This is a genomic window from Arthrobacter mangrovi (assembly GCF_026011795.1).
GTDB classification, from domain to species: domain Bacteria; phylum Actinomycetota; class Actinomycetes; order Actinomycetales; family Micrococcaceae; genus Crystallibacter; species Crystallibacter mangrovi.
Genome location: NZ_BRVS01000026.1, coordinates 111335 through 166964, shown reverse-complemented (window position 1 = coordinate 166964; position 55630 = coordinate 111335). Strand labels below are relative to the sequence as shown.

Here is a 55630-nt window from a genome sequence, read left to right as displayed (position 1 = left end):
TGCCAGACGACGGCCGTGATTCCCGCCCCGAGCATTGCCGGGACGGCATAGATATCCCGCGGGTCGAACAGCTGCGGCTCCCGGTTGGCGACGACGTCGCGGAGCATGCCGCCGCCAACGGCCGTGGTCACGCCCAGCAGCGCCGACGCGATCGGGTTCAGCCCCACCTCAAGCGCCTTGACCGTGCCGACGATGCAGAACAGGGCCAGGCCGCCGGCGTCGAACACGAGCAGGGGTTTGCGCATCCGCTCCACGCTGCGCTTGAGGAAAAAGACCATGACTGCCGCCACTGCCGGGGCCGCCAGGTACACCGGGCTGTCGAACGCGCTCGGCACTTCGCCCAGGATCAGGTCGCGGATCACGCCGCCGCCGAGCCCGGCCAGTGCGCCCAGGAACAGCGAACCGATGATGTCGAAGCCGCGCCGGGCGGCCAGCAGGCAGCCGGACACGGCGAAGAAGAAGGTGCCGAGAAGATCCAGCACGAGTCCCAGCGGCACGGCCCGTCCCTCCTCGTCAGCCCGGCAAGTCCGGCATCAGGTGCCCTTTTGCCTGCATCATATCCCCGGCGGGACGGGCCGCCGGCGGGCCGGTAGCATCGGGACCATGGAATTCAGGTATCTGGGCAACAGCGGGCTGAAGATTTCGGAAATCACCTTCGGGAACTGGCTGACGCACGGCTCCCAGGTGGAGAACGACGTCGCCACCGCGTGCGTGCACGCCGCCCTGGACGCGGGCATCACCACCTTCGACACCGCGGATGTGTATGCCAATACGGCGGCCGAGCAGGTCCTCGGCGACGCGCTGAAGGACGAGCGGCGGGAATCGCTGGAAATCTTCACCAAGGTCTACTTCCCTACCGGCCCGAAGGGGCACAACGACACCGGCCTCTCGCGCAAGCACATCATGGAGTCGATCGACGGGTCCCTCCGGCGGCTGCAGACCGACTACGTGGACCTCTACCAGGCGCACCGCTACGATGCCGAGACGCCGCTCGAGGAAACCATGCAGGCCTTCGCCGACGTGGTCCGGGCGGGCAAGGCGCTGTATATCGGCGTGAGCGAGTGGACGGCCGACCAGCTCCGCGCGGGCCACGGCCTGGCGCGCGATCTGGGCATCCAGCTGGTTTCCAACCAGCCGCAGTACTCCATGCTCTGGCGCGTGATCGAAGACGAGGTGGTTCCGGCATCGGAAGACCTCGGGATCTCCCAGATTGTCTGGTCCCCCGTGGCGCAGGGCGTGCTCACCGGCAAGTACAAGCCGGGGGCGGCAGTGCCGCAGGGCAGCCGGGCGGCCGACGAAAAGGGCGGCGCGGACATGATCAGCAGGTGGCTGGACGACGACGTCCTCAACGGCGTGCACCGGCTGCAGCCCATCGCAGAGGACGCCGGCCTGACCATGGCGCAGCTCGCCGTGGCCTGGGTGCTGCAGAATCCCAACGTCGCCTCCGCCATCATCGGAGCGTCCCGGCCGGAACAGATCGCCTCCAATGTCCAGGCGGCCGGGGTGAGGCTCGGCGAGGGCACCATGTCCCGGATCGAGCAAGCCATCGGATCCCTCGCCGAGCGCGACCCGCGGAAGACCCGGAGCCCGGAAACCCGCCTGGCCTGACAGGAAGCACTTGTCATATAAGTTGGTCTACTTGTATTATCAGTGGACCAACTTCTCCTGCCCAAGGACTGCCATGACCTACCTGACCGATGCCATCCGCCACGTCAAGCTCTCCACGGCGAGGCTGCCGCTGGCCACCCCGATCTCCGATGCCAAGGTCTTCACCGGCCGGCAGAAGCCGATGACCGAGGTCGTCTTCCTCTTCGCCGAGATCAAGACCGAGCAGGGCCATGAGGGCCTGGGCTTCTCCTACTCCAAGCGCGCCGGCGGCCCGGCCCAGTTCGCGCACGCTAAAGAGGTCGCGGAGACCATGCTCGGCGAGGACCCCAACGACATCGCCAAGCTGTATAACAAGCTGCTCTGGGCCGGCGCCTCCGTTGGCCGCTCCGGCGTCGCCACCCAGGCCCTCGCCGCGCTGGATATCGCGCTCTACGACCTGAAGGCCAAGCGCGCCGGCCTCCCGCTGGCCAAGTTCCTCGGCTCCTACCGCGACTCCGTCCGCACCTACAACACCTCCGGCGGCTTCCTCAACGCCACCATCGACGAGGTGAAGGACCGCGCCAGCCAGTCCATCGAGGAGGGCATCGGCGGCATCAAGATCAAGGTCGGCCTCCCGGACAATGCCGAGGACCTGCGCCGGGTCGCCGCCGTGCGCGAGCACATCGGCCCCGACGTGCCGCTCATGGTGGACGCCAACCAGCAGTGGGACCGCGCCACCGCCCTGCGGATGGGCCGCAAGCTGGAGCAGTTCGACCTGGTCTGGATCGAAGAGCCGCTGGACGCCTACGACGCCGAGGGCCATGCCGCCCTCGCCGCCGCACTGGACACCCCCATCGCCACCGGCGAGATGCTTGCCTCCGTCGCCGAGCACGAGCGCCTCATCGCGGCCAGGGCCTGCGACATCATCCAGCCCGATGCCCCGCGCGTCGGCGGCATCACGCAGTTCCTGCGGCTGGCCACGCTCGCGGACCAGGCCGGGCTGGACCTGGCCCCGCATTTCGCCATGGAGATCCACCTGCACCTGGCCGCCACCTACCCGCGCGAACCGTGGGTCGAGCACTTCGACTGGCTGGACCCCCTGTTCAACGAGCGGCTCGAGACCAAGGAAGGCCGCATGATCGTTCCGGACCGCCCCGGCCTCGGCTTCACCTTCAGCGACCAGGCCCGCGCCTGGACCACGGACACCGTGGAGTTCGGCCGCGCCTGACCCCCGGCGCACCCCGTGCGCTCCATTCACACAACGACGGCGGTGCCCGCACCGCCGTCGTTGTCCTACCTTTTGCGAAAGACCAGCAGAGCGATGAAACCGAACCTGACCGCCACCCTGGTCGATGAGCTGCGCCGCCGCATTGTGGACGGCGAAATTGCGCCCGGCGAGAAGCTCCCGAGCGAGAACACGCTGATCGCCGAGCACGGTGTCAGCCGCACCGTGGTGCGCGAAGCGATCACCCGGCTGCAGGCGGAAGGTTTGGTGCACACCCGGCGCGGCAGCGGCAGCTTCGCGCTCACGCCTCCCTCGGCCGGGGACGCCCCGCAGCTTCCGGTCCGGCCGGTGCGCACCCTCCGGGAGCGCCAGCAGCTGATGGAATACCGGATCGGCATCGAGAGCGAGGCGGCCGCCCTTGCGGCTGCCCGCTCCACCAGGACCCAGCGAGCCGCGCTGCGCAGCACGCTGGATGCCTTCAGCCGCGCGGAGGGGAATCCGGCCGAGGCGCTGAGCAAGGACTTCGACTTCCACCGCACCATCGCCGAAGCCAGCGGCAACCCTTACCTGGCCGACGCGGTCGGCGGGCTCGGTCCCGCCATGATCGCCATGCCCCGGCACCGGCTGGACCGCAGCGGCACCGAAGCCGAGGCCACCCGGCTGGCCCAGGTCTCCGCGGAACACGAGGCCGTCCTGGCAGCCCTCGAGTCCGGCGATGCGCAGGCAGCCGCCGCGGCCATGCGCACCCATCTGGCCAACTCCAAGCGGCGGCTCGAGCAGGAATCCGGCGGCCGCTGAGGAACTGCCGCCCTCAGGGCACCGATACCAATCCGGCATCGTTCGGTGCATAAGTGATCTTGGACACGCATCACTGCCGCGATTAGCGTGAAGTGCATCTTGCGCCCTCCCGGGCTCTTTCGTGAAAGGACTTCCGCCCCATGTCTGTCGCCGACGCCGCGCCCGTCACCGGTCTCTCCTCCGAGCACCTCGGCCAGGTTGCCATCACGGGCATCACGATCACGCCGGTGGCGTTCGCGGATCCGCCGCTGCTGAACACCGTCGGGGTGCATGAGCCGTTCGCGCTCCGGGCGATCGTCCAGGTCCATACCGACGCCGGCGTGACCGGTCTCGGCGAAACCTATGGCGACGCCGGCCACCTCCAGCGGCTGCACCTCGCCGCGGAAGCACTCACCGGCGCCGACGTCTTCAACATCAACCGGATGCGCCAGGCCGTCGCCCGCGCGCTGGCGGCCGATACCGTGCAGGGCGGCCACGGCATGTCCGGCATGGTCACCGGCTCCTCCACGGCCGACCGGGTCCTGTCCCCCTTCGACGTCGCCGCCCTCGATATCCAGGGCAAGCTCCTCGGCCGCCCGGTCAGCGACCTGCTCGGCGGCGCCGTCCGCGATTCCGTGGCGTTCAGCGGCTACCTGTTCTACAAATGGGCCACCCACCCCGGCTTCGAGCCGGACCCGTGGGGCCCGGCCCTGGATCCGGACGGCATTGTTGCCCAGGCCCGCACCATGGTCGACGGCTACGGCTTCAGCGCGCTCAAGCTGAAGGGCGGCGTGTTCGCACCGGACCAGGAAGTCGCCGCGATCAAGGCGCTCCGCGAGGAGTTTCCGGACCTGCCGCTGCGCCTGGACCCCAACGCCGCCTGGACCGTCGAGACCTCGATCAAGGTCGGCAAGGAACTCGACGGCGTCCTCGAATACCTCGAGGACCCGACCCCCGGCATCGAGGGCATGGCCGAAGTCCGCGCCAACGTGCCCATGCCGCTGGCCACCAACATGTGCGTCGTCTCCTTCAACGACGTGCCGCCGGCCATCGCCGCCGGAGCCGTCGACGTCATCCTTTCCGACCACCACTTCTGGGGCGGCCTGCGCCGCTCCCAGACCCTGGCCGGCCTCACCGAGACCTTCGGCCTGGGCCTGTCCATGCACTCCAACTCCCACCTGGGCATCTCCCTGGCCGCCATGGTCCACCTCGCCGCGGCCACGCCCAACCTCGACTACGCCTGCGACACCCACTGGCCCTGGAAGAAGGGCGACGAGGACATCGTCGCCCCCGGCGCCCTCACCTTCACCGACGGCGCCGTAGCGGTGCCCACCGCCCCCGGCCTCGGCGTCGAACTCGATGCGGACAACCTCGAAAAGCTGCACCGCCAGTACCTGGACTGCGGGCTGACCAGCCGGGACGACACGGGCTACATGCAGCGCATCGATCCGGACTACACCCTCGAAAGCCCCCGCTGGTAGCCCGCGCACGGCAGGCCACCGGCGCGGCGACCATCGGCACGAGCCTCTAGCTGCGGAGAATCTTGATGAAACCACACCCGCCATCGATGGACCCCATGTCCGATGGATTCGACGCCGTCATCGTCGGCGCGGGGATCATGGGTGCCACCCTGGCCAGCCTGCTGGTCCGGCTCGAGCCGGGGTGGCGAATTGCCGTGCTCGAGCGGTTGCCGGAGGCCGGGCTGGAGAGCTCCCATGCCTGGCACAACGCCGGCACCGGGCACGCCGGGCTGTGCGAGTTCAACTACACGCCCCGCACGTCCGACGGCGGGGTGGACATTTCCAGCGCGCTGAGGATCAATGCGCAGTTCCGGCAGTCCCGCCAGTACTGGGCGCACCTGGCCGCGGAGGGAGGCCTCGGGGACCCGGCCGGCTTCATCCGCGCGGTCCCGCACTTCAGCTTCGCCCACGGGCCCCGCGGGGTGGAGTACCTGCGCGCCCGCCACTGTGCCATGGCGGGCCGGCCGCCGTTCGCGGCGATGGAGTACTCCGAGGATCCGGCGGTGCTGGCCCGCTGGCTGCCGCTCATGTTCGCCGGCCGGGAACCCGGCGGGCAGGTGGCCGCAACCCGCGTGGCGGACGGCACCGACGTCGACTACGGCGTCCTGACCCGGCGGCTGCTGGCCGATGCCGCCGCCGGCGGGGCAGAGACAAGGCTGCGCGAGGAAGTCACCGGGCTGGCCCGGGAGCGCGGCCGCTGGCTGGTCACGTCCCGCTCGCCGGGGCGCGTCCGGAGCCTTTCGGCCCGCTACGTCTTCCTGGGCGCGGGCGGGGCAACGCTGCCCCTGCTGCAGCTGGCGGGGGTGCCGGAGACCCGCTCCTTCGGCGGATTCCCGATCAGCGGCTGCTTTTACCGGACCTCGAAGCCCGAACTGGTGGCGCGCCACCGGGCCAAGGTCTATGGCCACGCGGCCGACGGCGCCCCGCCCATTTCCGTGCCGCATCTGGACACCCGCGTGGTCGATGGCCGGGAGTACCTGATGTTCGGTCCCTACGGCGCCTTCTCCCCGCGGTTCCTCAAGTCCGGTTCGCTGCTGGACCTGCCGCGTTCCATCCGCCCGGCCAACCTGCCGACGCTGCTTTCCGCGGCCCGCGACAACGCCGGACTGGTGGCCTACCTGGTGCGGCAGATCCTGCAGACCCCGCGGGCGAGGTTCGCCGAGCTGCGCCGCTTCGTTCCCGACGCCGACCCGGCGGACTGGGAGTGGATCACGGCCGGCCAGCGCGTGCAGGTCGTCAAGAGGGTCAAGGGCAGGGGAACGATCGCTGGCTTCGGCACCGAGGTCGTGACCTCAGCGGGCGGCTCGCTCGCCGCGCTGCTCGGCGCATCGCCCGGCGCCTCCGCCTCGGTTCCCATCATGCTGGACGTGCTGCAGGCCAGCTTCCCCGAGCGCTTCCCGGCGTGGGCGGACAAGGTGCGCGGCATGATCCCGTCCTTCGGGGAGGAAACGGAGCGGACCTCGAAGGCCTGACGTGCCTTAAGCGGGCGCCTGCCGCGAGGACCGCCGCCGCTCCCCCGCGCCTTCCGGCCGCGGCGGGAGGTCCCGGCTCCGGCCGTAACATGGACGGCATGAGTGTGGAACAGGCCCTGTTGTCCTTCGCCGTGGTCGCGGCCCTGCTGACCATCATTCCGGGCCTGGACACGATCCTGGTGCTGCGCGCTTCCATCGCCCAGGGACGCCTGCACGGCTACGCCACGGCGCTGGGCATCAACGCCGGCGCCATGGCCTGGGGTGCGGCCGCCGCCGTCGGCGCATCGGCCCTGCTGGCCGCGTCCGAGACCGCCTTCACGGTGCTCCAGTTCGCCGGCGCCGCGTACATGATCTGGCTGGGCGCCACCATGCTGTGGAGGTCGTTCCGCCGCGGCCCCGTCAAGAACCTGGAGGATCCGCAGGCCCACCCGGGGCGCGGCGGCCTCCTGCTCTCCTGGGCCAAGGGGGCCGGGACCAACCTCCTGAATCCCAAGGTCGGCGTGTTCTATATCGCCATGATCCCGCAGTTCATCCCCGAAGGCGCCCCTCCCCTAGCCATGGGCATCGCGCTGGCCGGCGTGCACAACCTGCTCGGCCTGGCCTGGTTCTCGCTGATCATCAACGGCACCCACCTGGTCCGCGGGAAGCTCCAGCGCCCGGGCTTCGTCCGCGCCACGGACCGGGTCACCGGCCTGGCCCTGGTCGGCTTCGGCGCCTCGCTGGCCTTCAAGGGGCGCTGAGTCCGGACACACCGGCACGGCCACGGCACGGGCACGGGCACGGGCACGGGCAGCGGCGCGACGGGTCATTAAACGGATGGTGCCGGACGGTTATCCCGCCCGGCACCATCTGCTTTCCCTCCCGGGTCAGTGCCCGTCCTGGTCGGCCTTCACTGCCAGCACCGGCCGGTCCGCCTGTAGGAGGATCCGCTGGGCGTGCGATCCCATGATGAACTTGCCCACCTGGCTGCGCTGGCGCAGCCCGATGACGATCAGCGACACGTCGTGGGCCTCGGCCAGCGTCAGCACCTCATCGGCCAGGTCGTCCGAGTGGGTGGACTGCAGGACCGAGGATTCGACGCCGGCTTCCGATGCCGCCGCGGTGATGCGCTCCAGGTCGGCGTCGGAAGCTACCGATTTGTCGACCAGGGCTCCCTCGCGGACCGAGTTAACCACGAACAGCTTCTCGCCGCGCAGTTTGGCTTCGGCGATGGCGGCGCGGGCGGCCGCCTCGCCCACGGGAGTGGGGACGTATCCAACGAGGATGCTCATACTGTTTCCTTGGCTTTCTGTGACGTGGAGGTTACGAGGGCGTGGTTCGCCTTCCGCTTGGCCAGCAGGGACTGGATCATCGGCCAGACAGCGACGAAGACGAAGATCACCAGCAGGGTGGCCGAGATCGGGCGGCCGAAGAAACCGCCCAGGTCGCCGTTGAGCACCAGCAGGGAGCGGCGCAGGTTGGCTTCCAGGAGCGAGCCGAGCACGAACGCCAGGACCAGCGGCCCGGGCTCGAACCCGAACTTCTTCATCAGGTAGCCGATGATGCCGAAGGCGACGACCAGCACGACGTCGAACATCGAGTTGTTGATCGTATAGGCGCCCAGCATGGTGATCAAGGCGGTGACCGGTGCCAGGATGGCGGCGCGGACGCGGAGGATCTTGACGAAGATGCCGACGAGCGGGATGGACATGATCAGCAGCAGGATGTTGCCGATGTACATCGAGTTGACCACGCCCCAGAACAGGTCCGGGTGCTGGTCCACCAGCTGCGGTCCGGGGGTGACGCCCTGGATCAGCAGCGCGCCGAACATCAGCGCCATGGTGGCGTTGGCCGGGATGCCCAGCGTCAGCAGCGGGATGAAGGAGCTGGTCGCGGCGGCGTTATTGGCGGTCTCGGGAGCGGCGACGCCTTCGACGGCGCCCTTGCCGAAGCGCTCGGGGTTCTTGGACCGCTTCTTTTCCAGGGCGTAGGCCGCCAGCGAGGAGATGGTCGCGCCGCCGCCGGGCAGGATCCCGAGGAAGAACCCGAGGACCGAGCCGCGTCCGATGGCGCCGGAGGACTGCTTCAGGTCGGCGCGCGAGGGCCAGACGTTGGCCACCTTGGCCGGTGCCTTGGCCGCGCGGTGGCGCTCTTCCAGGTTGTAGAGGATCTCGCCGAGGCCGAACAGGCCCATGGCGACGGGGACGAAGTCGATCCCGTCCGCCAGGTCCAGGTTGCCGAAGGTGAAGCGCTCGGCGCCGGTGAAGACGTCGCGGCCCACGGTGGCCAGCAGCAGGCCGAGGGCCGCCGCGATCAGGGCCTTGGTCTTGCTGCCGTTGCTGATGGTGGCGACCAGCAGAATGCCCAGGAGGGCCAGCGCGGCATACTCGGGCGGACCGAAGTCCAGGGCGAAGCCGGCGACGATGGGGGCCAGGAAGGTCAGGCCGACGATGCCGATCGTGCCGCCGACGAAGGAGCCGATCGCGGCGATGCCGAGGGCGGTGCCGGCCTTGCCCTGCTTGGCGAGCTGGTAGCCGTCGAAGACGGTGACCACGGAGCTGGCCTCGCCGGGCAGGCGCAGCAGCACGGAGGTGATGGTTCCGCCGTACTGGGCGCCGTAGAAGATGCCGGCCAGCATGATGATGGCGGTGACGGGATCGATGCCGTAGGTCAGCGGCAGCAGGATGGCGATCGTGGCCGCGGGGCCGAGGCCCGGCAGCACGCCGATCAGCATGCCGATGACGACGCCGAGCAGGCAGTACAGAAGGTTGGTGGGAGCCAGTACGACGCCGAAGCCGTCCAGCACCGGTTGCAGGAAGTCCATGCGTGGAGCCTTTCTAGGACCGTTAGAACAGGTGGGGGATGGTGGTCCCCAGGCCCAGGATGAAGATGCCGTAGAACGCCGCGACAACCAGGACGGAGTAGAGCACGGCCGAGCGCCACGTTTCGCCGCCGAGGAACTTCATCCAGATGAAGCTCAGCAGCAGGGACGGGATCTCGAAGCCGATGACGGGCATCAGCGCCACGAGGCCGATGAGGGTGGCGGCGCCGAAAAGCACGAGCCAGGACAGGCGGGAGAACTTCTCGCCCTCCCCGCCTTTCCTGCCGACGACCAGCTGCGCCAGGCCCAGCACCGTAATAACGAGGCTCATGATGAACGGCCACAGTCCCGGCTGGGGCTGGCTGGGCGTGCCCAGTCCCAGCCGGACGGACAGGACAATGCCGATGATGCCCAGCACGGTCGCCACCAGCGACGCGGCGAAGTTGGCGACTGGTCCCGCGGATGGCGGCGCTTCGGCCTCCCACTGGGCAGCGAGCTGCTCCGGGGTAAGGTCCTCGTCCGATTCCGTCGGAACCGGGATCGCTTTGGCTGTCTCATTCATGATGGTGCTCCTGTGGGCCTGGCGCGGCTGATTAGCTCTGCTTCAGGTCGATGTCGTACTCGGCGGTCAGGTCCTTGTACTTCTTCGCGAGTTCGGTCCATTCGGAGATGACTTCCTCGCCGGAGATCTCCTTCGGGGTCAGCAGGTTCTGCTCATTGAACTTCTGGTAGGCCTCGGTCTTGAAGGTGTTCTCGAACGAGGTCTTCAGCCGTTCCTTGACCTCCTCGGGGGTACCCTTCGGCGCAACCATGGCGCGGTACTGGGAAACCGGAATGTCGTAGCCCTCTTCGGTCGCCGTCGGGACGTCCTGCAGGAACTTGTTGCGCTCGGTCGAGAAGACGACGATCGGAACGAGCTTGCCGGCATCGATCTGTGCCTTGGCCTCGCCCAGCTGGACGGTGGCCACCTGCACCTGGTTGCCCAGGACGGCGGTGACGGCCGGAGCCCCGGAGTCGAACGGCACTTCGGTGCCGTTGATCTTGGCCTGCTTCAGCAGCAGGGCCTGGGCCAGCTGGGATCCGGTGCCCACGCCGGTGGTGCCGAAGCTGAGGTTGTCCTTCTTGGTCAGGTCCTCCACGGACTTGACCCCGGCCTCGGGGCTGGCGACCATCACGTAGTCGTCCTGGGACAGCCCGACGATGACGTCAACGTCATCGAGCGACACGGCCTCGGACTCGCTGACGGCGAGCGGAGTGATGGTGACCAGCGAGGCGTTCAGGGTGGCCAGCTCGTAGCCGTCGGCAGGCTTGCCCTGGGTCTCCTTGAGGGCGAGCGCGCCGTTGGCACCCGGCTTGTTGACGACCGGCATGGCTACGCCGAGGTCATCGGAGGCACCCTCGGCGATGGCGCGGGCGATCAGGTCGGTCGAACCGCCGGCTGCGGCGCCAACGGTGACGTTGATCGGCTTGGTCGGGAACTCCTCTTCGGACGCCGAGCCGGAGCCCACGTTGCCGCCGCAGGCCGTCAGCGCCAGGACGGCGGAGGCAGAGGCCAGGCCGACGACGGCCCGGCGGAGGGGAAATGCTTTCACTTCAAAGCTCCTTGATTGATGAACCGCGAAAGGGCGCCGATGCTCAGTGTGAACAAGGTCACGGCGCTTCGGTCACTGAGCTTAGGAAACCACTATGATGCATGTCCAAGCCCAATACTGCATTGAGTAATACCTGGAAGGCATCATGTACACCCTCGACCAAGCCCGCAGTTTCATCGCCGTCGCCGAGGAACTCCACTTCGGCCGGGCGGCCGAACGGCTGCGGATGACCCAGCCGCCGCTCAGCCGCCAGATCCAGAAGCTGGAGCGGAGCATCGGCGTCGACCTCCTGGAACGGGACAACCGCAAGGTCAGCCTGACCGCGGCCGGCCGGGCCTTCCTTGGCGAGGCGCGCCGGCTGGTGATCGCCGCCGACCGCGCACCGGTCACGGCCCGCCGCATCGCCGCGGGCCAGGCCGGCGAACTGCGCATCGGCTTCACCGCGGCGTCGGCCTTCAGCCTCCTGGGCCCGCTGCTGGAACAGATTTCCACCGAACTGCCGGACGTGGACGTGGAGCTGCAGGAACTGGTCACCAGCGAACAGGTCCAGGCCCTGCTCGACGGCGACCTGGACCTCGGGCTGGCCCGCCCGCCCTTCGATACCGAGCGGTTCAAATCCCACCTGCTGCTCTCCGAGGACCTGCAACTGGCGGTGCCGGCCGGCCACGAACTGGACCGGCTCACCCGGCCGGTGGCGGCGGCGGACCTGAAGGACGTCCCGCTGATCATGCATTCGCCCGTCAAGGCCCGCTACTTCTACGACCTGGTGGTCCGGCACATTCCGTTCGAACATGCCAACGTCGTACACGAGGTTAGCCAGGTCCTGACCATGGTGGCCCTCGTCGCCGCCGGGCGCGGGGTCGCCTTCGTCCCGGAGTCCGCCCGGCTGCTCGGCGTCGAGGGCGTGGCGTACCTTCGGCTGGCCGACGTCGCCTCGGACACCGTGGAGCTGCACGCGATCTGGACCAGGGCGGGACACAACCCGGCGCTGCGGCAGCTGCTCGAGGTCGTCTGGGAGCGAACCGCCTGAGCCCGCCGCCGTAATGCCTTTCCTGCATCAATCCATACAAAATAGGGCTTGGACAGGCATCATCAACCCTTCCTAGGGTGGAGGAAACGACCACCCAGACCCGCCGTCCCGGCACCATCGCAAAGGAAGATGCACGTGGCCCAGTACACGCCCCAGGAACTCGCCGACAAGCTCAAGGAAGGCCTGCTCTCCTTCCCGGTCACCGCGTTCGACGCCGACCTGAAGATCGACGAAGCCGCCTACCGCACGCACCTCGCGTGGCAGTCCAGCTTCGACGTCGCCGGGCTCTTCGCCGCCGGCGGCACGGGCGAGGGCTTCAGCCTGACCCCGGAAGAGTCCGCCCGCGTCGTCCGGATGGCCGTGGAAGAAGCCGGCAGCCGCGTGCCGGTGCTGGCCTCCGCCGGCGGCTCCACCGCGCAGGCCATCCAGAACGCCAAGGACGCCGAAGCCGCCGGGGCCGAGGGCCTCCTGCTGCTGCCGCCGTACCTCACCGAGTGCGACCAGGCCGGCCTGCTGGCCCACGTCTCCGCCGTCTGCTCCGCTACCAGCATCGGCGTCATCGTCTACAACCGCGCCAACGCCGTCTACTCCGCGGACACCGTCGCGAAGCTGGCGGACCGCCACCCGAACTTCATCGGTTTCAAGGACGCGCTCGGCGACATCGAGCACCTCACCAAGGTCTACGCGAAGAACGGCGACCGGCTGTTCTACCTCGGCGGCCTGCCCACCGCCGAGACCTTCGCCCTGCCGCTGCTGCAGCTGGGCATGAGCACCTACTCCTCCGCGATGTACAACTTCGTGCCGGAGTTCGCGCTCGAGTTCTACCGCGACGTGCGCAACCAGGACCGCGTCGCCGTCAACGAGAAGCTGAACCGCTTCGTGCTGCCCTACCTGGACATCCGCGACCGTGCCAAGGGCTACGGCGTCTCCATCGTCAAGGGCGGCCTGAAGGCTATCGGCCGCGACGCCGGCTCCGTCCGCCCGCCGCTGCAGGACCTGACCGAGCAGGACGTCGCGGACCTGTCCGCCCTGATCGACGCCGCGGGCGTCCGCCCGCGGGACGCCGCCATGGCACAGCCTGCCTGAATAACGACGTCGAAAGCGGCCGCCCGCCCCGGGCGGCCGCTTTCCGCCCGGTCCGGGACCGGACGCCAGACCCCACCCACCGCAGAAGGAGTACCCCCGATGCCCACGACAGAAACCACGCTGGCCGGCCAGTCGATCATTGCCGGCGAGCAGGTGGCCGGCAACGGCCGCACCATGAACGGCTTCGACCCGCGCACCAACGAGGTCCTGGAACCGGCCTACTCGCTGATCGACGTCGACCAGCTCGCCGCCGCCACCGCCGCCGCCGAAGAGGCCTTCGAGAGCTTCAGCTCGCTCGACCCGGAAACCCACGCCGCCTTCCTCGAGATGATCGCGGACAACATCGAGGCCTCCGGCGCTGAGCTGGTCGAGCGTGCAATGGCCGAGACCGGCCTGCCGGAGGCCCGGCTGAACGGCGAGCGCGGCCGCACCACCGGCCAGCTGCGCCTCTTCGCGCAGGTCGTGCGGCAGGGCGACCACCGCGGCGTGCGGATCGACCCGGCACAGCCCGAGCGCCAGCCGATGCCCCGCGTGGACATCCGCCAGCGCAAGGTCGCCCTCGGCCCGGTCGCGGTCTTCGGCGCCAGCAACTTCCCGCTCGCCTTCTCCACCGCCGGCGGCGACACCGCCTCCGCGCTGGCCGCCGGCTGCCCGGTGGTCTTCAAGGCCCACAACGCCCACCCGGGCACCAGCGAGATCGTCGGCCGGGCGATCACCGACGCCGTGCGCGACAGCGGCCTGCACCCCGGCGTCTTCTCCCTGGTCTACGGCCCCGGCACCAGCATCGGCCAGGCCCTGGTCGCCGACCCGGCGATCAAGGCCGTGGGCTTCACCGGATCCCGCTCCGGCGGCACCGCCCTGATGGCGACCGCCGCGGCCCGCCCCGAACCCATCCCGGTCTACGCCGAGATGAGCTCCATCAACCCGGTCTTCTTCTTCGACGGCGCGCTCAAGGGCGACCTCGAGGCGCTGGCCCAGGCCTACACCGCCTCCGTCACCGGCTCCAGCGGCCAGCTCTGCACGGCCCCCGGCCTGGTCTTCGTGCCGGCCGGCGAGACCGGAGACCGCTTCGCCGCCGCCGTCAACCGCGCCCTCGCCACGGCACCGGGCCAGACCATGCTCACCAAGGGCATTGCCGAGTCCTGGCAGACCGGCGTGGAGGCGCTCGGCTCCCAGGCCGGTGTCGAACTCGTGGCCAAGGGACAGGACGGCGAGACCGAGAACGCCCCCGCCCCGACCGTCTTCGGCACCACGGTGGACACCTTCCTGTCCAACCAGGTCCTGCACGACGAGATCTTCGGCGCGGCCTCGCTGATCATCCGCTACGCCTCGGCCGAGGAACTCGTCGCCGCCGCCCGCCGCCTCGAAGGCCAGCTGACCGCCACGCTGCACCTGACGGACGAGGACCACGCCACCGTGGCCCCGCTGCTGCCGGTCCTGGAGCGCAAGGCCGGACGCATCCTCGCCAACGGCTGGCCCACCGGCGTCGAGGTCGGGCACGCGATGGTCCACGGCGGCCCGTTCCCGGCCACGTCGGATTCGCGTACGACGTCGGTCGGCACCTTGGCGATCGAACGTTTCCTCCGGCCCGTGGCGTACCAGAACATTCCGGACGGCCTGCTGCCGGCCCCGGTTCAGGACGCGAATCCGTGGCGGCTCAACCGCCGCGTCGACGGCACCGTCAAGCGCGCGGGAGAGTAACGGATGAGCACCCAGCCAACCATCGCCGCCGTCGAGGTCGTCCCGGTCGCCGGGCATGACTCGATGCTCCTGAACCTCTCCGGCGCGCACGGGCCGTTCTTCACCCGCAACGTCGTCATCATCACCGACTCCGAGGGCCGCACCGGCCTGGGCGAGGTGCCCGGCGGCGAGAAGATCCGGGCCACCATCGAGGACGCCGGCCGGATCATCAGCGGCCAGCCGGTGGCCCGCTTCCGCTCCCTGCTCCGCGACATCGCCACTGCGTTCGCGGACCGCGACTCGGGCGGCCGGGGCCTGCAGACCTTCGACCTGCGGACCACCGTGCACGCGGTGACCGCCGTCGAGTCCGCCCTGCTGGACCTGCACGGGCAGTTCCTCGGCGTGCCGGTGGCCGAGCTGCTCGGGGACGGGCAGCAGCGCTCGGCGGTGCCGATGCTCGGCTACCTCTTCTACGTCGGCAACCCGGACAGCACGGACCTGCCCTACCTGCGCGAGCCCAACGGCGCCGACGACTGGGAGCGGGTGCGCCGCGAGGAGGCCATGACTCCTGCCGCGGTTGTCCGGCTTGCCGAGGCCGCGCAGGCCCGCTACGGCTTCCAGGACTTCAAGCTCAAGGGCGGGGTCCAGGCCGGCGACCTCGAGGTCGACGCCGTGACCGCGCTGAAGGAGCGCTTCCCGGACGCCCGGATCACCCTGGATCCGAACGGCGGCTGGCTGCTGCAGGACGCCATCCGGCTGGGCAAGCGGATGCGCGGCGTCGTCGCCTACGCGGAGGACCCGTGCGGCGCCGAGGGCAAGTTCTCCGGCCGCGAGGTCATGGCCGAGTTCCGCCGGGCCACCGGGCTGCAGACCGCGACCAACATGATCGCCACGGACTGGCGGGAAATGTCGCACGCGGTGCGCTCGAACGCCGTCGATATTCCCTTGGCCGATCCGCACTTCTGGACCATGGCCGGGTCCGTCCGCGTGGCGCAGCTGTGCCACGAATTCGGACTCACCTGGGGCTCGCATTCGAATAACCACTTCGATATCTCGCTGGCCATGTTCACCCACGTCGGTGCCGCCGCGCCGGGCGAGATCACCGCGCTGGACACGCACTGGATCTGGCAGGACGGGCAGGGCCTGACCCGCGACCCGCTGCTGATCCGCGACGGCGAGATCAAGGTGCCGGACGCCCCCGGACTCGGCATCGAGCTGGACCGCGAACGGCTGGCCGAGGCGCATGCCCTGTACCTGGAGCACGGACTCGGCGCCCGCGACGACGCCGTCTCCATGCAGTACCTGGTGCCGGGCTGGGAGTTCGATCCCAAGCGTCCCTGCCTGGTCCGCTAGCCACCATAAGCCGGAGCCCGTCCGCAAAGACGGGCTCCGGCTTGTTTGTGCCCCAACCCAGTGAAGATCAGCTGTCCGGCCGGCCCCTTCGGCCGGACGGCGCCGTGACCGAGGAGGTCTGTTGGAAGGCGTACTGCTCGGTTTCGGAGTAGTCCTGGCGCTGGTCGCCGTCGGTTTCGGCGCGGCGGCGCTGCTCCCGCAGCAGACTCCGGCCATGCAGAAGGGCCTGACACCGGCCATCTACTACATCACCAACCCCGCGCTGATGTTCATCCTGCTCGCCGAGACCGACCTGGCCGCCGTCATCGGCGTCTACACGCCGATCGCGCTGATCACGGCCGCGCTGGCCGGCGGCCTCTACGCGCTGGTTGCCCGGCTGGTGCTGCGGCGGTCCGGGGCGCGGACCGCCGTCGGCGCCATGGCCGCTTCGTACGTGAACGCCGGCAACATCGGCATCCCGATTGCGCTCTACGCGGTGGGCAGCTCGGCACCCGTGGTCTCCGTGCTGCTGGCGCAGCTGCTGGTCATCGCGCCGGTGTACCTGTCCCTCTTCGCCTGGAGCGCCCGCAACCGTACGGCAGCTAACGACGGCGCCACCGCGCCGCTCGGCCGCACCCTGGTCAAGTCCATCGCCAACCCGGTCACCGTAGCCACCGCCGCCGGCGCCCTCATGTCGGTGACCGGGCTGCACCTGCCCGAGGTGCTCTGGACCCCGGTCGAGATGCTGGGCCACGCCTCCATTCCGATGCTCCTGATGCTCTTCGGCATGAGCCTCTACGGGCAGAAGCCGCTCTCCGAGCGCCGCGTGCGGGCCGACGTCGCCCTCGGCTCGATCATCAAACTCGCGCTGATGCCCCTGATCGCGTGGGCCGTGGCCCGCTTCCTCTTCGGGGTCGACGGCGTGCAGCTGCTCGGCGTCGTCATCATGGCCGCCCTGCCGACGGCCCAGAACGTTTTCCTGTTCTCCAGCCAGTTCGGAATCCGGTCCACCCTCGTGCGCGACATCATCCTCCTCAGCTCGCTGCTATCCCTGCCCGCCGTCCTGCTCGTGGCCCTGCTGCTCGGCTGACGGGCCCGGCGGGGCCGGGACTCTCAGCCTTCCTGGTTCTGGCGGTGGACTTCCTCGATGACCCGAATGGCCGCCAGGGCGTCCGCCGGGTCCACCGGTACGGGCCCGCCGTGGCTGATGGCGTCGGCCAGCAATCGGTAGAACTCGGTGTAGGCCCCGCGTTCGGAAGGCACTTTCCGCGTCCGCCCGGGCGTTCCAACTGTGGCCCAGCGCTCTTCAGGTTCTGTTCCGTACCCGTCCGATCCCGGCACGACTCCGGCACGGAGCGCTGCCTCCTGTCCGTCCAGGCCCCACGAAGTGAATGCGCCAGAGGAGCCGAGCACGTGGAAACGCGGCGCCGGTAGTGCGGAAATGAGGTTCATGGTGAGCCGCGAGCGCACGCCCGATTCGTGGAGTATCGAGACAAAGACATCCTCGTCGGTGCCGGCCCCCGGCGTGTGGCGGGCGGTCTCCCCGTAGACCCGCATGGCCGGGCCGAACAACGTGAGTGCCTGGTCAATCAGGTGCGAGCCGAGGTCGAAGAGCATCCCGCCGCCCTCGGCTACATCCGCCGTGGCCTTCCAGTCCCGCAGCCCCTCCGGCTTCCAGCGTTCGAACCGCGACTCCAAAGTGTGCACCTTGCCCAGCACGCCGTCCCCGATGAGTTTGGACAGGGTCAGGAAATCCGAATCCCACCGGCGGTTCTGGAAAACGGAAAGAACGACGCCGGCCTGGCGGGCCTGGGCCATGAGCTGCTCGCCTTGCGTGCTGACCGGGACAAAGGGCTTGTCCACGACGACGTGGAGTCCGTGGCGGATCGCTGCCTCGGCTAGCACGTAGTGGTTGGCAGGCGGAGTAGCCACCACCACGAGGTCCAGCCCCTCGGAACCGGCAAACAGCTCAGCCGAATCCGGGACAATCCGGGCTCGCGGATGGTCGGTCGCTGCCTGCTCCGCCCGGCCGGGGTTGGCCGTCACGATGGCGTCCAGGGAATAGGCGCTGCTGGCGGCGAGGAAGGGCGCGTGGAAGACCCGGCCGGAAAGGCCATAGCCGATCACGGCTGTGCGGAGAGGACGCGGAGCCACTGACATTCTTCAGATGCTACCGGGACTGGGGCTCCTTCAGCTGCTGGGTGATCTTGTGGGCCTCCTCGAGCAGCAGCTTCCCAAGCATCTCCTGCCGCTCCGGGCGGAAGCGCTGCTCGATGCCGGTCAGCGAGAGCGCCCAGGCAGGCTGGCCGTTCCGGTCGAAGACCGCCGCGCCCATCCCCCAGCTGCCTTCGAGGATGAGCCCGGGGTTCACGGTGTAGCCGGCACGCCGGGTTGCCTCGAGGTTGGCCCGGATGCTCTCCGCCGAATGGGCCGGACCAAACCGCTCCACCCGGGCGCCGCCGTCGTCAAGCAGACGATCCACCTCTTCCTCCGGGAGGAAGGCCATGATCGCCAGCCCGGCGGAGGCCACGCCCAAGGGGAAGCGGACGCCCTCGTGCAGCACGAAGGAGCGCACGGGGAAGCTGCCCTCCACCCGGACCAGGCAGACCGTCTCGTCGCCGCGGCGGATCGACAGGAAGGCGCTCTCCCCGGTCTCGTCCGCCAGCCGCTGCAGGCTCGGCCTGGCGAGGTCCTCGATCGCGTACCGGCCGGCGGCCACGGCGCCCATCACGTACAGCTCCGGCCCCAGGTGCCAGGTGTTGGTTTCGGTGTTGTGGTCCAACAGCCCTTCCGCGGCCAGCGAATTCAACAGACGATAGACGGTAGGCCGGGTGAGGCCGGCCGCGTCGACAATATCCGGCAGCGCGGCGCCGGTTTCCGGAGCCCGCCCGACAATGCGCAGCAGCCGCGCAACACGGGAGACGACCTGTGCACCCTGAACCGGTTTTTCCGCCATGATCCGCCCTTCAATCCATAATGTGGACAACCTTCCGCAACCCGTCCACAGTATGAATAGTAGTCTGATCGGTCGGTTGACGCTCTCCTGATTGTGACGCTAGTCTCCATGGAAACCCGCTGTCCACAAGATGGACAGCCCAGCTCCCGGCCCGCGCCGGAGACTCAACGAGGAGGAAGCAATGTCCAAACTGATTCCAGGAGCGGCCGACGCGCTGGCGGGCGTGCTGCACGACGGCATGAGCATCGCCGTCGGCGGTTTCGGCCTCAGCGGCATCCCCGCGGACCTGATCGACGCCGTGCGCGACTCCGGCGTGAAGGACCTGACCATCATCTCCAACAACATGGGCGTGGACGGCAAGGGCCTGGGCGTCCTGCTCGAGGGTGGCCAGGTGCGCAAGGTGCTCGGCTCCTACATCGGCGAGAACAAGCTCTGCGCCGAGCAGTTCCTGGCCGGCAAGCTGGAGGTGGAATTCAACCCGCAGGGCACCCTCGCCGAGCGGCTGCGCGCGGGCGGCGCCGGTATCCCCGCCTTCTATACCAAGACCGGCGTCGGCACCCAGATCGCCGAGGGCAAGCCGCACGCCGAGTTCGACGGCGAGCTCTACGTCCAGGAGCGCGGGATCGTCGCCGACCTGGCACTCGTGCATGCCCACACCGCGGACACGGACGGCAACCTCATCTACCGGTACACCGCCCGGAACTTCAACCCGGTGGTAGCCACCGCAGGCAAGGTCACGGTGGCCGAGGCCGAGGTCATCGTCGAGCCCGGCCAGCTCGATCCGAACAACATCGTCACCCCCGGCGTTTTCGTCCAGCGGCTCATCAAGGCCACGGACCGCACCAAGCACATCGAAAAGCTGACCACCCGCCCCCGGCCCGCCGCCGTCGTCGGCGCCTGAAGCTGCGAACGCAAGGAGAGAAACCATGGCCTGGACACGAGACCAGATGGCGGCCATCGCGGCCACCGAACTGAACGACGGCGACTACGTCAACCTCGGCATCGGCATCCCCACGCTGGTGGCCAACAACCTGCCCGAGGGTACGCGCGTGGTGCTGCAGAGCGAGAACGGCCTGCTCGGCATGGGCCCGTTCCCGTATGAGGGCGACGAGGACCCGGACCTGATCAACGCCGGCAAGCAGACCGTCACCGTGCTGCCCGGCGGCTCCATCTTCGACTCCGCCGCCAGCTTCGGCATGATCCGCGGCGGGCACGTCAAGGTGGCCATCCTCGGCGCCATGCAGGTATCCGGCGCCGGCGACCTGGCCAACTGGACCATCCCGGGCAAGATGGTCAAGGGCATGGGCGGCGCGATGGACCTGGTCGCCGGCACCCCGCGCGTGGTGGTGCTGACCGAGCACGTCGCCAAGGACGGCAGCCCGAAGATCGTCACCGAGTGCTCGCTGCCGCTGACCGGCGTGCGCGTGGTGGACCGGATCATCACGGACCTTGCGGACTTTGACATTAACGACGACGGCGGGACGCCCCGGCTGGTGCTCAAGCAGCTCGCCGACGGCGTCACGCTTCAGGAGGTCCGGGAGAAGACCGAGGCGGAGTTCGAGCTCTCCCCCGAACTGGCGGCGCAGCTCGAGAACGTCCTGGAAGGAACCAACAAGTGAGCCTGAAAGAACAGTTCGGCAAGGACATCCTGCTCACCGGCTGGGGCCACTCCTCTTTCGGCAAGCTGGCCGACGAGACGCTCGAATCCCTGATCGTCGGTGTCGCCACCGAGGCGATCGCCAACGCCGGGCTGGAGCCGGGGCAGATCGACGAGGTCTACCTGGGCCAGTTCAACTCCGGCATGGTGCCGCTGGGCTTCGCGTCCTCGCTGGCGCTGCAGGTGTCCGACCAGCTGGCGAACGTCCCGGCCACGCGCGTCGAGAACGCCTGCGCCTCCGGCTCGGCCGCCCTGCAGCAGGGCGCGAAGGCGCTCCTGGCCGGGACCGCGCGGAACGTGCTGGTGATCGGCGCCGAGAAGATGACGCACGCCGGGGCTGACGTCGTCGGCGCAGCGTTGCTCGGCGCGGACTACGAGGCCGCCGGCAAGCCCTCCTCCACCGGGTTCGCCGGCCTCTTCGCCGAGACCGCCAAGCACTACGAAAAGCAGCACGGCCCGGTCGGCGACGTGCTCGGCTCCATCGCGGCGAAGAACCACCGCAACGGCGTCGCCAACCCGTACGCCCAGCTGCGCAAGGACCTCGGCGAGGACTTCTGCCGGACCGTCTCGGACAAGAACCCGGTGGTCGCCGAGCCGCTGCGCCGCACGGACTGCTCCCCCGTCTCGGACGGAGCCGCCGCCGTCGTGCTCAGCGCCGGCCCCGCACCGGCCAGCGCCGCCGCCGCTCCCGTCCGGCTCGCCGGCTTCGGCCACGCGAACGACTTCATGCCCGCGGCCAAGCGCGATCCGATCGCCTTCGCCGGCAGCGTCGCCGCCTGGCAGCGTGCGCTCGGCATGGCCGGCGTCGAGCTGGAGGACCTGGACCTGGCCGAAGTGCACGACTGCTTCACCATTGCGGAGCTGATCATGTACGAAGTCATGGGCCTCGCCCCGGCCGGCGGAGGCCGCCGCGCCATCGAGGAAGGCTGGGTCTACCGGGACGGCAAGCTGCCGGTCAACCTCTCCGGCGGACTCAAGGCCAAGGGCCATCCGGTCGGCGCCACCGGCGTCTCCCAGCACGTGGTCGCGGCCATGCAGCTCTCCGGCACGGCCGGCGAGATGCAGCTGCCCGGCGCCCGCCGCGCCGCCGTGCACAACATGGGCGGCCTCGCAATCGCCAACTACGTGAGCGTGCTCGAAGCCGTCTAATCGGTTGGTCCCAGGGAAGGGGCACCGGATCTCCCATCGCGGAGATCCGGTGCCCCTTCGCTTTCCCGGGCTTACCCTCGGCTGCGCGTGCGGTTAGGGGTAGAGGCCCCTGGTGAGGTGGGCTTCGGCCACGCGCTCCACGGCCGTCACGGTTGCGGCCTCGCGAAGGGTGATGCGGCGGGCCTTGGAGACCGCCAGTACGTTCTCCCACGCGGCCAGCATCCGGCGGGCCAGCCGGTCCTCCACCTCGTCCGCGGTCCACCAGTAGGCCTGGTTGCCCTGCACCCACTCGAAGTAGGAGACGATGACGCCGCCTGCGTTGGCCAGGATGTCGGGCACCACCAGGATGCCGTTGGCCTGCAGGATGGCATCGGCCTCGCCCGTAGTCGGTCCGTTGGCGCCTTCCACCACGACCTTGGCCCGCACCCGCCCGGCGTTGCCTGCGTGCAGGACGCCTTCGACGGCGGCCGGAACGAGCAGGTCCACGTCCAGTTCCAGCAGGGCGGCCGCATCCATCGGTTCAGCCCCGGCGAAACCAACCACGCTGCCTGTCAGCTCGACGTGCTCCGCGAGCGCCGGAACGTCGATTCCCCCCGCGGCGTAGACGGCCCCGTACTGGTCGCTGATGGCCTGCACTTTGACGCCAGCTTCAGCCAGGAAGGCGGCCGCGCCGGCGCCGACCTTGCCGAAGCCCTGGACGGCCGCGCTGCTGCGGCGCGGTTCCAGTCCGTTGTGGGCCAGGGCGGCGAGCGCAATCTGGACCACTCCGCGCGAGGTGGCGCTCGGCCGGCCCAGCGATCCGCCCACGCTCACCGGCTTGCCGGTGACCACGCCGGGCACGGTGTAGCCGACGTTGACCGAGTAGGTATCCATCATCCAAGCCATGGTCCGCTCATCGGTGCCAATATCCGGAGCCGGAATGTCCTTCTCGGGACCGATGATCGGCAGGATCTCGGAGGTGTAGCGCCGCGTGACGCGCTCGAGTTCGCGGACCGAGTAGTTGCGCGGGTCGATCGTGATGCCGCCCTTGGCCCCGCCATAGGGCACATCCAGCAGGGCGCACTTCCAGGTCATCCACATCGCCAGCGCCCGCACTTCGTCCAGGTCCACTGCCGGGCTGAAGCGCAGTCCGCCTTTGGCCGGGCCGCGGGAGAAGTTGTGCTGCACGCGGTAGCCGGTCAGCACTTCTACCGCCCCGTTGTCGCGGTGCAGCGGGATGGAGACGGTCATTTCCCGCCGCGGGCTGGCGAGCAGCCGGTGCAGTCCGGCGCCGTAGTCGAGCGTCTCCACGGCGGCGGCAAGCTGGGCCTGCGCGTCCGCCAACGGGCCGGTCGCCGTACTTGGGCTGGGTGTTGCTAAGAGTTCTGTCGTCATTGACATGCGTCCTCAAGGTCAAACAGGATAGGTACCCCTCGACGCTATGGGCCACGCTTCAACCTGTCAGTGTGGCAGCGCACACACGGACGGCATCCTCGCTGTGCAAAAGAACGGCTGCGCAGAAGAACGACGGCGCCATCCACCCTGGCGGCACCCGTCCCCTCGGGTGGGCGGGCAGTACTGCCGGCGGGACTCCCGGACCATTGCCGGTGTCAGTGACCGCCGCTAGAGTCACTGCTGTCCGTACCTCCCAATGTTTATCAATGACAGGAGTACCGCATGCCCACGCCCAAAATCGAGAACGGCGCACCCTGCTGGATCGACCTCATGACCGCCAATCCGGAACAGGCCAGGGACTTTTACCAGCAGCTGATGGGCTGGACCTACGAAACCGGAGACGAAGAAAAGTACGGCGGCTACATCATGGCCCTCAAGGACGGCAGGCCGGTAGCCGGCATGATGAAGAACGACGGGCAGTCCGGCTACCCCGACGTTTGGAGCACCTACCTGCGGGTGGAGGACATCAACGCCGCAGCCGAGGCCGCGGCCGCTGCCGGCGGACAGGTCTACGTGCCGCCGATGGAGGTCCCGGAGCAGGGGCACATGGCCATGTTCGGCGACGCCGGCGGAGCGGCCGTCGGCGCATGGCAGTTCGGCGGAATGACCGGGTTCGAGGTCCACGACGAAGCCGGGGCGCCCGTGTGGCACGAACTGCAGACGCGCAACTACCCGGCCGCCGTGAAGTTCTACCAGGACGTCTTCGGCTGGCAGACCGACGTCATGAGCGACACTGAAGAGTTCCGCTACACCACCCTGGGCGCGGGCGACGGCGCGCGAGCCGGCATTCTGGACGCCGCCGCCTTCCTGCCCGAGGGCGTGCCCTCCAATTGGCAGGTCTACTTCGGCGTCGAGAATGTCGATGCCGCGATCGAAACGGCCGTGGGCCTGGGCGGACGGCTGCTGCAGCCGGCGGAAGACACCCCGTTCGGCAGGATGGCGACGCTCGCCGATCCCACCGGAGCCGTGTTCCGCATCAACGAGGTCCGGCCCGGCGCCTGACCCTGCCGTTGATCCAGCCCGCCTGCCGTCCTGATCCGCCCGTCTTGATGCGGGTCAGGACGGCGCCGCACCGCAATGTCCGGCCCGAGCTCAGGCCTCCTTGGCGTACTCCGCCGCGCTGAGGAACTCGTAGCCCACCCATGGCTCGTCCCCTTCGACCCAGGCGTCGTGGCCGGGCGGGATGGAGTAGGAGTGGCCCGCCTTGATCGTGGCGCGGCTTCCGTCCGACAGTTCCACGGTGAGCGTGCCGGAGGTGCAGATGCCCACGTGGTTGTTCTGGCAGGAGTCCGTCTTGACGACCGGCTTGATGCAGTCGGACCACCGCCAGCCGGGCTGGAAGCGGAAACGGCCCAGCGTGTAGCCGCTGACGCTCAGCACATCCACTTCACTCTTGTCCGGACGGCGCTTCTCGTCCGGCTCGTCGAAGGACCGGGATTCCAGGCTCGAAACTGTATTGGCAGGCATGACGATTGCCCCTTGGCGTGGCATCGGCCGCAGTGGAAACGGTTCCCGAGGGCGCGGCCCGGACCGTATCGGGAGCGTGGATCCGCTGCTTCCCCAGGCCGCGGAACGGACAATCAGCGGCTCGACAGAGCACAGCACAAAGGTTCCTCCGCTGCGGCGGCTTTGTCGAGCACCAGCTTTGGGGGTCCGGCAGCCCGTCAGCCGGCCGGATACGGCGACGATTTCAGCGCCCGGGCGAGGTGGGCCGCATTGCGCGCCGCCATGGCCGTTGCACCCGCGATCGGCTCCGGCGTCTCCGGCAGGTCCTGGAAGTCCGTCCCCTGCATGGCTTCGCCCACCCAGTAGGTCGCGCCTTGCGCCGGAATGGTGAAGCCGACGTCGCAAAGAGCCTGGTACAGCTCAGCCTTGACGTGGTGCGCTCCGTCTTCGTTGCCAACGACGGCGACCACTGCCACCTTGTCGAACATGCTCAGCCGGCCTTTTTCATCCGTCTCGGACAGTTCGGCGTCCAGCCGCTCCAGCACACGCTGCGCCACGCTGGCAGGGTGCCCGAGCCAGATGGGCGTAGCGAGCACCAGGATGTCCGCCGCCAGCAGGCGCTGCCGAATGGCGGGCCACTCATCCCCCTCGCCCATATCCGTCTGGACGCCGGGCTTGACGTCGTGGTCCACCACGCGGATCAGGTCGCACTCCACATCGTGCGTGGACAACTGCTGGACGATCTGGCGAGCGAGCAGCTCGCTGCTCGACGGTTTGGGTGACGGAGTCAGCGTGCAGACGAGGGCGAGGGCTTTCAGCTGTGCGGCATCCATAAGCCCATTGTGGGCTTATGGATGCCGGGCCGGAACACCCCAAGTCCGGAAGCCGCCGTCGTCCGTTCCCTTACAGCGGAACGTAACGGACTTCACAGGACCGGCCGGACGGTACATGATTATGGGGAGAGGTCGGGATAGCCTGTGCCCGGCTGCCATCAACAAAAGGAGACAGTTCCCGTGACTGCCACGTCGACCACCCAGCCCGGTTACCGCGTGCTCAATCCGGCCACCGGCGAGGTGGTGGAGGAGTTCCCGACCGCCACCGATGCCGAGATCCAGGACGCGCTGGCCAGGTCCCAGGAGGCCTTCCAGTCCTGGAAGGAAGTGCCCATCGCCGAACGTGCCAAGATCGTGGCCAAGGTCGCCGACCTGTTTACCGAGCGGGCCGATGAGCTCGCCGCCATCATCACCGAGGAAATGGGCAAGCCGCTCTCCCAGTCCAAGGGCGAGGCCGAGTTCTGCACGGACATCTTCAAGTACTTCGCGACCGAGGGCCCGGGCCTGGCCGCGGACCAGGAGATCAAGGCGATCGGCGGCGGCCGCGCCCTCATCCAGCGGCTGCCCGTCGGCCCGCTGCTGGGCATCATGCCTTGGAACTACCCGTACTACCAGGTGGCCAGGTTCGCCGCGCCCAACCTGGTGCTGGGCAATACCATCATCCTCAAGCACGCCGAGTCCTGCCCGCGGTCGGCGCTGGCGATCCAGCAGATCATGGACGACGCCGGCGTCCCGGCCGGCGCGTACATCAACGTGTTCGCCACGCATGAGCAGATCGCGGACATCATCGCGGACCCGCGCATCCAGGGCGTCTCGCTGACCGGCTCCGAGCGGGCCGGCGCCATCATCGGCGAACTGGCCGGCAAGAACCTGAAGAAGGCCGTGCTCGAGCTCGGCGGCTCCGACCCCTACGTGGTGCTGGACGCCGAGGACGTCCCGGCCGCAGCGGCAGCGGCCTGGGAGTTCCGGATGGAGAACACCGGCCAGGCCTGCAACTCCAACAAGCGCATGATCGTCATGGACGACATCTATGACGGCTTCGTCGCGGAACTGGCCAAGCAGGCCAAGGACCTCAAGCCCGGCAACCCGGCCGAGGAAGCCGAGGGCACCTTCGCCCCGCTGTCCTCCCGCGCCGCGGCCGAAGCCCTGGCCGAACAGCTCAAGGACGCGGTCAACAAGGGCGCCACCCTGCACGCGGGCGGCCAGCTGCAGGACGGCCCGGCGGCCTACATCGCCCCCGCCGTCCTCACCGGCGTCACCCCCCAGATGCGCGCCTACACCGAAGAACTCTTCGGCCCGGTCGCCGTGGTCTATAAGGTCTCCTCCGACGAGGAAGCCCTCAAGCTGGCCAACGACACCCAGTACGGCCTCGGCGGCGCTGTCTTCAGCACGGATGAGGAACGCGCCCGGAGGATCGCCCAGCAGCTCGAGGTCGGCATGGCCAACGTCAACGGCGTCGGCGAAGGCGCGGACATCCCCTTCGGCGGCGTCAAGCGCTCCGGCTTCGGCCGAGAACTCGGCCCGCTCGGCATGGACGAGTTCGTCAACAAGCGCCTTTTCTACATCGGCGACTAGCAACAGCACCATCGGCGAGGGCGGCCGGCCTCCATGCGGGCCTGCCGCCCTCGCCGATTTTCAGTACACTGGGCGCATGCCCGAGCAGGAACCGGCTGGCTCCGGGACTACCGCCGCTCAAGCCACCGGCACTTCCCTGCGCACTCCGGCACAGCGGTCCCGCACCTTCGCGGGGATCCTCGTGAATACCGCCGCCGCCAACATCACGACCAGCTATTTGTGGTTTGCCCTCACGTTCTGGGTGTACCTTGAAACGCGCAATGTGATCGCCACCGGCGTGGTTGGCGGGGCGTACATGCTGCTGATGGCCCTTTCCAGCATCAGTTTCGGCACGTTCGTGGACCGCTATCGCAAGCTGGCCGTGATGCGCTTCGCCGGAGGCTTCACGCTGGCCATGTTCGCGCTCTCCGGGCTCCTGTTCCTGTTGATACCCGCCGCCCGCCTGCTGGACCTGTCGCAGCCTTGGTTCTGGGTCTTTACCCTGGTCATCCTGGTCGGCGCGGTCGTGGAAAACCTGCGCAACATCGCCCTCTCCACCACGGTCACCATCCTCATCGAGCCGGACCGGCGGGCCAACGCCAACGGACTGGTAGGCATGGTGCAGGGGCTGATGTTCATCGTCACCTCGGTCCTCTCCGGGCTGTCGGTCGGGCTGCTGGGCATGGGCTGGACCATCGCCGTAGGCGTGGCGCTCACCGCGCTGGCCTTCGTGCACCTGCTCACGCTGCGCCTGCCGGAGGAGGCGCAGCCGGCTGCCTCGGACGCGCACGGCGGATTCGACCTGCGCGGTTCCCTTGCCGCCGTGCTGGCCGTTGCCGGATTGTTCGCGCTGATCCTGTTCTCCACGTTCAACAACTTCGTCGGCGGCGTCTACATGGCGCTGATGGATCCCTACGGCCTGGAGCTGTTCCCGGTGGAGCTGTGGGGCACCTACTTCGCGCTCGGGGCCACCGGTTTCATCGTCGGCGGCGCCCTGATCGGCAAGTTCGGACTGGGCCGCAACCCCCTGCGCAGCATGCTCCTCGCGGTGATCATGATGGGTGTCGTCGGTGCGGTCTTCACCCTCCGGGAGTGGGCGTGGCTCTACATCGCCGGCATCTGGCTGTACATGGTCCTGGTGCCCTTTGTCGAGGCCGCCGAGCAGACGGTCATCCAGCGGGTGGTGCCCTTGGACCGGCAAGGCCGGGTCTTCGGATTCGCCATGGCGTTCGAGTCGGCGGCGGCTCCGATCACCGCGTTCCTCGTAGCGCCCGTCGCCCAGGTCTGGATCATCCCCTACGCCCGGTCGGCGGAGGGCGCCGCGGGCCTGGCTCCGCTGCTGGGCGAGGGCACTTCGCGCGGCATCGCCCTGGTGTTCCTGGCCGCCGGAATCCTGATGATCGCGGCGGCTCTGCTGGCCTTCCTGACCCCCGTATACCGCCGGGTCTCGGCGTCGTATGCAGAAGCCGCCGCCGGACCGGCACCCTAGCGGCGGACCGGGCATGCGGGGGAGGCATCAGCCTCGTCTTTCTCCGTACGACGCCGGGGGCCGGCCTTCCGCCTGCGCCTGCAGCTCCGTGTCCTCCTCCCGGGGCCGCGCAGAGGAAGCGGAGCTGCCCTCGCCCTCGATGCGGTCCACAACGCCGTCCCCGATGCCGTCCTCGCCGTCGCCCTCATTGCCGTCCTCGATGCAGCGGCGCGGGTTGATCATGACGGCTCCCGCCAGCAGCACGAGCAGGCAAACTCCTAGCATGGCAAACGACGCAGTCCAGCCGCCGGTCGCCTCCTGGACCACGCCGAACAGCAGCGGCGCGACCCCGGCCCCGGCATAGCCGATGCCCTGGCTGAAGCCCGCCAGCACGGCGGCCCCGTGCTGGGTCCGCGAGCGCAGGTTCATCATCAGCAGCGCCATCGCGAAGGTGCCCTGGCCCAGCCCGGCCAGCGTGATCCACCACCAGGTGCCGTCCGTCGGCGCCAGGTACAGGCCCAGGTGTCCGCCGGCCCAGCACGCGGCAAAAATGACGACGGCGATGATCGGATTGCGCATTCTCGGCACCACCAGCGGGACCAGCAGGCTGACGGGCAGGCCGAGGATGGCGAAGTACGCCAGCGCGGAACCCGCGGCCGCCGGATCCACGCCCTGGCCCGTCAGGTACGGCGGCAGCCAGGTGAAGTAGACGTAGGTCTGCGCCGAGTTGCCGGCGAGGAAGATGGCCAGCCCCCAGGCCACCCGCGAACGCCATGGATTCAGGTGCTGCAGGTGCGGCGGCGGAGCCTGCGCTGCCCGGGCAGTGCCTCCTTCCCCGCGGGCGGACCCAGCGCGCGCGGCACCCGCGGCAACCGGCCCCGCGGAAGCCGCGTCGCCGTCGTCGTCCCCGTCACGGGCCTTTCGGTTCCGCAGCAGCTGCACCGCCCAGGGCACCAGCACAAGTGCGCTGACCGAGGCCCAGAGCGCTATCGAAACCCGCCAGTCCGCCAGCTCCGCCACCGGCACTGCCAGCTGCGGGCTCGCCGCGGTACCCACGGCCAGGAGGGTCACGTAGCCGGCCGTAACCACGCCCATCCGGTCCGGGAAATACTTCTTCACCAGCGGCGGGAGCACCACGTTGCCCATCCCGTAGCCGGCCATCACCACGGCCGACAGCCCGAGGAAGGGCCAGACCGAATCGACCGCCGCCCGGCCCAGCTGCCCGGCGACCGCCAGCAGCACCGCCGCGGTGAGCACGCGCTCGGCGCCCTGCCAGCGGATCAGCGCCGGGGTGGCGAGGCCGGCCGCGGCGAAGACCAGCGGCGGCAGCATGGCCAGCGCGCCGATGGTCGTGGCGTCGAAGCCCAGTTCCGGGCCCACGGTTCCCAGCAGCGGCGGCACCACGGACACGGCCGGGCGCAGGCTCAGGGCCATGATGAGGATGCCGAGGAGCGCGCCGATCCGGCCGCGCCACGGCTTGCGGGGTATGAAGTAGCTCACCCGCTAACACTAGCTAAGCGAAAGCGCCAGCTCAGAACCGGAACAGCTGGAATCCCACCCGGCGTGCCGTTTCCCCGCCCGCCGTGACCATATCGATCTGCCGGCGGGCTTGCTCCTCGACCGGCTCGTCGCTGAGCGCCTCCAGGTACATGCGGTGCTCGGACAGCGATTCGACCGCCCGCTCCACGCTTTCGGCGTCCACGTCCAGCCAGTGCGTCGGCCGCGGCGAGCAGACGGCCACCCACTGCACCCCCGGGTGCGGATCCGGGCCGCCGTAGAGTTCCGGAAAGATCCACTCGTTCGCCGCATCCGCCACGGCGTCCATCACGGCCGCGCCCAGGTGGCGGTGGTCCGCCGAGTTCCACATGCCGGGACCCCAGGTCTCCTCGAAGTTCAGCGTGATGATCCCGTCCGGTCGGTGCCGCCGGATGGCGCTGGCGAGTTCGCGCCGCAGCACGAGCGAGTGCTCCAGCCGGCCGTCGGCGAAATCGAGGAACTCCAGCGTGTCCACGCCGACCCGCTCGCAGGCGCGCCGCTGCTCGGCCTCCCGCACGGCTGCAGCCTCCACCGGATCGAGCCCGGCGATTCCGGCTTCCCCGCGCGTGGCCAGTACGTAGCAAACTTCCTTGCCCTCCGCGATCCACTGCGCGACCGCGGCCGCGGCGCCGTATTCGGGATCGTCGGGATGGGCCATGATGAGCAGGGCCCGCTGCCACTCGGAGGGCATTAACGACGACGTTTCCATCAGCAGTTCCTTCCCTCTGCCGCCCAGCTTAGCCCGCTTGTCCGGCGGGCGGCAGAGGCCGTGCTCAACCTAAGACTCGATGAATCGACGGAGACCACTTAGACTCTTTATCCATCATGACCGCGCTGCCGACCGCCCCCTCCTCCGTCCGGATCGATGCCTGGCTTTGGGCCATCCGCGCCTACAAGACGCGCTCGGCCGCCACGGCTGCCTGCCGCGCCGGCCACGTACGGCTGAACGGCAACCCGGCCAAGGCCTCGCAGACGGTGGTTGCCGGAGACACGATCCGGGTCCGCCAGCCGGGCTACGAACGGATCCTTGAGGTGCGCCGGCTGATCGCCAAGCGGGTCGGCGCGGAGGCGGCCTCGCACTGCTTCACCGACCACACCCCGGAGCGGCCGCCGATGCCGGCGCTCGGGCTGCCGCAGCGGGACCGCGGCGCCGGCCGGCCTACCAAGAAGGACCGCCGGGAGATGGACCGGCTGCGCGGCCTGCAGTAGGCCGCCGCCAGCGGGCCGCGGCGGGTCAGCCGCGCTCCCTGACCCCGTCCTCCGCCGTCGCGGCCGCCTTGCCCCGCCACCCGAGTTCCGGCGCGATGTAGCGGGCGATGTTCCCCAGCAGCTTGGCGTTGTAGGCGACACCGAGCTGGTTCGGGACCGTGAGCATCAGCGTGTCGGCCTCGCGCACCGCGGCATCCTCCGCGAGTTCGCGGGCCAGGATGTCCGGCTCGCCGGTGTAGGTGCGGCCGAAGCGCGAGAGCAAGCCGTCGATCATCCCGACCTGGTCGCTCCCCTCTCCGGCGCGGCCACCGAAGTACATCCGGTCCTCGTCGTCGACGATCGGCATCACGCTGCGGCTGACCGAAACCCGCGGCCGGAACCTGTGCCCGGCGGCCTTCCAGGCCTGGCGGAACATCCGGATCTGCTCGGCCTGCAGTTCGTCGAAGGGCACGCCCGTGTCCTCGGTCAGCAGCGTGGAACTCATCAGGTTCATGCCCTGTTCGGCGGCCCATACGGCGGTCTTCCGGGTCCCGGCGCCCCACCAGATCCGCTGCGGCAGGTCATAGGACGTCGGCTGGATCGGCAGCAGCCCGGAGGCGCCGGTGTACTGCGGGTCCGCCTCCGCCACTCCCCCGCCGACGATCGCATGCCGGAACACCTCGGTGTGGCGCCGCGCCATGTCCGCCGGCGTCTCGCCCTCGGCGGGCACGTAGCCGAACGAGGCGGCGCCGTCCCTCGCCGGTTCGGGGGATCCCCGGCTGATGCCGAGCTGGAGCCGGCCACCGCTGATCAGGTCCGTGGCGGCCGCTTCCTCCGCCATGTAGAGCGGATTTTCGTAGCGCATGTCGATCACGCCGGTGCCGATCTCGATCCGGGACGTGCGCGCCGCGATTGCCGCGAGCAGCGGGAACGGGGCCGCCTGCTGCCGGGCGAAGTGGTGCACCCGGAAGAACGCGCCGTCGATGCCGAGCTCCTCGGCGGCCACCGCCAGCTCGATTCCCTGCAGCAGCGCCTCGCGCGCCGAGCGGGTGCGGGACCCGCGGCCCGGCCCCCAGTGGCCAAAGGACAGAAAACCAATACGCTCCATGTCCGGCTCAACGCCGCACCGCCGTCGTCCATTCCGCCCGCTGTCCCGACGCAGTACACTCCCGGTGTGGAGAACGCCATCGTGAAGTGCCCGCACTGCGGCAAGGCCAACCGGGTTCCGGCCGCGGCCTCGGGCCGGCCCCGCTGCGGCAACTGCCACCAGGACCTGCCGTGGATCGTCCCGGCCGGTGACTCCGATTTCGCCGCCATCGCCGAGCAGTCGCCGGTGCCCGTACTCGTCGACTTCTGGGCGGCCTGGTGCGGCCCCTGCCGCATGGTCAGTCCTGTGCTGGACCAGCTGGCGCACGAGCGCGCCGGCAGGATCAAGCTCGTCAAGGTGGACGTGGACGCGGCGCCCGGGCTGTCCGCTCGGTTCCGGATCCAGTCGATCCCCACCCTCATGGTCCTCATCGACGGCCGGATCGCGGCACAGCAGGCCGGCGCGGCGCCGGCAGCGGCGCTGCGTGCATGGCTGGACCGCTCGCTGGCCTCCGCTTAGGACAGGCGGGACTGGCGCGGCTAGGGCACCGGCCGCGCCTCCACCACGAAGTCCCCGCCCGGGAAGAGCACCGACTCGTGCCCGTCGTCGAACCTCACGAAATAGGGCGGAGCCCCGTCCTCACCCCGTACTTCCAGGATCTCCCCGTGCCGGTCGGACGACTCCACGGTCCTGCCGCGGACGATGATCCTGTCACCCTGCGTTGCCTTCATTCCTGAACACCTCCCAGCCCTAGGGTACGAAGGGCCGGCGCGGGATGGAATACCTCAAACGGGGCTTTCGTCCTCCGCCGGTGTTTCGAGCAGCTCCAGCAGCCTGCGGACGGCCGGGTTGGTGTTGTTCTCGTTCCAGGCCACCTCGAGGTCCACCCGGTTCAGGTCCTTGACGCCGCGCGAGGGCTCGAGTTCCCGGAACTGCACGCCGGCCGGGGCGAACGACTGGGCCGAGGCCGGCACCAGGGTCAACCCGAGGCCGGCCTCCACGAAGGCCAGCAGGGCGGGGACCTGGCTGGCGTACTGCGTGACGTTCGGATGCGCGCCGGCGCTGGCGAAGAGCCGCAGGACCAGGTCGTGGAAGTAGCGGGCCTCGGCCGTCGAATACATCATCAGGGGCTGCCCCTCGAGCGCCCGCACCGGCAGGGCGCCCTCGCCGGAAAGCTCGCTGTCGGCCGGCAGCGCGATCACCAGCCGGTCCCGCATCAGGGGACGCGAAACAACGCCGGGCCGCGCCACGATGGGCCGCAGCAGCCCGATGTCCACCGTGCCCTTGACCAGGCCGTCCATCTGGTCCGTCGACACCAGCTCGCGCAGGATCAGCGAGACGCCGGGCTGCTCGTCCGCCGCCCGGCGCAGGAGCCTGGGCAGGGCGCTTTGGCCGGCAATCGCGGTGTAGGCGATGGTGACCGAGCCGGCCTCGCCGGTGGCAACCCTCCGCACGTCCAGCTCCGTCTTGACCGCCATGTCCAGGATCTGCCGCGCGCTGGGCAGCAGCGTCCTGCCGGCATCCGTGAGCTCCACCTTGCGGCTGGTCCGGTCGAAGAGCGGCGCCCGCAGTTCCTTCTCCAGCAGCTGGATCTGCCGGCTCAGCGGAGGCTGCGTCATGTTGAGCCGTTCGGCGGCCGCCCCGAAGTGCAGCTCTTCGGCGACGGCGACAAAGGACTGGAGCTGGATCAGGCTGAACATCAATACACTCCTCGCATCGTTCGGTCCATACTTTAGCTTGGACGCGCATAGATGCGGAGGCCTATCGTCGAAGCAACCCCGCCGGTGCCGCCCGAGAAGGAGCCCCTCCCCGTGACCCAGCCAGTCTTTCCAGAGCGCCCGCCGATGAAAACCGGTGCCGGCGTTGCGGCCGCGCAACCGCTGCGGATCGTGGTCACCGATCCGATCATCAGCCGGTTCGAGCAGGAGCTGAAGTACGACGGCGGTGCCCACCACTGGGTAATGGCGTCCGGCTGGAGCGCGGAGGACCAGCTGCGCGCCCTGGCGGATGCCGACGTCGTTGTGTGTTCCGCGCTGCCGCCCGAACAGGCGGCGGCAGCGGCCCGCCTGCGGCTGGTCCATGTGACCGGCGCGGGGTACGAGAAGATCGCCATGGACTCCCTGCCGCCGGCCGCCGCCGTCGCGAATGCCTTCCACCACGCGCGGCCCATCGCCGAACACGTGGTCATGGTGACGCTCATGCTCTCCCGCCGGGTGCTGGCCGCCGACACCGAACTGCGCCGCGGCCAATGGCGGACCATCGCCACCTCACCGGACGTGCCCTTCCACCCGACGCTGGATGGAATGGTGCTCGGCCTGGTGGGCCTCGGCTCCATCGGCGCCGAGGTAGCCCGCCTCGGCGCCGCCCTGGGAATGCGGGTGCGCGCCGTGCGCGGCAACCCCGGCGCGGCCCACCCCGAAGGCGTGCAGCCCGAGTGGGTCGGCGGCACGGCCGAGCTGCCCAAGCTGCTCGAAACGTCCGACGTGGTCGTCGTGACCGTGCCGCTCAGCGAGGAGACGCGCGGCCTCATCGGCGCCGCCGAACTGGAACGGATGAAGCCATCGGCGCTGCTGGTCAACGTGGCGCGGGGCCCCGTGGTGGACCAGGCTGCCTTGTATGCCGCGCTGTCCGAGCGGCGGATCGCCGGGGCCGGGATCGACGTCTGGTGGGGCGCCCCCGCGGACGGCAAGGTGCCGCCGTCGGAATTCCCGTTTGAACGCCTGGACAATGCGGTCCTCACCCCGCACCACTCCGGCCATGCGCGGACCACCTTCGAACGGCGCGCCGCCGACATCGCCGCGAACGTCGCCCGCCTCGCCGCCGGACGGCCGCTGTTCAATGTCGTGCGGGAGCCGCGCTAGCGGAGCCTAGGATTAGGCATGAAGCTCGCCGCTTTCGACTTCGACGGCACCATCATTTTCCGGCACGGAATCGATGCCGGCACCGTTGCCGCCATCCGCGCCTGGCAGGACGCCGGATACCTGGCCGTCGCGGCCACCGGCAAATCGCTATCGGCCACGCAGTACGCGCTGCAGGGATCCGACGTCGCCTTCGACTACTCGGTCCTCTACACCGGCGCCGTCGTCGCGGACGGGCGAGGGAGCCTGCTGCACTCCTCCGCGCTGGACGCCGGCACCGTCCGGCAGGTCGTCGAAGGGCTCACCGGCATCGACGGAATCGCGGTCTACGGCACCATGCTGGAAGGGCGGGACACGCGTTTCAGCTCGACCGTCCCCTCGGACCTGGAAACCACGATCCTGCGTGACTACCGTGAACTGCAGGCCCATGAAATCGACCTGCACGAGTTCATCGGCATCCCGATCTGGGTCCCGGGCGACGACGACCTGAGGCGTCGGATCCATTCCTGGGTCCTGGAAACATTCGCTGTCGAGTGCGTGATCAACCAGGACTTCGTCGACATCGTCCCCGCGGGTACCACCAAGGGGGCAGGGCTGCAGTGGCTGGTGGACCATCTCGGACTGTCGCGCGCTGATCTGGAGGTCTACACCTTCGGAGACTCCTGGAACGACCTGTCCATGCATTCCATCGCTGATCGTTCCTTTTCCTTCCCCTGGTCACCGGATGACGTCCAGGCTGCTACCGATGAAGTTATCGAATCGGTTGCGGACAGGCTTCCGCGGCTGCTCGCGCCGTGACTGCGGGCCGCCTCCGGCGTCAGCCGAGCAGGCTCTGCCCGGCCAGCAGCACCGCGCCGAGCCCGGACACGGACAGCGCGAGCAGCCGCAGGCGCCGGGCATCCAGGAAGCGGTTGACGAAGCGGGACACGGCGTAGCCGGCGAGGACGGCCGGAACCATCCAGGCCACCAGCACCAGGACCTGCGCCGTCACCGCGCCCGCCACGGCCAGGGCGGCCAGGGACACGGCCGAGCCGACCATGAAGAAGGCGCTCATGGTGCCGCGCAGGCGTGCGCCCTGGTGGCGCTGCCAGATGAGGGCCATGGGGGCGCCGCCGATCGAGGTGGCGGTGCCCATGATGCCGGAGGCAGCTCCCGCGGTGACCAGGCTGAGCCTCCGGGGCGCCGGCTGCCAGCCGAGAAAGGCCAGCACTACTCCCGCCAGCACGGTGGCGGCCACGAGCCAGGAGAGGCCTTCGCCCGGCAGCACGGCGACCAGCCAGGCGCCGCAGATGCTGCCGGGAATCCGGCCCAACAGTGCCCAGCCGGCGCCGCGCAGGTCCAGTTCCGACCGCTCGCGCGCGGTGACCATGATGGTCACCAGCAGCGCGAGCATGATGATCGAGACCGGCAGCAGCTTCGGGTCCACCAGCGCGATGATCGGGGCCGCGAGCATGCCCATGCCGAAGCCGATCGAGGCCTGCAGGCCGGCGGCGGCGAACACCGCGAGGGCGATGACCGCGTAGTCGGCCCAGCTCACGGCATGGGCGCCAGTTCCCCGCTCCGGACCTTGAGCGTCTCCAGCGGGAAGTGGCACTCGGCCAGATGCCCGGCGTCCTTCCCGGCCGGTTCGGAGCCGGGCGCCTGCTCCGCACAGACGTCCTGCGCCTTCCAGCAGCGGGTGCGGAAACGGCAGCCCGACGGCGGATCCAGCGGGGAGGGGATCTCGCCCTGCAGGATGATGCGCTGCCGCTCGGCGCCACTAACGTCCAGCTTGGGCGAGGCGGACATCAGTGCCGCTGTGTAGGGGTGGCGCGGATGCTCGAAGACGTCCTCGGTGCGGCCGGTCTCGATGATCCGGCCGAGGTACATCACGGCCACCCGGTCCGCCACGTGCCGCACCACCGAGAGGTCATGCGAGATGAAGACGTAGGAGACACCGAGGCGCTGCTGCAGGTCGTTGAGCAGGTTCAGCACCTGCGCCTGGACCGACAGGTCCAGTGCGGAGACGGGCTCGTCCAGGATGATCACATCCGGGTTGAGCGCCAGCGCGCGGGCGATGCCGATGCGCTGCCGCTGGCCGCCGGAGAATTCCTGCGGGGACTTCTTCGCGTCCGAGGGCCGCAGCCCGACCATGTGCAGCAGCTCGCGCACCCGGGCCTCGCGCTCCCGCGACGTCTTGTAGAGCCCGCGGTGGGCCTTCCACGGCTCGGCGATGATTTCGCCCGCCGTCATCCGCGCGTTCAGCGAGGCGAAGGGATCCTGGAAGACCATCTGCACGCGGCGGCGCCACTCCAGCAACTCCTTGCCGCGCAGGCCGAACGGATCGGTCCCGTCGAAGCGTACGGCGCCGGCGTCCGGCCGCTCCAGCATCATCAGCGTCCTAGCCAGCGTGGACTTGCCGCAGCCGGACTCCCCCACCAGGCCCAAGGTCTCGCCCCGGCGGACGGAGAGGTTGATGCCGTCCAGCGCCCGCAGCCGGCTGTTGCCGGAGGCGCTCTTGGCCACGTGGAAGGTCTTGGTGACGCCGTCGACCTCGATCAGCGGACGGTCATTGGATTGGATGCGGGTCTCGGTCATTTGTCCAGCTCCTCGCTGAAGTGGCAGGCGGCGGCCCGCGGGGTTGCGCCGTCCGCGGCTGCCGGCTCCTTGGAAACCACGGGCAGCAGCTTCGGCCGCTCCGCCCGGCAAACCTCCTGCACCAGCGGGCACCGGTCCTGGTAGACGCAGCCGGCGGGGATCTTGTGCAGCTCCGGCGGGCTGCCCGGGATCGAGTTCAGCTCCGCGCCGCGCTCGGCGTTGACCGGAACGGACTCCAGCAGGCCCTTGGTGTACGGGTGGCGCGGGCTGGCGAACACGTCGGCCACCCGGCCGGTCTCCACCACGTTGCCCGCGTACATCACGGCCACCGTGTCGGCTTCCTCCGCGACGACGGCCAGGTCGTGGGTGATCAGAACGACGGCCATGTCGCTCTCTTCGCGCAGGCTCTTCAGCAGCGCCATGATCTGCGCCTGCACCGTGACGTCCAGCGCCGTCGTCGGTTCGTCCGCGATCAGCAGTTTGGGATTCAGCGCGACCGCCATGGCAATCAGGATGCGCTGGCGCATGCCGCCGGAGAACTGGTGCGGATAGGCGTTGACCCGGGCCTCGGGCTCCGGAATGCCAACCCGGCGCATGAGGTCCACGGCCTTCGCCTTGGCCTCCTTGGCGGACAGCCCGTGGTGGATGCGGAAGGCCTCGCCCAGCTGCGCCCCCACCGGGTAGACCGGGTTGAGCGCGGTCAGCGCGTCCTGGAAAACAATGCCCAGCTCGGGGCCGGCGAACTTGCGCCGCTGCTTCGGACTCAAGCGGGCCAGGTCCGTGCCGTTGAGCAGGATCTCCCCGCCGTCGACGTCCGCGATCGGGTCCAGCAACCCGGCCACGGCCTTGGCCGTCATCGACTTGCCGCAGCCGGATTCCCCGAGCAGCGCCAGCGTCTGGCCGGCGCGGGCCTCGAAGCCCACGTTGTCCACGGCCCGCACGGTCCCGCGCGGGGTCCGCAGGTCCACGTTCAGGCCCTCGACCTTCAGCACCACCGGAAGGCTCCGGTCCGTCGTCGTTGTTTCTGCCGCTGTCACGGTGCTCATCACTTGTCCCCTTCAACGGTCTTGGCCGGAATCCGCGCGATCAAGCGCTTGCGCGGCAGCGCCAGTCGCCACCGCTGCGCCGGGTCCGTCGCGATCCGCAGCCACGCGGCCAGCATGTTGGCGGCGATCGTCGTGATGACGATGGCCAGGCCCGGGAAAATCGAGAGCCACCACGCGGTCTGCAGGTACTGCCGGCCCTGCGACACCATCAGGCCCCAACTGACGTCCGGCGGCTGGATGCCGATGCCGAGGAAGCTGAGCGAGGACTCGGCCAGCATCACGTAGCAGAACTCCAGCGTGGCCAGGGTCAGCAGCGTCGGCAAAACGATCGGCACCACGTGCCGGCCGATGATCGCGTTCGGCTTGGCGCCGAAGGTCCGGGCCGCGTCCACGAACGTGCGGCTCTGCAGCTCGGCGGATTCGGCGCGGGCGGTACGCAGGTAGATCGGGATGCGGGTAAGGGCCAGGATCAGCACGATGTTGGCGATGCTCGGGTTGAACACGTAGAGAACGACGACGGCGAGCAGCAGCGACGGGAAGCTCATGATCACATCGGCAACCCGCATCGAGACCGTCTCGCGCCAGCCGCGGTGGTAGCCGGCCCAGACGCCCCACAGCGAGCCGATGACCAGGGCGATCGCGACGGCGGGCAGCGCTACCGCCACGGTGGTCCGGGTGGCGATGACCAGCCGGGCCAGCACGCTGCGGCCCAGCGAGTCGCTGCCCAGGAAGTACTCCCAGCCGTTGGCCGGATTGAACGGTGGTTTGTTGGCGAACAGCAGGTTCTGCTTGGTCGCCAGGTCCCCCATCAACGCGGGGCCGAACACGGCGGTCAGCCCCACCAGGACCAGGACCGCGGCAGCCGCCGTCGCGAATTTATCCCGCAGCAGGAGGCGGAAGAGGCCCGGCTTCTTGTCCCCTGCCTCCGCTGCTTCCGCGGCGGGCGGCTCCAGCGGGGGAACTGCGAACGGTTCGGGAAGCGCGTCCGACGTGGGCGGCTGGTGTCCGGGCTGCACAAGTGGCGTGGCCATGGTTCCTCCTAGGCCTTCACGGTGGCCGGGCGGACACGTGCATCCAGCAGCGCGTAGCCCAGGTCGATGAGGATGTTCAGGACAAAAATTGCGACGGCGGTGAGCAGCACCGCGGCCTGCAGCACGGCGAAGTCCCGCTGCAGGATGGAGTCGATCATCAGCTTGCCGATGCCCGGCCAGCCGAAGATCGTCTCCACCACGACGGCGCCGTTGACCAGGCCCACGGTGAGGTCGCCCGCCACGGTCAGCGCCGGGGCCGCGGCGTTGCGCAGCGCATGGTGCGTCACGATCCGGACGTCGCCGGCGCCCTTGCTGCGGGCCAGCTTGATGTACGGCTCGGAGAGGGCGGAGACCATGGCGCCGCGGACGATCTGCACCAGCACCCCGAACGGGCGGAGCAGCAGCGTGGCGATCGGCAGGACCCAGGCCTCGGACCCGTTGACGCCCGATGTCGGGAGCCAGCCGAGGGTGATCGCGAAGATCCAGATGCCGACGATCGCCAGCCAGAAGTCCGGGATGGACGCCGCGGCCATGGACACGAAGCTGGAGATCCGGTCCGCCACGCCGTTGGGCTTGAGTGCCGCCCAGCAGCCGACGATCACGGCGAGGATGATGGCCAGCACCATGGTGGTGGCGGCCAGCTGGAGGGTGGCCGGGAAAGCCCGCAGCGCCATCGCCGCCGCGGACTCCCCCGTCCTCAGGGACTCGCCGAAGTCCAGCCTGAGGACGCCGCCGAAGTAGTCGGCCATCTGGACCAGCAGCGGCTGGTCCAGGCCCATCCGGGCGGTGAAGTCCGCCCGCATCTGCTCGGTGGCGTTCAGCGGCAGGTACAGGGTGGCCGGGTTGCCGGTCAGCCGTGCCAGCGCGAACACTCCCACAATCACCACCACCAGGGGCAGTGCGCTGGAGAGGATGCGCTTCCTCAGGTAGGTCAACATGAGTCCCTCGAATCCCTTGTCAGACCCGGCCGCTAGCTGGCCGGAGTCATTTCGGCCAGCCGCAGCTCATCGCCTGTCGACGAGTTGGGCTGGTAGTTCACCCCGGCCGCCTTGCCGATCATGCCGGTCTGGTGGGCGATGTGGGCGAACTGCACCACCTTGTCGTTCTGGTAGGAGAAGACCTCCTCGAAGGCCTTCTGCCGGTCCTCGCCGGTGGCGGCGTCGGCCTTCTTGATCAGGGCGTCAAGCTCGGGGGTGCCGAACGCGCTCTGCGCGCCGTCGGTCCGCATGTACTGGTCCACCGTGAACGCCGCGTCGCCGGCCTGGTTGCCGTGCTGCGTCATGAGCATCAGCGCGCCGTCGGACTTGGCGAACGGCCGGACCTGGTAGGTCAGGTGCTGGCTGGTCTCGAGCATCTGCAGCTTGACGTTCAGGCCGGCCTGGGTCAGCTGCTCCTGGAGCACCTGGCCCAGTTCCTCGATCTTCGGGAACTGCGCGCTGCGCACGACCATGTCGATCTGCGCGCTGGTATCAACGCCGTCGGCCTTGGCCTCGGCCACCAGCTGCTTCGCCTTCTCCAGGTCGAACGGCCAGGCCTGCAGGGACTCGTTATGCCCGACGACGCCGGAGGGCACCAGCTGCGCCGCGACCTTGTCGCGTCCGCCGTAGAGGCTGGCGACGATGCCTTCCTTATCGATGGCGTAGTTGACGGCCTGCCGGATCCGGATGTCGTTGAACGGAGCCGTGTCGCTGTGCATGCGCAGTGCGACCGTCTCGTTGTTCGGGTAGGAGACGCCCAGGTCGCCGATGTTGTCCTCGGGGCTCAGCCCGGTCGCGATGTCGGCCTCGCCGGAGGTGATCATCGCCGCGCGGACGCTGCTCTCGGCACGCCACTGGTACTCAGCCTTGGCGTACGCCGGCTTCTCGCCCCAGTAGCCGTCGAACCGGGCCAGGGTGATCTTCTGGCCCGCGTCCCACTGCTCGAGCTGGTAGGGGCCCGTGCCGATGGGCTCCCGGACCTTCTCCGTGTCCGAGGTTTCCGCCGGCACTACTTCCAGGAAGGACAGCCGCAGCGGCAGGATCGGGTCCGCCTCCTGGGCGGTGACCTGCAGGGTGGTGTCGTTGACGGCCTTCACGTCCAGGTCCTGGTCGCCGAAGACGTAGCCCTCGACGTTGCAGCCAAGCTTGGAGTTCACCGCGCGCTCGATCGTCGCGGCGGCATCCTCGGCGGTGAAGTCGCTGCCGTCGTGGAACTTCACGCCCTCGCGCAGGGTCAGCGTCCAGGCCTTGTTGTCCTTGGACTCCCACTCGGTGGCCAGCTTCGGCTCTAGCTCGCCGCTGGTCGGGTTGCGCTCGATCAACGGCTCGGTGATCGTCGAGCGGTCCACCACGCCGGTGCTCGTCAGGTTGGCCTCGCAGGGTTCCAGCGTCGGCGGCTCCTGCTGCAGCACCACGCGGATGGTGTCCGAGCTGGCGGCGGTCGCGCCGCCGGCGCTTTCCGAGTTGGCCACCGAGCAGCCGCTCAGCAGCAGTGTTCCGCCGGCAGCCACGGCGGAGAGCCGCAGGGCGAACTGCCCTTGGGTGCGAAGTGAAGACATCATTGAATCCTCCGGAATCTGGGTCACGCGCCCCACACGGTTGCGGCTTCGAAGCGATCTGTGCTCGAGGCCAGGGGTCGGTGCTGGCAAACAGCTTCCCGATGCGCCTTCAACCGCGTCAAGGGAGGTTTGTCCATGTCGGAGACGTGAAGGACTCCGCCGCCGATGGTTCTCCATGTGACAGCGGCCACACTTCCGCGGATTTCCGGGGGTTTTCGAACTGCCCCGAGAACCGATACCCCAAGGGCATTGATTCATCCAAATTCCGTGTTGGACCTGAATCGATGTCCTCACTACGCTCGCCGTATGTCTATGCCCCACGCCGTCCTCCAGGTAGGTCCGCTGATGCCGGCCGTCGGAGATGTCCTCATCCACGATTACGACGCCGTCCGGCTGCCGGACGACGCCGAAGGCCGCCGCATCTTCCTGGACGAGCGCGGCGCGGAGTTCACCGTGGCCGTCACGTCCGGACGATTCGGCGTCGGCACTGAACTGATGCACGCCCTGCCCAACCTGCAGGCAGTCATCAATTTCGGCGTCGGCTATGACACCACGGACGTGGACCAGGCCGCGGAACGCGGCATCGGCGTCAGCAACACCCCGGATGTCCTCAACGACTGCGTCGCCGACACGGCCATCGCACTCTACGTGGATGTGCTGCGCCGGATCAGCGCCGCCGACCGCTACGTGCGCCGCGGCGAATGGGAGGCGAAGGGCAACTACCCGCTGGCCACCAAGGCGAGCGGCAAGCGCGTGGGCATCCTCGGCCTCGGCCGGATCGGCAAGGTCATCGCCCGCCGGCTGGAGGGTTTTGACTGCACCATCGCGTACCACAACCGCCGCCCGGTCGAGGGCGTGGCCTACGAATACGTGGACTCCTTGGTGGAACTAGCCCGCCGCTCCGACGTCCTGGTCGTCGCCGCGGCAGGCGGACCGGCGTCGCAGAAGCTCGTGGACGCCGAGGTCCTGGCGGCCCTCGGCCCCGAGGACTACCTGGTCAACATCGCCCGCGGCACCGTCGTCGACGAGGCCGCCCTCGTCGATGCCCTGACCGAAGGCCGGCTGGCCGGCGCGGGGCTGGACGTCTTCGAAGACGAGCCGCGCGTTCCCGCGCAGCTCCTGGAGATGGAGAACGTGGTCGTGCTGCCGCACCTGGGCAGCGGAACCCACGAAACCCGGGCGGACATGGCCGCGCTGACCCTGGCCAACCTCCGGCGCTTCCTCAGCGAGGGCACGCTCGAAACACCCGTCAAGTAGCACCAGCGGAGAGAGGATCACCATGAGCGTTGCCGTGGGCTTTGTCCCGACCGACGAGGGCCGCGCCGCCCTGGCCGCAGCCATCGACGAGGCCGTCCTGCGCGGCACCGACCTGCGTATCCTCGGCCCGGGTTCAGCCGACAACACCGAGCAGGCCCAGGCCGAACTGGCCGGCCTGCTGGAGCGCGCCCAGGCCGCCGGCATTCCGACGAAGGTGCGCCACATGGTCGGCAATGACGACCCGGGAGACCTGATCGTCGACGTTTCCTATGAGGATGACGTCGAACTCGTCGTCATCGGCGTCCGCCGCCGCTCCCGCGTGGGAAAGCTGATCCTCGGCAGCACCGCCCAGCGCGTGATCCTCGAGGCCGGCTGCGCGGTGCACGCGGTCAAGCCGCTGGTCGGCCCCCGGAACTGACCGCCGCAGGCTCAGCCGGTCCGGCCGGCAGTCCGTTCCACCGCAGTCCGCTCCACCGCCGCCAGGATCGCCTGGCCGAGCTCGGCCGGCTTGGTGAACTGCGGCCAGTGCCCGGTCGGCAGGTCGACATACTCGACGTCCCGGATGCGGGCCAGCTCCGAAACGAACGGGTGCCCGGCGTCGATCCATTCGCGCAGCAGTGACGAGGGAAACTCGCAGGCGATAATCGTGGCGGGAACCTCGAAGCGACGCTCATCGCTAAGCCGCATCTTGTCATAGGCGACCCCCTTCGGCTGCGGGATGGCCCGGGCACGGAACATCGCCCGCAGCTCCTCGTCCAAGTCCACCAGGTCGCCGTCCTCGAAGCCCTCCCACGGCGGCAGCGGCACCTCGTCTCCCTCCGCCGGCAGTTCGTCATTGATCACGCCGCCCTCCGCCAGCGGCCCGGCGTCCACGTAGATGCAGCGCGCCACCGAATCCGGCCGCGCATCCGCCGCCCCGTAGATAATGGCGCCCCCGCCCGAGTGCCCCACCAGGACCACCCGTCCGCCGATCCGGTCCACTTCCTTGACGACGGCGTCGATATGGTCCCGCAGTCCGATCCCCTTCCGCGGCGCTTCCCGCGATTCCAGGCCGGGCAGGGTCAGCGGGTGCACCCGGTGCCCGGCGACCGTCAAGGGCGGCGTCACCTCCGACCATGACGAAGCATCCAGCCAGAACCCGGGAACAAGGATGATCTCCATGCGCCATAGAGTACCGCCGCGCTTCGGGAAGTAGGAGATGCAGACGCGCAAGGCGCCGCCCCTCTGCCAGGACGGCGCCTTGCGCTAGCTGGACGCACAGCTCAGCGGGAGGCGATGTCGACCGTTTCGTCGCCTGACGTCTGATCCGTCGTCGTCACAGCCCTGCGCTTCGGAATCAGGGCGACCGCAACGGCCGCCAACCCCGCAATTCCGGCAAAAATCATGAAGTTCCATTCGAAGGGCAATTCCGCGCTTCCGATCCACCCACCGATTAGTGGCCCGGAGATTGCTCCGATCCGTGCGAAGCTGAGAGCCCAACCGGTCGCCGTAGCCCGGATGTTGGCGGGGTAGTAGTCAGCGATGTACCCCGTGAGCACCAGCGAAGTTGAGATGGAACCAATGCCCGCGAACGCTACAAACAGCAGATTGACGACCATGCTGCCGGGGAACATGAGGAGCAGGATTCCCACGCCGCCAAGCAGGTAGAACACCACGAGAATGAGCTTCTGCCCATACTTGTCCGCAGCCCGGCCCAAGGCCAGCCCTCCGGCTGCAGAGGCAAGGCTGAACACGAGGAGGAAGGCCAAAGAGGAACCCAGGTCGTAACCTGCGGACTTCATGATGGACGGCAGCCAGGTATTCAACCCGTAGACCAGGACCATGCCGCAGAACAGGGAAATCCAGAAAAAGACCGTAGAGCGCAGGTACCGGGGCGAGAACATTGTCGTGATCGTCCGCCACCAAGGTTCGGCGGCGCCTCCTGCTGGTTTCGAGGCAACGGCCGGAACGTACGGGGCGATGCCCAACCGGGTTGCCAGTCGGTCGGCGTCGTCGCGCTTGCCCTTCGACTCCAGATAGTCCAGGGACTCCGGCAGCATCTTGGCTATGAACGGCAGCAAGACAACCGGCAGCGCCCCGATCGCAATGACCCACCGCCACCCGGCCACGGGCAGCAGGAACAGCGCCACCAAGGCCGCGGCTACGATGCCCAGCGAGTAACCGGAGTACATGACACCGTAGTTGTAGGAGCGTTTGTTCGGAGCCGAGTATTCGATGGTCAAGGCGGCCGCCACCGGGATCACGCCGCCCATGCCGAGCCCGCCCAGGAGGCGGAACAGGCCGAACAATTCCGGCGTCGGCGCCATTGCCGCCCCTAATTGCGTCAGCGTGAAGATCAGCATCGAGAGGAGCAGCATCCTCTTGCGCCCGTAAAGGTCGCTGAGCGTGCCGATGAACAGGGCTCCGAAAAGCATGCCTACCAACGCGTAGGCACCGAGTCCGCCGAGCTCCAGCGGACTCAGGTCCCAGGCACGGTACTCGGCCAGGGCGGGGAGGACGGCGCCGAGCACGCCGACGTCGTAGCCTTCGGCCAGGATGGCCAGCCAGCAGCAGAAAAGAACCAGCCGCGTGGTGCGCGGCGGGATATTCCAGGTGTTTACGGCAGCAGTTGCCACATGGATCTCATTTCGTCATTGGAGTGAGCAGGTGGTGCTAGGCAGGATGGCGGGAGGCAGTGTGAGCTGCCTCCCGCCTGGAACGCAGGTGAACCGCTTTCCGGCCAAGATTACTTGGCCAGCGCCGGCTCGCCGTGCCGGGGTGCCGTGGTCGGCTTCCACCGCAGATGGCTGGGCGATTGTTCGTCCTCGGTGTCGCGCAGCAGCGACAGCCGGGGCCGGACCGCGTCGGTGCGGGAGCTCGGCGGCTTACGCCGGCCGGCCCGGAACTGCGGAATCCACTCGGCGCCCTGGCCTTTGTATTCCTGCTCGGCGGCGGCGTGCAGGGTCCACTGCGGGTTGTACAGGTGGGTGCGGCCAAGGGCAATCAGGTCGGCGCGGCCCGCCAGGAGGATCGAGTTGGCGTCGTCGTAGGAGGAAATGGCTCCGACGGCGATGACGGCGATTCCTGCTGGTTCGGCTACTTCCTGCCGGATGCGGTCGGCGTACGGGGTCTGGTAGCTGCGCCCGTACGCCGGCGCTTCTTCCTTGCCGATCTGGCCGGTGGAGACATCGATCCCGTCGGCGCCGTGGGCGGCGAACGCCCTGGCGATTTCCACGGCGTCATCCAGGGTATTGCCGCCCTCGATCCAGTCCGTCGCCGAGATCCGTACGGTCAGCGGCTTTTCCGCGGGCCAGGCTTCGCGGACGGCGTCGAAGACGTCGAGGGGGAAGCGCAGCCGGTTCTGCAGGGAGCCTCCGAATTCGTCGGTTCGCTTGTTGGCGATCGGCGAGAGGAAGGAGGAGAGCAGGTAGCCGTGCGCGGCATGGACCTCGAGCAGGTCGAAGCCCGCTTCCGCGGCGCGCCGGGTGGCAGCCACGAAGTCGGCTTTCACCTTATGCATCCCGGCACGGTCGATCTCCCGCGGTGTCTGGCTGCCCGGGCCGTATGGCAGGGCCGAAGGTCCGACCGCTTCCCAGTTGCCGGATTCCAGCGGCTCGTCGATCCCTTCCCACATCAGGCGGGTCGAGGCCTTGCGGCCGGCGTGGCCGAGCTGGACGCCGATTTTCGCGCTCGACTGCCCGTGGACAAAGCCGACAATGTCCCTCCAGTTGTCCTTCTGGACGTCGTTGTACAGCCCGGTGCAGCCGGGAGTGATGCGCCCTTCTTCGGAGACACAGACCATCTCGGTCATCACCAGGCCGGCGCCGCCGAGCGCCTTGCTGCCAAGGTGCACCTTGTGGAAATCCCCGGGTACGCCGTCCACCGCGGAATACATGTCCATGGGCGAGACGATGATCCGGTTCTTCAGCTCCAGGCCGCCGATCGTGTAGGGCTGGAACATCGCCGGCGCCACCTGCTGCAGGCCCTGGGACTGGGCGAAGTGCCGCTCCACCAGCTCGGCGAATTCGGGATCACGCAGCCGCAGGTTGTCCTGGGTGATGCGCCGGCTGCGCGTGAGCAGGTTGAACGCGAACTGGGTCGGGTGCTGGTCCTTGTACTGACCGATCCGCTCGAACCATTCCAGCGACGCCTGGGCGGCACGCTGGGTCGATTCGACCACCGGGCGCCGCTCAAGTTCATAGGCGGCGAGCGCAGATTCCAGGTCCTGCTGCTCGTGCAGGCACGCGGCGAGGGCGAGCGCGTCCTCCATGGCCAGTTTGGTTCCCGAGCCGATGGAGAAGTGCGCGGTGTGCGCCGCGTCGCCGAGCAGCACGACATTGCCGTGCCGCCAGTTGCGGTTGCGCACCGTGGTGAAGTTCAGCCACTTGGAGTTGTTGGCCAGCACCTGGTACCCGTCGAGTTCTTCGGCGAAGATTCCGCGGATCTTCGCGATGGCCTTCTCGTCGGAGACCCCGGGCGGGAAGACGCTGTCGGCGGTTTCGTCGAAGCCGGCCGCACGCCAAACATCCTCGTGCATTTCCACGATGAAGGTTGAGCCGGCATCCGAGTACGGGTAGCCGTGGATCTGCATGACGCCGAACTCCGTCTCCTTGACGAAGAACTTGAAGGCTTCGAATACCTGGTTGGTGCCCAGCCACATGAACTTGTTCGGACGCGGATCAAGGTCCGGCCCGAAGGACTCGGCGTACTTCGCGCGGATCTGCGAGTTGATTCCGTCCGAGGCCAGCACCAGGTCGTATCCGGCCTCGAGTTCCTCCACCGGCGGAGCGATGGTCGAAAAGCGCAGGTCCACCCCGAGTTCGGTGCAGCGGCGCTGCAGCAGTTCGAGCAGTTCCTTGCGGCTCATCGCGGCGAAGCCCTGCCCGCCGACGGTGATGGTCTCGTTCTTGAAATGGATGTCGATGTCCGACCAGCGGGCGAAGCGGCGGCTCATGTAGTCGGCCACGACCGCGTCTGCGTTCCCGATCCCGCCGAGGGTTTCATCGGAAAACACGACGCCGAAACCGAACGTGTCGCTGGCCGCGTTGCGTTCCCATACGGTCACCTCGTGGGCCGGATCCAGCTGCTTCATCAGCGCGCCGAAGTACAGGCCGCCGGGTCCTCCACCAACGATTGCAATCTTCATGTCCGTAGTCCTTTCAGCGGCCCTGGCCGGCGCCGGCTAATTCTGCAGATTCGTCCCCGAGCGCGTCGCGCAGCCTGAAGTGCTGCAGTTTGCCGCTGGGGTTGCGGGGCAGTTCGGTCACGAACCGCACGTCCCGCGGATACTTGTAGGGCGCAATGGTCGCCTTGACGAAGTCCTGGATCTCCTTGCGCTTGGCATCGTCCGGCTGCACGCCCTCGCGCAGCACAATAAACGCGCACACAACGCTCCCGCGCTCCGGATCCGGCCGGCCGACCACGGCATTTTCAACGACGTCCGGATGCTGATCGATCGCCGCCTCCACCTCGGGGGCACCGATGTTGTATCCCGAGGAGATGATCATGTTGTCCGAGCGTGCCTGGTAGTAGAAGTACCCGTCCTCGTCGCGCACGAAGGTATCCCCGGTGATGTTCCAACCGTCGTGGACATAGTTCAGTTGGCGGTCATCGTCCAGGTAGCGGCAGCCGGTAGGGCCGATCACGGCCAGCCGCCCCGGCTCGTTCGGGCCGGCTTCGTTGCCGTCCGCGTCCAGGACCGTGGCCCGGAAGCCGGGCACCGCCACGCCGGTGGCGCCGGGGCGGATGTCCTCGCCGGCGGCCGAGATAAAGACGTGCAGCATTTCCGTGGCCCCGATTCCGTTGACCAGCGTGAGCCCGGTGGCCGACTGCACGGCTTCCCATGTTTCCTTGGGCAGGTGTTCGCCGGCGGACACAGCCAGACGCAGGCCTTTGAGCAGGTCGGCCCCGCCGTCCTTGAGGATGGCACGGTAGGCCGTCGGTGCGGTGAAGAGCACGGTCGCTCCGGCTGCGGCGGCGTGGCGGGCCAGCTCCATTGGGGTCGCCCGTTCGGTCAGCAGCGCGGAGGCACCGAACCGCAGCGGGAAGACCACCAGACCGCCCAGCCCGAAAGTGAAGGCCAGCGGCGGCGAGCCTGCGAAGACGTCGTCGGCCGTCGGCTTCAAAATGTGGCGGGCGAAGGTGTCCGCGTTGGCGAGTATGTCGCGGTGGAAGTGCATGGTGATCTTGGGCGTGCCGGTGGTGCCCGAGGTAGGTCCCAGCAGCGCGACATCGTCGGCGGCTGTGGCGACGTTGTCGAACGCCCCGCTCTTGGACGCACAGCGGGCGGTGAGGTCGCCGTCGTCGTTAGCTCCATAGGTAAGGACGACGGTGTCCGCACCCAGCGCATGCGGCAGTTCGGCTGCGAAACGGTGGTCCGAAATGGCCGCGACCGGGCGGGTCAGTTCGCAGATCTTGGCGACTTCGCTGGCGCGCAGCACGGGCATGGTGGTGACGACGACGGCGCCGGCCTTGAGTACGCCGAGCCAAGCTGCCACGAGCCAGGGGTTGTTCGGTCCGCGCAGGAGAACCCGGTTGCCAGGCACGACGCCGAGGTCCTCGGCCAGGACCTGGGCGACCTGGTTGGCGCGCTGCTGCAGTTCGCCGTACGTCCAGGTTTCCCCATCGGGCGTGTGCAGGGCCGGACGCTCCGGGCCGAAGGTTGCCACGGCGTCGTCGATGAGGACCGCCGCGGCGTTGAGGCGGTCCGGATACTGCAGTTCGGGGAGGGTGAATTCAAGCACTGGCCACTGCTCGGCCGGCGGGAGGTGGTCGCGCGTGAACGAGTCCACATGTGCTGACGGGGACAGTTCCATGGCGTTCCTTTCAGTGGGATGGATGTGAGGGCCGCGGAGCCTGGGTGGCATCGCCGATGGTAGGGATGCCGCCGGGGCTCAGCGTGCGGCGCGGATCATGCCTTCTTGGGCAACGGTGGCCAGCAGGCGGCCCGAGCGGTCGAAGAACCGGCCGGTGGCCAGCCCCCGGTTGCGTTGTCCGGAAACAGCTTCCTGGGCGTAGAGCACCCAATCGTCTGCGCGGCCCTCGCGGTGGAACCACATCGAGTGGTCCAGGCTTGCGGTGACTAGGCCGGGTTCTGCCCAGTAGTGGCCATGTGCCCGCAGGATCGGCTCCAGAATGGTGTAGTCGCAGACGTAGGCCAGCGCCGTGCGGTGCAGGTCGGCTCCGTCGGGCAGCTGGTCGAACGCCTTGACCCAGACGGCCTGCTGCGGGACCTGTTCGCCCTCGACCTCCACGTACACGGGGCCGGGAACATGGCGCATGTCGAAGCTGCGGCCCGTGGACCAGTAGGCTGCGGCGTCGCCCTCGATGCCGTACAGTGCTTCAGCGGCGCTCCGCAGCGACTCCGGTTCCACTGCCGCCGGCATCTCCGGCTGGAATTCCGGCCCCTCCTCGGGCACGTGGAAGGAGCCCATCGCGGCGAACACGGTCTTGCCGCCCTGGTAGCCGCGCACGCTGCGGGTGGAATAGCCGCGGCCGTCCCGCAGGTTCTCCACCTCGTAGCGGACCACGGCGCCGATATCGACCGGGCGCATGAAGTAGCTGTGCATGGAATGCAACTGGCGGTCCGTGCCGACGGAGCGCATCATGGCCGCCGCGGACTGGGCCACCATGTCGCCGCCGTAGGCCTTGGGCCACGGGACGTATTGCGTCGTGGCTTCGTAGGCCTCGTCGAAGACTTGCGGCTCAACGGCTTCCAAATCGACGGCGCGCAGGAAGGTTTCGGCAGTCAAGGTGCCTGTTGCTATGTTCATGCCCGCCGGTATCCTTCCAGCGATTCGTCCGCTACGTCCTCAAGGTTGACCACAATGTTCTCCGGCGTACGGGCCGTCAGCCACACCAGCTCTTCGGTGACCGACATGTTCGCCTCAACGTGCGGCATGAACGGCGGCACGAACACCCAGTCGCCGGTCTTCATATCGATGAACTCGGAGTAGTCCTCGCCGAAGTAGATCCGGCCGTGGCCGCGCAGCACGTAGCCCCCCGTTTCAGCCTCGCCATGGTGGTGCGGCAGGGAACGGTACCCAGGGACGTTGGAGACCTGGCCGAACCAGATCTTGGTCGCCGGCGTGTGCTGGATACTGACGCCGGACACCCGTACGCAGTCCCCGGACTGGGCGGTGTTTGTGTCCTCGCTGCCCCCGCGGGTTACTACGGGCACGACCTTGCCGTCAGCACCGGCGTAGATCGAGTTGTCTCCCTCGGTGCGGTATTCGGTAGCTGTCTCGCTCATGTCCTGCTCCTTCTCAGTTGTTCAGTGCCAGTTGACGGATCCGGACACGGTTTTCCAGCCGGCCAATCCCGTCGATTTCGGTCGTGATCGTGTCGCCGTCCTGCAGGAAGCGCGGCGGTGTCATGCCCATTCCCACTCCGCCCGGCGTCCCGGTCAGGACCAGGTCCCCCGGGCGCAATGTGGTGAATTGCGAGATGTAGGACAGCAGCCGCGCCGGACCGAAGACGAGCGTCCGCGTGTGTCCCCGCTGGACGAGTTCGCCGTTGACGTAGCCGCGCACCTCGAAGCCGCTGCCGTCGAACTCGTCAGCCGTGGCCAGCACCGGCCCCACCGGGGTGCTGGCGTCAAAGGCTTTGCCCTGGAACCACTGCAGGGTCCGGTTCTGCCAGTCCCTCATGGAGAGGTCGTTGGCCACCGTGTAGCCGGCTATCGCCGCGGCCGCCTGGGATTCATCGGCACGGGTGAGCGTCGCCCCTACCACCACGGCCAGCTCGGATTCCCAGTCCACCCTGTCGCTGCCGTGCACGTCGAGCTCGTCCGACGGACCGGCCAGTGTGTCGGCGAACTTGGCGAACAACGTCGGGTACTCCGGCAGTTCCCGCCCCATCTCCTGGATGTGGTCTCCGTAGTTCAGTCCGCAGCAAATGACTTTGCCGGCATGCGGCAGCAGCGGCGCCAGCTGCGATCCGGAAACCTGCACGACGGCGGATGCGGGTGCCGTGCGCACCGCTTCCTCCGTGCGCACCCGCCAAGCCGGGGCCGCGATCAAGGCGCCGACATCACTAGCGGGCAGCGGCAGGTAGGTCTCCGCGCCCGTCAGGACCGCCGCCGTCGTTGTTGCTGCGCCGGTGCGCAGAGTGGCTAGTTTCACGCTGTTGATCTCCTCCGGGTTTCGATGTGTCGACTTTTTTACGGCCGTCACATATGCTCAACGTAGCACGGTCGAAAGGATCTGCACAGAGGTTTTTTCGGAATTTTGTGAAATCGGACACACCGAGCCAAGGGAGCAGCAATGAGCAACCAGACCGCAGTAGCCAACCGCACCATCAACCCCGAGTCACTGCCCAAGCCCTCGGGCTACGCCCACGGCATCCTGGCAGGCAACACGGTCTACCTCGGCGGACAAACCGCACTGGACAAGGACATGAACATCGTCCCCGGCGGCATCGTGGAGCAGTTCAAGCAGGCCTTCTCCAACGTCCTGGCCACCTTGGAAGAGGCCGGCGGCCGCCCCGAGGACCTCGTCAGCGTGACCATTTACCTCACGGACGTGGACGATTACATGGCCAACGGCCGAGAGATCGGCAAGCTCTGGCGCCAGATGGCCGGCACCGAGTACCCCGCCATGGCGGGGATCGGCGTCAGCCGACTCTGGCAGAAGGAAGCCCTGATCGAGATCCAGGGCGTCGCGGTGATCCAGGACCGCTAAGTAACCGCCCAGGCCGACAGCGGCCCGGCCGGCATGTTGCCGGCCGGGCCGCTGTCGTTTGCCTGGCGAAGCTAGGCCGCCTCGGCTTTGGTGACCAGCGACATGGCGTGGACTTCGGCCAAGGGCGCGATCAGGTCATGGGTCCCGAAGAAGATGCGCCGTGCCTCGGGCCCCTGCCAGCCCTCGGGCAGATATTCGAGCGGCAGACCGGGGTCGCGGTAGGGCAGGCGCCGCCACAGCGTGAGCATGGGAACGTAGTACCGGAAGGCGTCGCGGCGCAGCTGCGCCGTAGATTGCGCCAGGGCCGCCTCCGGGTCTTGGCCCAGCACGCCTGACCAATCATCCAGCGCGGTCTGGTAGTACTCCATGAATTCAGCGATTTGGCTGCCCAGCGCGTCCAGGTCCCACCACTGTGCAACCCGCTGGCGCATGTCCCCCTCGGCGGCGTAATCGCCGGTGAAGAACTCGACGTAATCGGCCAGCCCGCGGGAAGAAAGCCGCCGCTTCGCACCTTCACGCACATCCGCCGGTGCGATCCACACGCCTGCTGCCATGGACCCGAAGCCCAGGCGCGTCAGTTCCGTCCGGAGCTGGTGCCGCCGGTCCCGCATCGACTCCGGAACGGAGAATATCGCCAGCATCCACTGGCCTCCGGGGGCTCCCCGATAGGGCGCGAAGATGCGCTCATCGCCCTCGTTGACCATTTCCAGCGAGCGCGGCGACAACTCGTATTTCGCCACCCCGCCCGACTTGACGCTGTTGAGGACGCCCTTGGCCTTCAGCCTCGACACAGCCGAACGGACACCAGGAGCATCATGGCCGAGGTCTCCGAGCATGTCGATCAGGACCGAGACCGGCAATGGCCCGCCGCCGCGCCGCCCGTACAGGCCATAAATAGTCAGGATCAGCTGCTGATGCTGCAGCGGAGGAGCGGGAATGTCGATCATTTTCAGTGGCCCTTGAAAGCTTCGGCGAGCCACCAGGCGCCGCCGTCGGATGCGATCCGCGCGTCGATGACCAGCGGCTTCTCCCGAGGCCCGCTAACCCAGCCGGCCACGGCGGCCAGATCCTCTTCGGTGCGCACGGTGACCGCTTCGGCGCCGTAGCCCCGCGCGATCGACGCGATGTCCGTCTGCGGGAACTTCACGACCTGCAGGTCCTCTTCGTCGGCGTCGAAGTGGTGTACTTCGGCGCCGTACGCGGAGTCGTTGTACACAATTGCCACCAGCGGGATCTGCTCCCGCACCGCGGTCTCCAGCTCCGAGATCGACATCAGGAATCCACCGTCGCCTGCACCGAGCACGGGCAGGCGGTCCGGCCGGGCTATCGCCGCGCCGAGCGCCGTGTACAGGCCCAGCCCGATCGACTGGAAAGCCTGCGTGAAGCAGAATCCATACTCGTCCGGCACTGACAGGTACGCGCTCGGATATCCCATGAAGTTTCCGGAGTCCACCGACACGATCCGCCCCATCGGCAGGATTTTGTCCAGCTCACGGCTCAGGACCCGCGGGTCGATTGCTTCCCCGGTCGAAAGGTCCGTGGTTTCCACGTCATTCCACCGGGACTCAGCCACAATGCGCGCCGCTGTCTCCGGCGTGCGCAGCCCCGAGGCCCGGTGCACTGCCGACTGCAGCTCCTCCAGGACGGCTGCCGCAGTCTCGGCGCAGTCGCCCAGCACGCCGAGGTCAACCGGCCGGTTGGCGCCGAGCGCGGCGTCCTCGACGTCGACCTGCACTACCTTCGCGTCCGCGCTAATCAGGGAGCCATGCCGCATCGTCCACATGTTCAGCGCGCACCCCCAGCCGACGACCAAGTCGGCGTCCGCAATCGTTGCGGCGGTGAAGGGCGAGGAAAAGCCGCCGGATATGCCGAGGTTGAAAGGGTCGCCGTTAAACAGTCCGTGTGCGACGGCGGAGGTCGCCACCAGCGCGCCGCTCGCCTCGGCCAGCGCGGCTATTTCCTCGCCGGCTCCGCGGGCTCCGCGACCGGCCACGAACACTGGCCGCTGCGCTGCGCGAATCAACCCCGCGAGCCGCGCTACGGCGTCGGCGTTCGGCCGCACCGTCTGCGGTGCCTCCAAGCGACCAATGACGGCCGAGGTTCCTTCCGGGACCGGCGCGGCCTGGATATCCGTTGGCAGTGAGAGCACCACGGTCCGCCGCTCGTTCACGGCGGTGCGGTAGGCCCGCACGGTGTCCGCCACCGCGCTGTGCGGCGAATGGATGCGCTCGGCTACCGCCCCGATACTGCGCGCCAG

General features: G+C 68.7%; 54 protein-coding genes (2 of these 54 cut by a window edge). 24 read left to right on the top strand and 30 right to left on the bottom strand.

Annotated features, from left to right (window positions below; genetic code table 11):
- Positions 1-491: the 5' portion of a trimeric intracellular cation channel family protein gene (locus tag AHIS1636_RS17600; protein ID WP_264797179.1), read on the bottom strand. Its footprint begins 130 nt before the window's first position; only the first 491 of its 621 coding nucleotides appear in the window; it begins with the start codon at positions 489-491; the stop codon falls past the left edge of the window.
- Positions 492-603: 112 nt separating this feature from the next.
- Here AHIS1636_RS17600 and AHIS1636_RS17595 point away from each other — a divergent pair, with 112 nt between their 5' ends.
- The 6 genes from AHIS1636_RS17595 to AHIS1636_RS17570 all read left to right on the top strand — a co-directional run bounded on the left by AHIS1636_RS17595 (position 604) and on the right by AHIS1636_RS17570 (position 7321).
- Positions 604-1608 carry an aldo/keto reductase family protein gene (locus AHIS1636_RS17595; protein WP_264797143.1) on the top strand — a complete coding sequence of 335 codons (1005 nt, stop codon included), beginning with the start codon at positions 604-606 and terminating at the stop codon, positions 1606-1608.
- 73 nt (positions 1609-1681) lie between these two features.
- Positions 1682-2815: an L-talarate/galactarate dehydratase gene (locus tag AHIS1636_RS17590; RefSeq protein ID WP_264797142.1), complete on the top strand. Its 1134-nt coding sequence runs from the start codon at positions 1682-1684 to the stop codon at positions 2813-2815.
- 93 nt (positions 2816-2908) lie between these two features.
- Positions 2909-3610, top strand: coding sequence for a FadR/GntR family transcriptional regulator (locus AHIS1636_RS17585; RefSeq protein ID WP_264797141.1), 702 nt, complete (start codon positions 2909-2911; stop codon positions 3608-3610).
- Positions 3611-3750: 140 nt separating this feature from the next.
- A complete protein-coding gene (locus tag AHIS1636_RS17580; RefSeq protein ID WP_264797140.1) occupies positions 3751-5070 on the top strand; it encodes a glucarate dehydratase family protein in 1320 nt (439 codons plus the stop codon).
- Positions 5071-5165: 95 nt separating this feature from the next.
- Positions 5166-6581 carry a malate dehydrogenase (quinone) gene (gene mqo / locus AHIS1636_RS17575; protein WP_264797139.1) on the top strand — a complete coding sequence of 472 codons (1416 nt, stop codon included), beginning with the start codon at positions 5166-5168 and terminating at the stop codon, positions 6579-6581.
- A gap of 98 nt (positions 6582-6679) precedes the next feature.
- Positions 6680-7321 (top strand): LysE family translocator, encoded by a 642-nt coding sequence (locus AHIS1636_RS17570; protein ID WP_264797138.1) that lies wholly within the window; start codon positions 6680-6682, stop codon positions 7319-7321.
- Positions 7322-7447: 126 nt separating this feature from the next.
- On the opposite strand, the gene AHIS1636_RS17565 is transcribed toward AHIS1636_RS17570, so the two are convergent.
- The 4 genes from AHIS1636_RS17565 to AHIS1636_RS17550 are packed head-to-tail and all read right to left on the bottom strand — an operon-like array spanning position 7448 to position 10973.
- Positions 7448-7852, bottom strand: coding sequence for a universal stress protein (locus AHIS1636_RS17565; protein WP_264797137.1), 405 nt, complete (start codon positions 7850-7852; stop codon positions 7448-7450).
- Positions 7849-9384: a tripartite tricarboxylate transporter permease gene (locus AHIS1636_RS17560; RefSeq protein WP_264797136.1), complete on the bottom strand. Its 1536-nt coding sequence runs from the start codon at positions 9382-9384 to the stop codon at positions 7849-7851. The genes AHIS1636_RS17565 and AHIS1636_RS17560 overlap by 4 nt, the downstream gene beginning before the upstream one ends.
- A gap of 22 nt (positions 9385-9406) precedes the next feature.
- Complete coding sequence (locus tag AHIS1636_RS17555; protein ID WP_264797135.1) at positions 9407-9943, bottom strand: tripartite tricarboxylate transporter TctB family protein; 537 nt, start codon at positions 9941-9943, stop codon at positions 9407-9409.
- Between the two features lie 31 nt (positions 9944-9974).
- Positions 9975-10973: a Bug family tripartite tricarboxylate transporter substrate binding protein gene (locus AHIS1636_RS17550; protein WP_264797134.1), complete on the bottom strand. Its 999-nt coding sequence runs from the start codon at positions 10971-10973 to the stop codon at positions 9975-9977.
- 145 nt (positions 10974-11118) lie between these two features.
- Here AHIS1636_RS17550 and AHIS1636_RS17545 point away from each other — a divergent pair, with 145 nt between their 5' ends.
- The 5 genes from AHIS1636_RS17545 (at position 11119) to AHIS1636_RS17525 (ending at position 17191) form a co-directional block, all read left to right on the top strand.
- The gene (locus AHIS1636_RS17545; protein WP_264797133.1) at positions 11119-12003 is read left to right on the top strand and encodes a LysR family transcriptional regulator; all 885 of its coding nucleotides are present in this window, start codon (positions 11119-11121) and stop codon (positions 12001-12003) included.
- A gap of 135 nt (positions 12004-12138) precedes the next feature.
- Positions 12139-13089, top strand: a complete 951-nt coding sequence (gene kdgD / locus AHIS1636_RS17540) for a 5-dehydro-4-deoxyglucarate dehydratase (RefSeq protein ID WP_264797132.1) — start codon at positions 12139-12141, stop codon at positions 13087-13089.
- A gap of 99 nt (positions 13090-13188) precedes the next feature.
- Complete coding sequence (locus AHIS1636_RS17535; RefSeq protein WP_264797131.1) at positions 13189-14790, top strand: aldehyde dehydrogenase (NADP(+)); 1602 nt, start codon at positions 13189-13191, stop codon at positions 14788-14790.
- Between the two features lie 3 nt (positions 14791-14793).
- The gene (locus AHIS1636_RS17530) at positions 14794-16122 is read left to right on the top strand and encodes an enolase C-terminal domain-like protein (protein ID WP_264797130.1); all 1329 of its coding nucleotides are present in this window, start codon (positions 14794-14796) and stop codon (positions 16120-16122) included.
- Positions 16123-16243: 121 nt separating this feature from the next.
- Positions 16244-17191: an AEC family transporter gene (locus AHIS1636_RS17525; RefSeq protein WP_264797129.1), complete on the top strand. Its 948-nt coding sequence runs from the start codon at positions 16244-16246 to the stop codon at positions 17189-17191.
- Positions 17192-17214: 23 nt separating this feature from the next.
- Here AHIS1636_RS17525 and AHIS1636_RS17520 read toward each other — a convergent pair whose 3' ends face one another.
- The gene (locus AHIS1636_RS17520; protein ID WP_264797128.1) at positions 17215-18261 is read right to left on the bottom strand and encodes a Gfo/Idh/MocA family protein; all 1047 of its coding nucleotides are present in this window, start codon (positions 18259-18261) and stop codon (positions 17215-17217) included.
- A gap of 10 nt (positions 18262-18271) precedes the next feature.
- A complete protein-coding gene (locus AHIS1636_RS17515; RefSeq protein WP_264797127.1) occupies positions 18272-19057 on the bottom strand; it encodes an IclR family transcriptional regulator in 786 nt (261 codons plus the stop codon).
- Between the two features lie 181 nt (positions 19058-19238).
- Here AHIS1636_RS17515 and AHIS1636_RS17510 point away from each other — a divergent pair, with 181 nt between their 5' ends.
- Genes AHIS1636_RS17510 through AHIS1636_RS17500 form a run of 3 tightly spaced genes read left to right on the top strand, consistent with a single transcriptional unit; the run spans position 19239 to position 21863 of the window.
- Complete coding sequence (locus tag AHIS1636_RS17510) at positions 19239-19958, top strand: CoA transferase subunit A (protein WP_264797126.1); 720 nt, start codon at positions 19239-19241, stop codon at positions 19956-19958.
- Positions 19959-19983: 25 nt separating this feature from the next.
- The gene (locus AHIS1636_RS17505; protein ID WP_264797125.1) at positions 19984-20676 is read left to right on the top strand and encodes a CoA transferase subunit B; all 693 of its coding nucleotides are present in this window, start codon (positions 19984-19986) and stop codon (positions 20674-20676) included.
- Positions 20673-21863, top strand: coding sequence for an acetyl-CoA acetyltransferase (locus AHIS1636_RS17500; RefSeq protein WP_264797124.1), 1191 nt, complete (start codon positions 20673-20675; stop codon positions 21861-21863). The genes AHIS1636_RS17505 and AHIS1636_RS17500 overlap by 4 nt, the downstream gene beginning before the upstream one ends.
- A gap of 93 nt (positions 21864-21956) precedes the next feature.
- Here AHIS1636_RS17500 and AHIS1636_RS17495 read toward each other — a convergent pair whose 3' ends face one another.
- Positions 21957-23237 carry a Glu/Leu/Phe/Val family dehydrogenase gene (locus AHIS1636_RS17495; protein WP_264797123.1) on the bottom strand — a complete coding sequence of 427 codons (1281 nt, stop codon included), beginning with the start codon at positions 23235-23237 and terminating at the stop codon, positions 21957-21959.
- Between the two features lie 282 nt (positions 23238-23519).
- Between AHIS1636_RS17495 and AHIS1636_RS17490 the strand changes: the two genes are divergently transcribed.
- A complete protein-coding gene (locus tag AHIS1636_RS17490) occupies positions 23520-24299 on the top strand; it encodes a VOC family protein (RefSeq protein ID WP_264797122.1) in 780 nt (259 codons plus the stop codon).
- Between the two features lie 90 nt (positions 24300-24389).
- Here the strand turns inward: AHIS1636_RS17490 and AHIS1636_RS17485 are convergent, their stop codons facing one another.
- A complete protein-coding gene (locus AHIS1636_RS17485; protein WP_264797121.1) occupies positions 24390-24764 on the bottom strand; it encodes a cupin domain-containing protein in 375 nt (124 codons plus the stop codon).
- A gap of 197 nt (positions 24765-24961) precedes the next feature.
- On the bottom strand, positions 24962-25576 hold the full coding sequence (locus tag AHIS1636_RS17480) for a flavodoxin family protein (RefSeq protein WP_264797120.1): 615 nt from the start codon (positions 25574-25576) through the stop codon (positions 24962-24964).
- A 180-nt stretch (positions 25577-25756) separates the two neighbouring features.
- Here AHIS1636_RS17480 and AHIS1636_RS17475 point away from each other — a divergent pair, with 180 nt between their 5' ends.
- Both AHIS1636_RS17475 and AHIS1636_RS17470 read left to right on the top strand, forming a co-directional pair.
- Positions 25757-27151, top strand: a complete 1395-nt coding sequence (locus AHIS1636_RS17475) for an NAD-dependent succinate-semialdehyde dehydrogenase (protein WP_264797119.1) — start codon at positions 25757-25759, stop codon at positions 27149-27151.
- A 76-nt stretch (positions 27152-27227) separates the two neighbouring features.
- Positions 27228-28619 (top strand): MFS transporter, encoded by a 1392-nt coding sequence (locus AHIS1636_RS17470; RefSeq protein ID WP_264797118.1) that lies wholly within the window; start codon positions 27228-27230, stop codon positions 28617-28619.
- 27 nt (positions 28620-28646) lie between these two features.
- On the opposite strand, the gene AHIS1636_RS17465 is transcribed toward AHIS1636_RS17470, so the two are convergent.
- Together AHIS1636_RS17465 and AHIS1636_RS17460 are read right to left on the bottom strand one after the other, a co-directional pair.
- Positions 28647-30098: an MFS transporter gene (locus AHIS1636_RS17465; RefSeq protein WP_264797117.1), complete on the bottom strand. Its 1452-nt coding sequence runs from the start codon at positions 30096-30098 to the stop codon at positions 28647-28649.
- Between the two features lie 31 nt (positions 30099-30129).
- Positions 30130-30843 carry a PIG-L deacetylase family protein gene (locus AHIS1636_RS17460; protein ID WP_264797116.1) on the bottom strand — a complete coding sequence of 238 codons (714 nt, stop codon included), beginning with the start codon at positions 30841-30843 and terminating at the stop codon, positions 30130-30132.
- A gap of 116 nt (positions 30844-30959) precedes the next feature.
- On the opposite strand from AHIS1636_RS17460, the gene AHIS1636_RS17455 reads away from it, so the two are divergent.
- Positions 30960-31343 carry an RNA-binding S4 domain-containing protein gene (locus AHIS1636_RS17455; protein ID WP_262106464.1) on the top strand — a complete coding sequence of 128 codons (384 nt, stop codon included), beginning with the start codon at positions 30960-30962 and terminating at the stop codon, positions 31341-31343.
- A 25-nt stretch (positions 31344-31368) separates the two neighbouring features.
- On the opposite strand, the gene AHIS1636_RS17450 is transcribed toward AHIS1636_RS17455, so the two are convergent.
- Complete coding sequence (locus AHIS1636_RS17450; RefSeq protein ID WP_264797115.1) at positions 31369-32430, bottom strand: LLM class flavin-dependent oxidoreductase; 1062 nt, start codon at positions 32428-32430, stop codon at positions 31369-31371.
- Between the two features lie 66 nt (positions 32431-32496).
- Between AHIS1636_RS17450 and trxA the strand changes: the two genes are divergently transcribed.
- Entirely contained in the window at positions 32497-32928 is a 432-nt protein-coding gene (gene trxA / locus AHIS1636_RS17445; RefSeq protein ID WP_264797114.1) for a thioredoxin, read from the top strand.
- Between the two features lie 20 nt (positions 32929-32948).
- On the opposite strand, the gene AHIS1636_RS17440 is transcribed toward trxA, so the two are convergent.
- Together AHIS1636_RS17440 and AHIS1636_RS17435 are read right to left on the bottom strand one after the other, a co-directional pair.
- On the bottom strand, positions 32949-33140 hold the full coding sequence (locus AHIS1636_RS17440; protein ID WP_264797113.1) for a DUF1918 domain-containing protein: 192 nt from the start codon (positions 33138-33140) through the stop codon (positions 32949-32951).
- 54 nt (positions 33141-33194) lie between these two features.
- Positions 33195-34109, bottom strand: a complete 915-nt coding sequence (locus AHIS1636_RS17435; protein ID WP_264797112.1) for a LysR family transcriptional regulator — start codon at positions 34107-34109, stop codon at positions 33195-33197.
- A gap of 111 nt (positions 34110-34220) precedes the next feature.
- Between AHIS1636_RS17435 and AHIS1636_RS17430 the strand changes: the two genes are divergently transcribed.
- Both AHIS1636_RS17430 and AHIS1636_RS17425 read left to right on the top strand, forming a co-directional pair.
- Positions 34221-35270 carry a 2-hydroxyacid dehydrogenase gene (locus tag AHIS1636_RS17430; RefSeq protein ID WP_264797111.1) on the top strand — a complete coding sequence of 350 codons (1050 nt, stop codon included), beginning with the start codon at positions 34221-34223 and terminating at the stop codon, positions 35268-35270.
- An 18-nt stretch (positions 35271-35288) separates the two neighbouring features.
- Positions 35289-36065: an HAD family hydrolase gene (locus AHIS1636_RS17425; protein WP_264797110.1), complete on the top strand. Its 777-nt coding sequence runs from the start codon at positions 35289-35291 to the stop codon at positions 36063-36065.
- Between the two features lie 19 nt (positions 36066-36084).
- Here the strand turns inward: AHIS1636_RS17425 and AHIS1636_RS17420 are convergent, their stop codons facing one another.
- The 6 genes from AHIS1636_RS17420 to AHIS1636_RS17395 are packed head-to-tail and all read right to left on the bottom strand — an operon-like array spanning position 36085 to position 42457.
- Positions 36085-36804, bottom strand: a complete 720-nt coding sequence (locus tag AHIS1636_RS17420; RefSeq protein ID WP_264797109.1) for a sulfite exporter TauE/SafE family protein — start codon at positions 36802-36804, stop codon at positions 36085-36087.
- Positions 36801-37844, bottom strand: a complete 1044-nt coding sequence (locus tag AHIS1636_RS17415; RefSeq protein WP_264797108.1) for an ABC transporter ATP-binding protein — start codon at positions 37842-37844, stop codon at positions 36801-36803. The genes AHIS1636_RS17420 and AHIS1636_RS17415 overlap by 4 nt, the downstream gene beginning before the upstream one ends.
- Positions 37841-38890 (bottom strand): ABC transporter ATP-binding protein, encoded by a 1050-nt coding sequence (locus tag AHIS1636_RS17410; protein ID WP_264797107.1) that lies wholly within the window; start codon positions 38888-38890, stop codon positions 37841-37843. Before AHIS1636_RS17410 ends, AHIS1636_RS17415 begins: the two co-directional genes overlap by 4 nt.
- Positions 38890-39921: an ABC transporter permease gene (locus AHIS1636_RS17405; protein ID WP_264797106.1), complete on the bottom strand. Its 1032-nt coding sequence runs from the start codon at positions 39919-39921 to the stop codon at positions 38890-38892. The genes AHIS1636_RS17410 and AHIS1636_RS17405 overlap by 1 nt, the downstream gene beginning before the upstream one ends.
- An 8-nt stretch (positions 39922-39929) precedes the next feature.
- A complete protein-coding gene (locus AHIS1636_RS17400; protein WP_262106473.1) occupies positions 39930-40859 on the bottom strand; it encodes an ABC transporter permease in 930 nt (309 codons plus the stop codon).
- A gap of 32 nt (positions 40860-40891) precedes the next feature.
- A complete protein-coding gene (locus tag AHIS1636_RS17395; RefSeq protein WP_264797105.1) occupies positions 40892-42457 on the bottom strand; it encodes an ABC transporter substrate-binding protein in 1566 nt (521 codons plus the stop codon).
- Between the two features lie 306 nt (positions 42458-42763).
- Between AHIS1636_RS17395 and AHIS1636_RS17390 the strand changes: the two genes are divergently transcribed.
- Both AHIS1636_RS17390 and AHIS1636_RS17385 read left to right on the top strand, forming a co-directional pair.
- Positions 42764-43714: a 2-hydroxyacid dehydrogenase gene (locus tag AHIS1636_RS17390; protein ID WP_309298628.1), complete on the top strand. Its 951-nt coding sequence runs from the start codon at positions 42764-42766 to the stop codon at positions 43712-43714.
- 22 nt (positions 43715-43736) lie between these two features.
- Positions 43737-44132, top strand: a complete 396-nt coding sequence (locus tag AHIS1636_RS17385; protein ID WP_264797104.1) for a universal stress protein — start codon at positions 43737-43739, stop codon at positions 44130-44132.
- A gap of 11 nt (positions 44133-44143) precedes the next feature.
- Here the strand turns inward: AHIS1636_RS17385 and AHIS1636_RS17380 are convergent, their stop codons facing one another.
- The 7 genes from AHIS1636_RS17380 to AHIS1636_RS17350 form a co-directional block, all read right to left on the bottom strand.
- Positions 44144-44875, bottom strand: coding sequence for an alpha/beta fold hydrolase (locus tag AHIS1636_RS17380; RefSeq protein WP_264797103.1), 732 nt, complete (start codon positions 44873-44875; stop codon positions 44144-44146).
- Positions 44876-44976: 101 nt separating this feature from the next.
- On the bottom strand, positions 44977-46329 hold the full coding sequence (locus tag AHIS1636_RS17375; RefSeq protein ID WP_264797102.1) for an MFS transporter: 1353 nt from the start codon (positions 46327-46329) through the stop codon (positions 44977-44979).
- Between the two features lie 110 nt (positions 46330-46439).
- The gene (locus AHIS1636_RS17370) at positions 46440-48839 is read right to left on the bottom strand and encodes a bifunctional salicylyl-CoA 5-hydroxylase/oxidoreductase (RefSeq protein WP_264797101.1); all 2400 of its coding nucleotides are present in this window, start codon (positions 48837-48839) and stop codon (positions 46440-46442) included.
- A gap of 13 nt (positions 48840-48852) precedes the next feature.
- Positions 48853-50508: an AMP-binding protein gene (locus AHIS1636_RS17365; protein WP_264797100.1), complete on the bottom strand. Its 1656-nt coding sequence runs from the start codon at positions 50506-50508 to the stop codon at positions 48853-48855.
- 78 nt (positions 50509-50586) lie between these two features.
- Entirely contained in the window at positions 50587-51459 is an 873-nt protein-coding gene (locus AHIS1636_RS17360) for an acyl-CoA thioesterase (RefSeq protein WP_264797177.1), read from the bottom strand.
- Positions 51460-51461: 2 nt separating this feature from the next.
- Positions 51462-51944: a cupin domain-containing protein gene (locus AHIS1636_RS17355; RefSeq protein WP_264797099.1), complete on the bottom strand. Its 483-nt coding sequence runs from the start codon at positions 51942-51944 to the stop codon at positions 51462-51464.
- A gap of 13 nt (positions 51945-51957) precedes the next feature.
- On the bottom strand, positions 51958-52815 hold the full coding sequence (locus tag AHIS1636_RS17350) for a fumarylacetoacetate hydrolase family protein (protein WP_264797098.1): 858 nt from the start codon (positions 52813-52815) through the stop codon (positions 51958-51960).
- Positions 52816-52956: 141 nt separating this feature from the next.
- On the opposite strand from AHIS1636_RS17350, the gene AHIS1636_RS17345 reads away from it, so the two are divergent.
- Positions 52957-53373 (top strand): RidA family protein, encoded by a 417-nt coding sequence (locus AHIS1636_RS17345; protein ID WP_264797097.1) that lies wholly within the window; start codon positions 52957-52959, stop codon positions 53371-53373.
- Positions 53374-53444: 71 nt separating this feature from the next.
- Here AHIS1636_RS17345 and AHIS1636_RS17340 read toward each other — a convergent pair whose 3' ends face one another.
- The gene (locus AHIS1636_RS17340) at positions 53445-54320 is read right to left on the bottom strand and encodes a PaaX family transcriptional regulator (protein WP_264797096.1); all 876 of its coding nucleotides are present in this window, start codon (positions 54318-54320) and stop codon (positions 53445-53447) included.
- Between the two features lie 2 nt (positions 54321-54322).
- On the bottom strand, positions 54323-55630 hold the 3' portion of the coding sequence (locus AHIS1636_RS17335) for a thiamine pyrophosphate-binding protein (RefSeq protein ID WP_264797095.1). It continues 438 nt past the right edge of the window; only the last 1308 of its 1746 coding nucleotides appear in the window; its start codon lies beyond the right edge, outside the window; the stop codon is at positions 54323-54325.

Coding starts and splice junctions, on each gene's coding strand:
- AHIS1636_RS17595 (WP_264797143.1), top strand. CDS start 604: ATGGAATTCAGGTATCTGGGCAACAGCGGGCTGAAGATTTCGGAAATC.
- AHIS1636_RS17590 (WP_264797142.1), top strand. CDS start 1,682: ATGACCTACCTGACCGATGCCATCCGCCACGTCAAGCTCTCCACGGCG.
- AHIS1636_RS17585 (WP_264797141.1), top strand. CDS start 2,909: ATGAAACCGAACCTGACCGCCACCCTGGTCGATGAGCTGCGCCGCCGC.
- AHIS1636_RS17580 (WP_264797140.1), top strand. CDS start 3,751: ATGTCTGTCGCCGACGCCGCGCCCGTCACCGGTCTCTCCTCCGAGCAC.
- mqo (WP_264797139.1), top strand. CDS start 5,166: ATGTCCGATGGATTCGACGCCGTCATCGTCGGCGCGGGGATCATGGGT.
- AHIS1636_RS17570 (WP_264797138.1), top strand. CDS start 6,680: ATGAGTGTGGAACAGGCCCTGTTGTCCTTCGCCGTGGTCGCGGCCCTG.
- AHIS1636_RS17565 (WP_264797137.1), bottom strand. CDS start 7,852: ATGAGCATCCTCGTTGGATACGTCCCCACTCCCGTGGGCGAGGCGGCC.
- AHIS1636_RS17560 (WP_264797136.1), bottom strand. CDS start 9,384: ATGGACTTCCTGCAACCGGTGCTGGACGGCTTCGGCGTCGTACTGGCT.
- AHIS1636_RS17555 (WP_264797135.1), bottom strand. CDS start 9,943: ATGAATGAGACAGCCAAAGCGATCCCGGTTCCGACGGAATCGGACGAG.
- AHIS1636_RS17545 (WP_264797133.1), top strand. CDS start 11,119: ATGTACACCCTCGACCAAGCCCGCAGTTTCATCGCCGTCGCCGAGGAA.
- AHIS1636_RS17535 (WP_264797131.1), top strand. CDS start 13,189: ATGCCCACGACAGAAACCACGCTGGCCGGCCAGTCGATCATTGCCGGC.
- AHIS1636_RS17530 (WP_264797130.1), top strand. CDS start 14,794: ATGAGCACCCAGCCAACCATCGCCGCCGTCGAGGTCGTCCCGGTCGCC.
- AHIS1636_RS17520 (WP_264797128.1), bottom strand. CDS start 18,261: ATGTCAGTGGCTCCGCGTCCTCTCCGCACAGCCGTGATCGGCTATGGC.
- AHIS1636_RS17515 (WP_264797127.1), bottom strand. CDS start 19,057: ATGGCGGAAAAACCGGTTCAGGGTGCACAGGTCGTCTCCCGTGTTGCG.
- AHIS1636_RS17510 (WP_264797126.1), top strand. CDS start 19,239: ATGTCCAAACTGATTCCAGGAGCGGCCGACGCGCTGGCGGGCGTGCTG.
- AHIS1636_RS17505 (WP_264797125.1), top strand. CDS start 19,984: ATGGCCTGGACACGAGACCAGATGGCGGCCATCGCGGCCACCGAACTG.
- AHIS1636_RS17495 (WP_264797123.1), bottom strand. CDS start 23,237: ATGACGACAGAACTCTTAGCAACACCCAGCCCAAGTACGGCGACCGGC.
- AHIS1636_RS17490 (WP_264797122.1), top strand. CDS start 23,520: ATGCCCACGCCCAAAATCGAGAACGGCGCACCCTGCTGGATCGACCTC.
- AHIS1636_RS17485 (WP_264797121.1), bottom strand. CDS start 24,764: ATGCCTGCCAATACAGTTTCGAGCCTGGAATCCCGGTCCTTCGACGAG.
- AHIS1636_RS17480 (WP_264797120.1), bottom strand. CDS start 25,576: ATGGATGCCGCACAGCTGAAAGCCCTCGCCCTCGTCTGCACGCTGACT.
- AHIS1636_RS17470 (WP_264797118.1), top strand. CDS start 27,228: ATGCCCGAGCAGGAACCGGCTGGCTCCGGGACTACCGCCGCTCAAGCC.
- AHIS1636_RS17460 (WP_264797116.1), bottom strand. CDS start 30,843: ATGGAAACGTCGTCGTTAATGCCCTCCGAGTGGCAGCGGGCCCTGCTC.
- AHIS1636_RS17455 (WP_262106464.1), top strand. CDS start 30,960: ATGACCGCGCTGCCGACCGCCCCCTCCTCCGTCCGGATCGATGCCTGG.
- AHIS1636_RS17450 (WP_264797115.1), bottom strand. CDS start 32,430: ATGGAGCGTATTGGTTTTCTGTCCTTTGGCCACTGGGGGCCGGGCCGC.
- AHIS1636_RS17440 (WP_264797113.1), bottom strand. CDS start 33,140: ATGAAGGCAACGCAGGGTGACAGGATCATCGTCCGCGGCAGGACCGTG.
- AHIS1636_RS17435 (WP_264797112.1), bottom strand. CDS start 34,109: ATGTTCAGCCTGATCCAGCTCCAGTCCTTTGTCGCCGTCGCCGAAGAG.
- AHIS1636_RS17425 (WP_264797110.1), top strand. CDS start 35,289: ATGAAGCTCGCCGCTTTCGACTTCGACGGCACCATCATTTTCCGGCAC.
- AHIS1636_RS17415 (WP_264797108.1), bottom strand. CDS start 37,844: ATGACCGAGACCCGCATCCAATCCAATGACCGTCCGCTGATCGAGGTC.
- AHIS1636_RS17410 (WP_264797107.1), bottom strand. CDS start 38,890: ATGAGCACCGTGACAGCGGCAGAAACAACGACGACGGACCGGAGCCTT.
- AHIS1636_RS17405 (WP_264797106.1), bottom strand. CDS start 39,921: ATGGCCACGCCACTTGTGCAGCCCGGACACCAGCCGCCCACGTCGGAC.
- AHIS1636_RS17400 (WP_262106473.1), bottom strand. CDS start 40,859: ATGTTGACCTACCTGAGGAAGCGCATCCTCTCCAGCGCACTGCCCCTG.
- AHIS1636_RS17395 (WP_264797105.1), bottom strand. CDS start 42,457: ATGTCTTCACTTCGCACCCAAGGGCAGTTCGCCCTGCGGCTCTCCGCC.
- AHIS1636_RS17390 (WP_309298628.1), top strand. CDS start 42,764: ATGTCTATGCCCCACGCCGTCCTCCAGGTAGGTCCGCTGATGCCGGCC.
- AHIS1636_RS17385 (WP_264797104.1), top strand. CDS start 43,737: ATGAGCGTTGCCGTGGGCTTTGTCCCGACCGACGAGGGCCGCGCCGCC.
- AHIS1636_RS17380 (WP_264797103.1), bottom strand. CDS start 44,875: ATGGAGATCATCCTTGTTCCCGGGTTCTGGCTGGATGCTTCGTCATGG.
- AHIS1636_RS17370 (WP_264797101.1), bottom strand. CDS start 48,839: ATGAAGATTGCAATCGTTGGTGGAGGACCCGGCGGCCTGTACTTCGGC.
- AHIS1636_RS17365 (WP_264797100.1), bottom strand. CDS start 50,508: ATGGAACTGTCCCCGTCAGCACATGTGGACTCGTTCACGCGCGACCAC.
- AHIS1636_RS17355 (WP_264797099.1), bottom strand. CDS start 51,944: ATGAGCGAGACAGCTACCGAATACCGCACCGAGGGAGACAACTCGATC.
- AHIS1636_RS17345 (WP_264797097.1), top strand. CDS start 52,957: ATGAGCAACCAGACCGCAGTAGCCAACCGCACCATCAACCCCGAGTCA.
- AHIS1636_RS17340 (WP_264797096.1), bottom strand. CDS start 54,320: ATGATCGACATTCCCGCTCCTCCGCTGCAGCATCAGCAGCTGATCCTG.